Source organism: Vibrio algarum (genome assembly GCF_028204155.1).
Taxonomy (GTDB): Bacteria; Pseudomonadota; Gammaproteobacteria; order Enterobacterales; family Vibrionaceae; genus Vibrio; species Vibrio algarum.
The window spans coordinates 1-57671 of record NZ_JAQLOI010000001.1 but is presented as its reverse complement, the minus strand read 5'-3'; the positions used below and the strand labels follow the sequence as shown (position 1 = coordinate 57671).

Sequence of the window (57671 nt, the reverse complement as noted above, 5' to 3'; positions counted from 1 at the left end):
TTAATTCTGTTGCTGATATGGTTAAAGGGTATATCAATATTGGTATCGCTCGTTTTGTTATGGGCAGTTTATTAACTCTTGCGACTTGTTTAGGTATTGTTGGCGCAATGACGGTGGTCGGTGTATGGGGATGGGTGGGATAATGGAATTATTGCTAGGTCTTCTTAATGATATGTTTTTTGCCTCGATTCCAGCTGTAGGTTTTGCCTTAGTGTTTAATGTACCCCAAAAAGCATTAAAATATTGCGCTATTGGTGGTGCTATTGGACATGGCTCTCGATATCTTATGCTTCAATATGGTGTTCCGATTGAGTGGGCAACGTTTTGCGCTGCTACTATCGTCGGTATGATCGGTGTTTATTGGTCTCATCAATTTTTGGCTCATCCTAAAGTGTTTACTGTAGCAGCGTTAATACCAATGGTTCCAGGTGTCTTTGCTTTTAAAGCTATGATAGCGTTGGTAGAGATAAATCACTTAGGTTATACGCCGGAGTTAGTCTCTGTATTGATGGAGAATTTTTTGAAAGCGATGTTTATTATTGCTGGTCTTGCTATTGGGTTAGCAATGCCAGGCTTACTATTCTATCGACGTCGGTCGGTAATTTAGAATGAGAAATGCGAAAAATGAAAATTAGCATGATAGCCGCAATGGCTAAAAATAGAGTGATAGGAAAAGAAAACCAGATGCCTTGGCACTTACCTGCGGACTTCGTATGGTTTAAGCGCTGTACATTAGGAAAGCCAGTTATTATGGGCCGAAAAACTTATGATTCGATTGGTCGTCCACTCCCTGGACGACAAAATATTGTCATTAGCCGAGATACCTCACTAAAAATAGAGGGTGTAGATTGCGTCAGCTCTATTGAAGAAGCGATTGAAATGGCTAGTGATCAAAATGAAATCATGATCATTGGCGGTGGTTCGATTTACCAAGCTTGCTTGGAAAAAGCAAATTGCCTTTATCTCACGTTTATTGATTTAGATGTAGAAGGTGACACACAATTTCCAGACTGGAAACAAGGGTGGCGAGAAACCTATTCGGAGTCATTTGTCGCTGATGAAAAGAATGCTCATGACATGCGGTTTGTTGTTTTAGAGAGATAGCATCAGATAATCAATAGGCTTACAACTAATCATCAAAGGAAAGGCGATTAGTTTAAGCTCTGTTGAGAAAAAAGGTTTTATCTTCCCAGCGAAGCATCGTTAAAGTTCCTCCCCAAACACAGCCAGTGTCTAAACCAATTACATGTTTATTCTCAAAACCCGACAGTGCAGCCCAGTGACCAAATAGAATAGTTTTTTCTAACTTCACTCTCTGTTTTAGTTTGAACCAAGGTACTAGTTTTTCAGAGGTAATTTCTTGTGGTGGGAGTTTACATAGCATATCGAGTCTGCCGTCGGTAGAGCAAAAACGCATACGGGTGAATGCATTGATTATGTATCTATAACGCTCGATTCCTTGTAGATCATCACTCCAATAATCTGGCGAATTGGCATACATTTGTTCAATTAATGACGTCCAGTTTTTCGATTGGAGCTTTTTTCGATTTCCTTGGATGCTGCGCGGGCTTGTTTTAGATCCCATTGAGGAGAGATGCCGGCATGGCACACGACAAATTCTTCATGCTCAGCCAACAAAGGCTGTTGTCTTAGCCAGTCGAAAAGTTCATTTCGATCGGGTGCTGAGAATATCGGCAGTGTTCGATCTTTTTTCTTTTGTGGATGAATGCCTAATGATACCGCAAGTAAATGTAGGTCGTGATTTCCTAAAACCGTCACTGCTGCAGTGCCTAAGGACTTCACGAATCTTAGCGTCTCAAGGGATCTAGGGCCTCGTGCTACTAAGTCGCCAGCAAACCAAATAGTGTCGTGCCTAGGGTCAAAGTTGGCTTTGTTTAACAGCAGTTGCAGTTCATCAAAACAACCTTGAATGTCACCAACAATATAATTTGCCACGTAATCACACTCTCTATTTAAAATATAGGGGAAGGAATTAATTTAAAATATTTGGGATAGCTAAGCTAAAAGGTTCTAGGTCTACGATGAACTCAGAGCCGTTGGCATCATGCATGATGTATTGGCCTTGCATTACACCTACTGGAGTCTCTATTGCGGTTGCGCTGGTATAGGTATATTCGTCATTGCTGTTAATAAAAGGCTGCTTTCCCACAACGCCTTCGCCTTCTACGGTTAATTGTTTTCCATCAGAATCTGTAATTAACCAGCGTCTTCCGGTAAGTTGAACGGTCTGGTTACTTAGATTTTTGATAGTAATAATATAAGCAAATACGTAACGTTTATTCTCTGGTTGAGATTGTTCTTCTACGTATTTCGCTTGTACTTGGCATTTGACACAAGGTTGAGTAACGTCCATGTTCACCTCAAGAGTTTGATTGCAGATAATAACGTTATAGGCAGATAACCGATAATTGTCTGTTAAGCGTGATTTTTATCTAACCAGTTTGCCATATCGACAAACTGTTTAAGCGTTAGGTTCTCAGGGCGCATGCCTGGATTAACACCTAATGACTCTAGTGTTTCTGTATCTAGCAGACTTTTATAGCAGTTTCTAACGGTTTTGCGTCTTTGGTTGAAACCAGCTCTACATACGCTATCTAGCCATTTTAAGCTTGTCGCAGGGTAAGGTAGCTCTTCGTAAGGGACCAAGCGAACAACAGCTGAATCGACTTTCGGTGGCGGTATAAAAGCGGTTGGCGGTACTTCTAATACTGGAACTATTTTACAGTAATATTGAGCCATTACGGTCAAACGACCATAAGTCTTGCTGCCAGGGCCCGCTGCCAAACGATTGACCACTTCTTTTTGTAGCATGAAGTGCATATCTTGAATATCTTTATGAAATTCAAAAAGATGGAACATCAATGGAGTGGAAATGTTGTAAGGTAAGTTACCAAATATACGTAATTTATTGTTTGGCTTTACTAATTGCGTAAAATCAAACTGCATTGCATCACCTTCGTAAATCGTCAATTTTGACGAAAGATCCGGGTGATTACGCAAGCGTTCAGCGAGGTCTCTATCCAGTTCGATGACTGTAAACTTATCGACTTCTTTACCTACAGGCTCTGTAATCGCGCCAAGCCCTGGTCCAATTTCGACAAGGTTTTGGCCCGGTAAAGGGTTGATAGCAGAAACAATACCATCAATAACATAAGGATCATTTAGGAAGTTTTGGCCAAAACGTTTCCGCGCTTTGTGTCCCAAGTGGACATCATTTCTCATTATTATCTCTCAACAAAAGGTTTTTTCTCAACTAATTCAATCGCGTGCTTTAGAGCTGTTTGGAAACTTCCTGTGTCCGCTTGCCCTGTTCCTGCCAACTCGAGTGCCGTACCGTGATCGACAGATGTTCTAATATAAGGTAGACCAAGAGTAATATTTACAGATCGTCCAAAGCCTTTATATTTCAAAACAGGTAGAACTTGGTCATGGTACATGCCTAGTACAGTGTCTGCTTCTTCTAAATACTTTTCATTAAAAATGGTATCTGCAGGCAGTGGCCCGATTAAATCAAAACCATAATCAGCTCGAAGTTTCTCGAGTGTAGGCGTGATGGTTTTAATCTCTTCATCGCCTAAACAACCTTCTTCTCCTGCGTGAGGGTTTAGCCCACAAACATAGATTTTAGGTGTTTGAATGGCGAATTTATTTACCAAGTCATCATGAAGGATGCGGATTATACTCTCTAGTCGCTCTGCTGTAACGGCTTTTGATATATATGCTAAAGGTAAATGTGTTGTGACCAAAGCAACGCGTAACCCTTCTGTTGCTAACATCATGACAACTAAAGGAGTATTCGATTTTTCGGCAAAAAATTCCGTGTGCCCACTAAAAGCGACACCAGCACGATTAATCACACCTTTGTGAACGGGACCGGTTACAACTGCATCAAATTCACCGCTCATGCAGCCGTCATTTGCGCGTTCTAGTGTTGCGAGGACATAGTGGCCATTTTTTTCGTTTAATTGGCCAGATACTGACGGCTCAGCTAATTGAATATGCTCGACGACTAACGAACCTGCTTGTTGGGGTTTCGCAGCAATAGCCACATCGTAATCAATTAAATTAACCTCAATGCCGAGCTCTACCGCTCTTTGTGCCAATAGGTTTTTATCGGCACAGACAATAATCTGATGTGCCCAGTTATGTTGTGATAAGGCCAATACAAGATCCGGCCCTATCCCTGCTGGTTCGCCAGCAGTAACAATTATTTTTTTGTCAGCATTATTGTGCTTCAGCCTCGTCATTCTCGACAAATTCCACAAATGCACTGGCTCTCATTTCTTGTATCCAGGCAGAAGCTTCTTCATTGAATTTTCGGTTGAAAAGGATCCGATAAGCTTTATTGGTTAGTGCTGTATCTGTTTTATCCACTTCACGTCGGTCAAGAACTTCTACAATATGCCAGCCATGAACGGTTTTAAATGGTTCGCTTATCTGCCCTGTTGGTAAAATTTCTACTTGATGTTTAAATTCAGGAACGTATAAGTCGGGTGTTTGATAGCCTAACTCACCATTTTGGGCTGCGGACCCTGGATCTTGGCTGAATTGCTCTGCTAGTTCACCGAATTTTATTTCACCGGATTCGATGCGACGTGCATACTCTTGCAATTGTCGTTTTGCACCGTCATCACTGAGAATGACAGAGGTTTTTATCAGGATATGTCGCGCATTCACTTCGGTAACGGCAACAGTTTCTAGACCGCGAGTATCTGAGATTTTTAATATATGTAGCCCTACACCACTTCTAAAGGGGCCAATAATAGCTCCTTTTGCTTGAGTCGTTATTTGGTCTGCAAATATTGTGGGCATCTCTTCTTTACGTAACCATCCCCAATCTCCGCCTACAAGCGCCTTTGGACCTTTTGAGTAACTGATAGCCATCGTTGCAAAATCTTCACCTTGGTTCAATTTTTTAACGATTTCGTTGGCTTCTTTTTCAAGAGCTGGCTTGTCGGTATTATCATCGGAACGCAATTGAATATGTTGAATTCTGTATTGAACGGAGGCATTGGTTTCCGTTGCTAATTGAGTGGAAAGGCTCTCTACTTCTGCGGGTAGTATATTTATTCTACGACGGACTAATGCGTTACGAGCTTCGGAAATGGCAATTTCTTTTCTGACTTGTTCACGAAATGAGGCGTAACCGATTCCATCTTCAGCCAGAGAGATTTGCAATTGATCGACAGATAGCTCTCTTTCTTTTGCTATTTCTTGAATTGCTTGGTCCAACCTATTGTCATCAATCTTTACCCCAAGGCGCTCAGACTCTTGGAATTGAATAGTATCAACAATAAGTTTTTCTAAAACTTGCTCGCGTAATACATCCATATCAGGTAAAGATTGACTGCTTTTGCTGGCATTATTTTCAAGGGTTACAATCGCTGCATCGATATCGCTTTGCAGTACAACGCCACTGTTTACAATGACGGCAACTCTATCTAGCTCAACAGGCGCCGCCATGCTTGAGGCTGAGAGTACAGATAAAAAACCAACTAGAGTGTGTTTCCACATTTTCATTTAATGTATACCAATAAATTCGTTTTGCTTAATTGCAATGCTATTAATTATTCAGGTAGAAAGGTCGACTATAACCCAAAGAGGCGTTTGACGTATCTACGCCAGCTAGTCCGGATCCTCCGGACAGTGTTTGTCCAAAGCCTATAATACCAAAATTCAGTGTAAAGTTTTGTTCGTACGTTGGTGAGCCTACGCCAATTTCATCCCAGTCGTAGAGCTGATTGCTATAAGAGAAACCGATATACCAACAATCACTGGTATAGTTGACACCCGCTAACCACTCAAGGTTCACATTTTCGTTAGTATCATAGAAGTATTGGCCATTTAATTTCCAATTCCGACCTATATTGTAAGCGGTAATAAACCCTAACTGGCTGATACCTTCTCGTGTGTAGGATGTATAGTCGTCGTCGCTAATAAAGTCTACATTGCTGGCAATATAGTCTAATGATACGTAGCGGTAGTTTATCTGACTGTATCCTCCTGAATATCGATATTCAAAAGTACTGTCTGCCAACTGAACCTCAGAGGATGCCGTATCATACTGAAATCCGCCTTGGTAGAACAAATAATCATCGTAATTAAATTCAGTATCGAGTGCCCAAGCAGAATAGGAGGATGAAGTTTCATCTGAAGCGTCATCATTATACGAATCGTTGAGATAGATAATTTGCCCAAATGAGAGGTTCATTCTCTCTTTAAATTCATCATCAAAGAAACGCGTCGATGCACCGTAGCTTAACTGATTTGCTGGAGCAATATAGTCAACACTACTGTATTTTTTGCTACGGAATAGACCATCATAATCAAGCTGTAGCTTGGTTGTGTCGTATCCAGAATAAATTTCCGATTGATCCTCATCCGGTGTATATAGGTATTGAATTTGAGGTTCAAGTGTTTGGGTATAGCCTGAAATTTGAGTGGTATCTCGCTCTAGATACAAGCCAGAATGAATCCTAAATTGTGGGATGGTTCTTGACACTTGCTCTTCATAATCATTACTGTCGGTTAGGTTATCAAGGTCCTGTTCATAATAGGTTTGAAAGAGCTTTGCTTCTGCTGTAATCGTCCCCCAAGTGTTTGATAATGGTAAACTCAAGGTTGGTTCTACGTGTAACCTAGTTGCCGATGGACTATCGGGATCATCGGTTTCAAATCGGCTAACATGGCTTAATAAATTGAAATCAAGATTAGAGTAAAAATGGGGAGCGTAATAGTTGTACTCTAATTGAGGCATTAAGCGGTAAGGGTAGCTGCTTTCAGATAAAACTTGAAAGTCTCTTACTAGTAATGTGGTATCCCAATTGTTAGAACGGTAGGATACTTCGCCGGATTGTAGAAGCTGGCCGTCTTCTCGGTTACCAATATTGGAATCTAAGTCGGTAAAATAGCTGATATCGCTGACTTTTGAGTAATCGATATCAAACTTCCACGATCCTTTAACTATCCCTGAATAGACCCAGTTAACCCCCCAGCGATCACCTTCGTCAGGGTATTTTTGGTCATCAGGAAGATATTCAAGGTTGATTGAACCAGAACCTATGTTCGTGAGGTAACGAAATTCAGCATCAAGCTGTGTCCCACGTTTCTCCATGTAATTAAAATCAGTTTGTAGATCGTAATTAGGAGCAAGGTTCCAATAGACAGGAGCTGTAAACCCAAAACCATTTTTACTATCATACGACACGCTTGGGTAGAGAAAACCCGTTTTACGAGTGTCTCCAATAGGGACAGTTAAATAAGGTAGATAAAAAACAGGAACCGAAAGTACCTCCACTCGAGGGTTAAATAGCGTGGCTTCTTCATCTACTTGATCGATTTCTATCGAGGAAGCACGCAGGCGCCATGCATTATCTCCTTCAGGACAAGAAGTAATAGAGCCATCTTCTAATTCATAGAATGCTTTATCTTTTCTGTAAATTACCTTCGCATCACCACGGCCATCTTCACATAAAAACTGATATTGGGTATTTTCTAGCGTAGCGACATCCGAGTCTAGGCTTGTTGTGGCTTTATCGGAAATGGTTTTTATCTGACCATCATAAGAGTGCACATTACCCTCAGCAATGACAGTATTATCCTGTTGATACAATGTAACGGTATCTGCTGATATGCGTTTATGCCCTTGAGTTATAACAACGTCACCAGTATAGGTGGCTTTGTCGCCATTTATCGCTTCAACATTATCTGCTTCAACATGTACTGGGACTTCAGTACTGCTTTTGCTGGATGAATCCGCAATCAAGCATTGATCTGTAGAGGGCATTTCCTGCACACTAGGGTCTTGAGACGTTTCAGCTTGAGTTGTTGGCACGAATGCGGCTGCGCTAATAGATGCAGCTAAAAGTGTGCGAGGAAAAAGTAGCATCGAGTTTAACTATCCTGTGTAACTTGATTCAACCAGAGGTCAAATAGACCTAATCTGATACAAAATGTTCCTTATAATAACCTGAACTTGTGGTAATGGGCATTAAAAACAATCTTAACTGTTGAGCTGTGTCGTTAATCTCAGGATCTATTTAATGCAAAATGATTGAGCGTTCAGGTAATATAAGACCGTTATACATAACAAAAATTCATAATTGAGAGCACTATAATGCACTTTTTTGGCAAAATTTTAGGTATATTTTTTGGTTTCCTTTTTGGAGGAGCATTTGGCGCGTTATTTGGCCTGTTTTTAGGGCATCAATTTGATAAAGCAAGGAGGCTAAGCCAAGCTGGATTTCGAGCCTCCAGTGCATTCTCTGGTGGGCCAAATCAGGCTGAAAGACAAGCTGAGTTTTTTAAGGCCGCTTTTTCAGTTATGGGCCATGTTGCTAAGGCAAAAGGGCAAGTAACCAAACAGGAAATTCAGTTAGCCGCCACCATTATGGATCGAATGAATCTTCGTGGTGACCAGAAAAAGGCGGCTCAAGATGCGTTTCGTGAAGGTAAATCCAGTGGTTTTCCTTTAAGTGATGTACTTGATGGTGTGCGTATTTCATCAGCAGGTAGACACGATTTACTTCAGTTTTTTCTAGAGCTACAAATATCTGCTGCTTTTGCTGATGGTCAACTCGATCCTGCTGAAAGAAATGTGCTTCATACTATTGCGAAAGGACTAGGGTTTTCAGCACAGCAATTAGATCAAAGGTTACAGATGCAAGAAGCCGCTTTTCGTTTTCAACGAGAAGGTGGTGCTGGTGGTTGGAATCATGGGCATCAAGGCGGAGGGGCTTGGCAGCAGGCGAATTCCGCGAATCAATTGGCAGATGCTTACAAAGTTTTAGGTGTCAGTGATGGAGCGGAATCCAAGGAAGTGAAGCGAGCTTATCGGAAGCTGATGAATGAACATCACCCAGATAAGCTTATAGCGAAAGGGCTACCACCAGAAATGATGGAAATGGCCAAAGAAAAAGCACAGGACATACAAGCCGCTTACGACCTGATCAAGAAAGAGAAAGGGTTTAAGTAGAGCTCCAAGTCTACCCAGATTCCCGTCTTCACGAGAATGATGGGAGTTACGAGAAATTTGGTATGGTACTAACGGCGGTTTCTCTAAGTTTTTTGCTTTGTAACAGTAAAGGGATTATAAATCCTTTATTGTTACTCTAATTTGCATCATTTAAGTCCCAGTTGTAATCATATTTCACCTTGTCGAGACTTGGAGAAAGCGTTGGTCGATATTTTGTCAGATGTTTGATTAACGCTTCGTCAGAACCAAAATCGACGGCAAACCACTCATAGATTGACGATAGTATGAAGGTATTGCCAGATAGGCTGATGCCTTTATCACTATTGATGAAACTCCCTGCCGCTTGCTCTAGTAACATTTCTTGATTGTTAGCATCAAAAGCGACGGGTTGTAAATTTGGACAACCTAGGCTTGCGCAGTTGACTGCGTAGTGAGTTCGAGCGTCCTGCCATATGGGCCGAAGAATTCGGTGCTCAATATCGTTTAGACTTAATTTTTCACCTGTCACCATTACAACTTCATCCCCCCATGGACCAAAACTAAATAACCCGCCTAACTTGGTAATTGACTTAATAGGGTAGTCAGCCAATATGATATCAACGGTAAGAGCGTTATATAGATTGACCCAGTATGCATATTGTTCTGCTTTATTGTAAGTTCGAGGATCAAGCTTAGCCATGTCTGATATATAGGATTTTAGCTGTTGTTTATCTGATAAGGTGACATCTTTATAGCGAACAAGAGTGTTTTCTCCATTTTCAACAACATAGCTATCTAGGAAATATTGCCATTTTGTATGAGATATGGCTTGGGAGTTCAGTTCATCGCTGCTGTTCCAGTAACTCCAAAGATCGGCTTTAGGCGCAGAAAAAGAAAAAGAAGAAAAAAGTAGACTAAAAGAGAGCAGAAAAAATTTCATAGATAATCCAATTAAAGAATGTGTTCTTTAGGATAGACCACGGTAGCAAAGATAAAATTTCACTAAATTGAAAGATATAGCGGCAAAAGTTGCCAGGGAGGGGATGAATATGAAAAACTGGCGCTTAGGTAGTTAACAGTGCATGTACCTAAGAACCAGTTTATTCAACGTATTACTTCATATACGCAGGAATACTAGCTTCGTATGCTGCGATTTTTTCTTCGTGTTGAAGAGTTAATCCAATATTATCTAAGCCATTAAGTAAGCAGTGACGGCGAAACTCATCGATTTCGAAAGAGTATTGTTTGTCATTAGCGGTTACTTTCATTGCTTCTAAATCAACGGTAATCTGCGCACCTTCGTTCTCCAAAACATATTGGAATATTTCATCAACTTCTTGGTCCGTTAAGCGAACAGGGACCATTTGGTTATTGATTGAATTTCCGTAAAAAATGTCGGCAAAACTCGGTGCAATCATGACCTTTATACCGTAATCCGCGAGCGCCCAAGGAGCATGCTCACGAGATGAACCGCAGCCAAAGTTTTCACGAGCGAGCAGAATGGAAGCACCTTTGTAGCGAGCTTCATTCATAACAAACTCAGGGTTTGGTTGCTGTCCGGCATCGTCTAGAAAGCGCCAATCATTGAAAAGGTGTTGACCAAAACCTAAACGCGTTACTTTTTGAAGAAACTGTTTAGGGATAATGGCATCGGTGTCAACATTAGCAAGATCCAAAGGAACCGCTAAGCCTGTGTGATTTTTAAAACCTGACATTGCTATGCTCCTTATAGTTCGCGAATATCAACAAAATGACCGGCGATAGCCGCTGCTGCTGCCATTGCTGGACTAACTAAATGTGTGCGTCCGTCACGACCTTGGCGGCCTTCAAAGTTACGGTTACTTGTGGAAGCGCAACGCTCTTTTGGACCTAAGCGGTCATTATTCATAGCCAGACACATTGAGCAGCCAGGTAAGCGCCATTCAAAGCCTGCTTTAATAAAGATCTTGTCTAAACCTTCTTTCTCCGCTTGGACCTTAACTTGCTCAGAACCAGGAACAATCAGTGCTTGCACATGACCAGCAACTTTGCGGCCTTTTGCTACAGTAGCAGCAGCACGCATATCTTCAATACGAGAGTTTGTACATGAACCAACAAAAACTTTATCTACGTTATAATCTGATAGTGCTTTTCCAGCTTCTAGCCCCATATAGGCTAGCGCTTTTTCCGCTGATGCTTTTTCGACAGGGTCAGAAAAATTAGCAGGGTTTGGGATAGGCTCATCAACGGCGATTACTTGACCTGGGTTTGTACCCCAAGTAACTTGAGGCTTAATCTCTGAAGCTTCTAATGTAACCGTTGCATCAAAAGTGGCATCGTCGTCGGTTTTCAATGATGACCAATATTCGACAGCGGCATCCCAATCGGCGCCTTTAGGTGCAAATTCGCGATCTTTGATGTAATCAAAAGTGGTTTGATCTGGTGCGACTAAACCTGCTTTTGCACCAAGCTCGATGGCCATGTTACAGACGGTCATACGTCCTTCCATTGATAGATCTCGTATCGCTTCACCACAGAATTCAACCACATAACCAGTTCCACCAGCAGCCGTTGTTTTGCCGATGATAGCTAGCACGATATCTTTTGCGGTTATACCGTCAGCAACCTTACCTTTAACTTCAATTTTCATTGTTTTAGCGCGAGCTTGCTTAAGCGTTTGAGTGGCTAAAACGTGTTCAACTTCAGACGTACCAATACCAAAGGCAAGTGAGCCAAAAGCACCGTGCGTTGCTGTGTGTGAATCCCCACATACAATGGTCATACCCGGTAGAGTAATCCCTAGTTCAGGACCCATAACATGAACGATACCTTGATACTTATGGTTTAGGTCGTAAAGGGTAACGCCAAACTCTTCACAGTTTTTTGATAGGGTTTCCATTTGAATTCTAGCCATTTCGCCTGAGGCGTTAATGTCTTTTGTTGTGGTGGAAACATTATGATCCATTGTGGCAAAGGTTTTACCTAGCTGGCGTACTTTACGACCTTTTTCACGCAGGCCATCAAACGCTTGTGGTGATGTAACCTCGTGAACTAAATGGCGGTCGATATATAAAATAGGGTTCTCGCCTTCCGCTGCAACGGCAACATGTGCAGCATAGACTTTTTCATATAAGGTTTTAGACATTGCTTCTTCCTTGATGGATACGGCTGGCTACTCGGTATTCGAGCAGCCACGTTCTGTTAGTTTAAAATGTAACCAGCGATTTTATCACCCATTTCAGAGGTAGAAAGGGCAGGCTTATCACTTGCGAGATCACCAGTAAGCTCTCCCGCTTCTAGTGCCTTAGATACTGCCGCTTCGATATCTTGCGCAGCGGCTTCTTCGCCTAGGCTGTAGCGTAGCATTAAAGCGGCTGAAAGAATCTGAGCAACAGGGTTGGCAATGTTTTTACCCGCTATATCTGGTGCAGAACCACCGGCAGGTTCGTATAGACCAAAGTTGCTTTCATTTAAGCTTGCTGATGGAAGCATACCCATAGAGCCAGTAATCATGGCACATTCATCAGAGATAATATCGCCGAAAATGTTAGAACAAAGCATTACGTCAAATTGAGATGGGTCTTTGATAAGCTGCATTGTTGCGTTATCGATATAGATATGAGACAGCTCAACATCAGGGTAATCTTTAGCTACACCTTCAACCACTTCACGCCATAATATAGAGCTTTGCAACACATTGGCTTTGTCTACTGAACATACTTTTTTCTTGCGTAAGCGTGCTGATTCAAAAGCGATTTTAGCAATGCGCTCTATTTCAAAGCGATGATATACCTCTGTATCAAATGCTTTCTCATTTGGACCTTCACCTTCGCGTCCTTTTGGTTGGCCAAAATAGATGCCGCCAGTGAGTTCTCGAACGACAACGATATCAAAACCTTTTTCGGAAATGTCAGCGCGCAGTGGAGAGAAAGACTCTAAACCAGCATGAATTTGTGCAGGTCTTAGGTTACAAAATAGTTGAAAATGCTTACGTAATGGTAGAAGTGCACCACGTTCAGGTTGGTCATTTGGGGGAAGGTGTTCCCACTTAGGGCCACCTACGGAACCAAACAAAACGGCATCAGCTTTTTCACAACCTTTAACTGTGCTATCAGGTAGCGGACAACCATGATTGTCGATGGCGATACCACCCACATCATGTTCTTCTTTTGAAAAGCTAATTGCGTGTTTTTTCTCGATTGCATCTAATACCTTATGGGCTTGCTGCATTACTTCTGGGCCAATGCCATCTCCCGGTAAAACGGCTATTTTGTACTCTTTGCCTGCCATGGTCGTGTTTTTCCTGTATGTGTTAAATTGTAATGTTTATTTTTATACTGTCTGTGTGGTTTTTCTTGATTGTTTAATTTCAGCAACCTTATCCGCACGATGAATGCTGTTTATAACGTGCAATAATGCTTGGCCTGAAGCTTCGACGATATCTGTCGCTAAGCCGGTGCCGTGGTATTTACAACCTTTGTAATTCGCGATGATATCGGCTTGGCCTAAGCCATCTTCGCCTTCACCTTTTGCAGTGAGGTCGAACTTATCCAATACAATTTCGTATCCCGTTAAGCGGTATATACATTGATAAAGAGCATCAACAGGGCCGTTACCTACTGCCGCCTCACAATGCTCTTCTTCACCACATTGTAGCTTGATTGAAGTCGTCGCCATTACGCTACCAGATTGTACGCTTAAATAGTTTAATTTGTAGAAGGCATCTTCATCACGAAGGTTAGCAAAGTGCATTAGTGCTTCTAAGTCATAATCGAAAACTTGACCCTTGTTATCAGCTAACTTTAAGAAATCATCATAAAGTGTATCTAGGTTATACTCTTCTTCTTTATAACCCATATCATCCATATGACTTTTTACTGCTGCTCGGCCACTACGACTGGTTAAATTCAATGCTTGATTTTTAAGCCCTATAGATTCAGGGGTCATGATCTCGTATGTATTCTTATTTTTCAAGACACCATCCTGATGGATGCCTGAAGAGTGGCTAAAGGCGTTAGCGCCAACAATAGCTTTGTTGTCTTGAATTGGCATGTTACACAATTGACTAACTAGTCGACTCGTACGATGTATCTCGTCGTGTTTTAGACCAGTATGAACGCCCATCAACTCTGAACGAGTTTTGATAATCATCGCAATTTCTTCTAGGGAACAGTTACCTGCTCGTTCACCAATACCATTAATTGTTCCCTCAACTTGACGAGCACCGGCTTGAACGGCTGCGATTGAATTCGCTACAGACATACCTAGATCATCGTGGCAGTGAACGGAAATAACCGCTTTATCAATGTTAGGAACTCGATTAAAAAGCTGTTCGATAATGCTGCCAAACTCACTTGGTACTGTGTATCCAACGGTATCAGGAATGTTTACCGTTGATGCACCAGCGTCGATAGCTGCTTCAACCATACGACAAAGGTTATCGATTGGTGTACGACCAGCATCTTCACAAGAAAACTCTACATCATCTGTGTAGTTTCTAGCGCGTTTTACCGCTTGAACTCCCATTTCAACTACATCGTTGTAATCTCGACGTAATTTGTCTTGTACGTGAATCGTTGAAGTAGAAATAAATGTGTGAATTCGAAAAGCTTCTGCTACTTTTAGCGATTCTGCCGCAACATCAATATCTTTAGCTACTGCTCTAGATAATGCACAGATTCGACTGTCTTTGATATGCTTTGCGATGGTCTGTACAGATTCAAAATCACCAGGTGATGAAACAGGAAATCCAGCCTCAATTACGTCGACACCCAGACGTTCCAGGGCGTATGCGATCTGCAACTTCTCTTTTACGGTTAAGCTTGCTGAAAGTGCTTGTTCGCCATCACGTAATGTGGTGTCGAATATAATGACTTGATCGTTCATACCTGCTTCCTTTTCCTGTCTATGTTAACTATTTGTCTTCGTTAACTGTCATTGTTTTTTTGTTTAGTTGTAAAAAAGCCCGCTTGTTAGCGGGCTTTTAGAAATCTATGTGGTGTTTTTCGTCCACTGCCTACCCGCGCGATTGTTTCACGATAAGGAGGAGGCTGAGAAGTGTCGAAAAATTAAATGTCATTTTATGTGCTTTTCCAAAAAAATTCATATCCACAAAATTTAGACTTCAATTAGTACCGCACTACATGACTTGCGTCAAGTCCTATGTTGAATTTTTATTCAGATTCACAAACGTGTGAATACGCTGCATGAGGGTCGTTTAGTTTAGCCGTCTGTAGTTGTCATTAATTAATCGAATGATTAAATATTGATGAATTAAATCGGTACCCGTTTAAGACTAAAGGCACCTATAATTAATCAATTGATTAATTGGAGTGCATATGACTCGGAAAGTAGGTAGGCCTAACGAAAATACTCAAGCGCGTGAAAAGTTAATTTTTCATGCTAGAGAGCTCTATATGGCTATGCCGTATGAAAAGGTATCTACCCGGCTAGTGGCAGAGCATGCAGGCGTCAATGTTGCGATGATCCGATATTACTTCGGTAGCAAACAAGGTCTATTTGAAACTGTTATTCGCGAAACGATGGAACCAATTAATCAACAGATGAAAGCTTTTATAAAACTCGCCAGCCACGAAACTCTAATTGGTTTGATGCGAGCCTATTATAAAACCATGGTTAATGCCCCTGAATTTCCTCGTTTGATAGCTCAGATAATGAATATGTCTGAATCAGATATACAGCGTAAGTTGTTAGAAAAGATATTCAGCGAGGTTACAAAACCAGCGCAAGAAATGATGTTTGAGCGTTTGTCTGAAGACGGCGTACTTCGAGAAGGAATAGACCCCAAGTTATGCCGTGTTACCTTTATGAGCATGATGGTGTTTCCCTTTATTGCTCCTAGAGCAATGTTAGCTCTTCATGGCGTAGAGCTGAATGAAACGTTTCTCGATCAACTTTTAGAACATAATATAAACGTCCTTAAAAACGGATTTTTATCACCAGAAAAGCAAATTTCTCTTGGAGAAAATAATGAAAATTAACCGCAAACTCCTTTTCTTTCCAGTTTTAGCCGTTGGTATCGCGATTTTTGTTGTCGCGATAAAAATGAAACCCGACCTACCTGTCAAACCAGCAGGGGATCGAGCGCGATTAGTTAATGTTATGCCTTTAGAGTTAAAAGCAATGGCCCCTATAGCAATAGGGTTTGGTAAGGTCACCCCTAAGCTTGAATGGAAGGCTATAGCTGAGGTGACTGGTAAGATAGTTTATCGAAATCCTGAATTGGAAAAAGGCCGCATTCTTCAAGCGGGTACAGAGATATTACGAATAGATCCATTAGATTATGAACTGAAACTTGCTCAAGCAGAGGCGGATCTAAGTTCCAGTAAAACCCAATTGGCAAAGTTAAACCAAGAAGAAAAAAACCTCAAAGGAACAATGGAAATTGAGAAAAATCGACTATCAATCAGTCAAAATGAATTGGATAGAAAACTGAATCTCAAAAAAGAGGACTTACTTCTCAGTCGGATGTTGACCAGCAAAACCAAACTTACCTATCCCAACAAAAGTTGGTGCAGGACATGCAAAATCAATTATCTCTTTATCCTGATGAAAGAAAGGTTTCTCAAGCTCAGGTAAAAGTAAATGAATCGAAGCTATCCGAGGCGAAACGCTCTTTAGACAAAACCTCTGTTGTATTACCTCAGGACCTTCGTATTGCTGAAGTAGAAATTGAAGACAATCAAGTTGTGAATCTTCAACAAACCATGGTGACAGCGCATGGGACTAATACGATGGAAGTTGAAGCACAGTTGTCTATTCATGATTTACAACTTATTTCCTCAAGTTTGGCGGGTTTTATAAACAATGACTCAGGCATCTCACAACCAGATATGAAAGGTATTTCCTCTTGGATTGAATTGTCTAGTGGTAACTTGACCGCTCGTTGGCCGGCAAAAGTAGCCAGAATAAGTGAAACAGTTGATGCGGCTCAAGCGACAGCAGGCGTTATATTAGAAATTGAACAAGACTATTCCACGTTAAACACAACCAATACTCCCGCATTGGTGAACGGTATGTTCGTAAGCGCGGAATTGACGGGTCAAGAAAACCCGAGTTGGGTTATACCTGAGCGTGCACTTCATGGTGATAGTGTCTATATAATGGATGCTAATAATAAGTTAGATATCAGGCCAGTCATCGTTTTGTATCGTCGAGATAACCAGGTGGTGATAGATGGCGAACTAGAACAAGGAGAGCGACTGGTATTAAATGATTTGTTACCGGCTTTACAGGGTATGTTGTTAAGAGTTGAGGATGTGCAACCAATAACAACCGAGGAGGATGCGGTATGATCCGTTTCTTTACTAAGCATCCTACCGCATCGAATTTGTTGATGTTATCGCTGCTAATATTAGGTATTACCTCTCTTTCTACAATAAAGCGAGAAACCTTCCCTGAGTTTAGCCCCCCATATATTATGGCTGGTGTGGTGTACCCTGGTGCGTCACCACAAGAAGTTGAAGAGAGTATCTGTATTCGTATTGAAGATGCAGTTGATGGCCTAGCGAATATTGAAGAGACGCGCTGTGAAGCGGTCGAAGGCTCTGCAAGGTTGATTATAAAGCTTAACGAAAAAGCCGATATCAGCAGGATGCTGGTGGATGTACAAACACAAATAGACTCAATAAATGACTTCCCTTCAGAAATAGAGTCTCCAGTCGTTCAGGAATTAGATTGGAATGAGCCTGTTGTTGATGTCGCTATTACCGCGGACACCTCGTGGCCTGAACTTAAAGCTTATGCGGAAGAATTAAAGCGCACTATGAAGCTTGATTATGGCGTATCCCTTGTTGATGTTAGCGGGTTTTCAGATCATCAATATAGAGTTGAACTGAATACTCAGGCTATTCGTCAATTAGGTCTTAGTGTTGGTGATATAGCCACACAGATCGGTAAACAAAACATCAAACTGCCAAGTGGTAATATTGAAACGCCAGACAAAAACTTTTTGATTCGTTTTGATGAAAGACGAGTAACACCTGAAGAGCTAAATACACTTGTTATTGGCTCTGGACCTAATGGATCGATTGTTCGCTTAAGAGATATTGCAACTATAACGGATAGGTTTGAACTAGATGAACAAAAGGTACTATTTGATGGGCACCCATCTGCTCTGCTAAAAATTAGTAAAAACAAAGAAGATGATGCATTAAGAATTAAAGATAATGTTGTTCGATTTGTTGATGATATGCGTTTGGTAGCCCCTGATGGTGTCACTTTAGAATTAACAAATGATCTATCGTCGGTATTGTGGGACCGTTTGACAATGATGGTGCGCAATGGCTGGCAGGGTATCATATTAGTATTCGCTACCATGTGGCTTTTCTTTAGTTTTAGATACTCATTTTGGGTCGCAGCTGGTTTACCCGTCGCATTTATGGGGGGCTATTTTTGATGGCTCAGCTGGGATTATCTATCAACATAATGTCTTTAGTTGGGCTATTGATGGCGATAGGTATCATGATGGATGATGCCATTGTGATTGCAGAATCCATTGCTTCGCATTTAGATCGAGGACAAAAAATAGATGACGCGGTTGTTAACGGTGTTAAAAAAGTACTTCCAGGTGTCATATCCTCCTTTTTAACTACAGTGTGTATCTTTGGAAGTTTACTCTTTCTGGATGGAGAAATGGGTGCTGTACTCAAAGCAGTACCACAAGTCTTGATTTTGGTGCTCTCCTTAAGTCTTGTTGAAGCATTCTTAATTCTTCCAAATCACCTTTCTCATTCTCTACACAAGGCAAAGAAAGAGCGTGAGCCAGTGAAATTCAAACGAGTGTTGTTAGAACGATTTGAAAAATTTCGTAATACCACACTTATCTACGCAGTGGATAAAGTAGTTAAATACCGATATGCCTTTATTGGCGCTGTATTTGCCATGTTACTTGCCTCAATCTCTCTTATCGTTGGTGGTGCGGTTAAGTTTGTACCATTCCCTGAACTTGATGGTGATATTGCCGAAGCAAGAATTATTTTGCCTCCGGGGTCATCTTTAAGTCAAACTGAAATTGTGGTTGAAAAATTGGTTGAGTCGGCAAAGAGGCTGAATACAAAGTGGACCGAGGAGATGGAAGGCGGCGTTCCTCTCGTGAAACATATTACCAGTCAGTTTAATGCAAATCAGGATGCCGATGAATCAGGTCCACATATAGCTACTGTGCGCCTTGATCTTTTAGGGGCAGAAATACGGAATACGGTTATCGATGATTTTGTTGATGCGTGGCGCGAAGATATAGGTGAGCTTGCTGAACCGATTTCACTGGTCTTTAAACAACCAACCATGGGACCGGGCGGTCGAGATATAGAAATTCGAGCAAAACACGATGATCTTGATGAGCTAAAGGCAGCGTCTATAGATATTCAAAATTATCTAAATGAGTTTTACGGTGTACATGGCGTGTTGGATGATATGCGCATGGGCAAGGAAGAAGTGCTGATAAAGCTTCGTCCAGGTGCAGAAACATATGGCGTAAATGGGCAAATCATCGCAAGTCAGCTTAGGGCTGCCTTCTTTGGGCAAACAGCCGATGAAATTCAAATTGGAGTGGAAAATATCTCAATTGAAGTTCGTTTAGATAAAGTTCAAGCTGGAGACCTGCAACAGTTAGCGAATTTTCCTATCATAATGACAGATGGTAGTCAGATCCCACTTGGCACGATTGCGACGTTGGATTTTCAGAGAAACTACGTTCGTATTCAACGTATCGATGGGCTTCGGACAATCAGTGTCTATGGCGATGTTGATAACTCAAAGGTAAGCTCTGCCGCCATCATCGCTCAATTTCAGTCAGAACAAGCACCAAAGCTGAAAATGAAATACCCCGGCTTACGATTTGACTTTGAAGGGCAATCTGAAGATTCTGCTAAGACTGGAGCATCGATGGGTAAAGGCTTCTTACTTGGGCTATTTGGTGTTTTTGTTATTCTTAGCTATCAATTTCGCAGTTATCTTGAACCCTTTGTCGTAATGCTTGCAATCCCACTTGCCTTTATCGGTGTTGTTTGGGGGCATTTCCTTTTGGGACACTCTCTAAGTATGCCGAGTATGATGGGTTTTGTATCGTTAGCAGGCATAGTAGTGAATGACTCGATATTGCTGGTTCAATATATTCGACATCACGTAGATGAAGGAGATAATGTCCATGACTCGGTTGTGAAAGCAAGTCGTGAAAGGTTCAGAGCTGTATTTCTAACCTCTATGACTACGGCTGCAGGGTTACTCCCATTGCTCACCGAGACCAGTTTACAGGCTCAGGTCATACAGCCACTTGTTATCTCTATTGTATTCGGCATTTTTGCTTCTACAGTCTTAGTATTGTTTATGATTCCTGCGGCTTACTCCATATTGGCCGATTGGGGGTTTATCCATAAACACAAAGAACTTTAATCATAAACAGACGGAGCCGATGGCTCCGTTTTTTCTAACAGTCCAATTCCATTTCTTATTGTTTCATTTATGAAATTATCTCTTTCTATATTTGCAATTTAACTTATTGTTAACAATCGCTATCCTGTAAGGAAAACAAGGAAGGTGAATAGTGGTCACTCAGCTCACAGCACAACAAGCAGCAGAATGGATAGAAGACGGACAAGCGATAATGCTAGGAGGCTTTATCGGTAGTGTTGTTCCTGAAGCGATCGAAAGAGCAATTGGAGAAAGGTTTGACAAATTTGCCGCACCTAAAGATCTAACGTTAATTTTCGCAGCAGGGCAAGGAGACGGAAAAGGAAGGGCTGTCAATCACTTAGCTAAACCAGGTTTGGTTTCTAGGGTGATTGGAGGACACTGGGGCTTAGTGCCTAAACTGCAAGAGCTTGCTGTAGCTGAGCTTATTCACGGCTATAACCTGCCTCAAGGCATTATTTCACACCTCCTTAGAGATACCGCAGCCGGAAAGTTGGGCACCATAAGTAAAGTTGGTCTTGGTACTTTTGTTGACCCCAGAATTGAAGGCGGAAAAATTAATTGTGCGACGAAAGAAGATTGGGTTGAGCTAATCCAACTACAAGGAGAAGAGCACCTTTTTTACCATAAGTTACCTGTTGACATTGCCCTGTTACGTGGAACAACAGCGGATGAAAATGGCAATATCACGATGGAAGATGAGTGCCTTATTGTGGAAAGTTTAGCCGCCGCTCAAGCCGCTAAAAACAGTGGTGGAAAAGTAATTGTCCAAGTAAAGCAGGTGGTTAAATCTGGTGCGTTATCCCCACATGCCGTCAAAATTCCTGGGATATTTGTCGACGCAGTGGTTGAGTGTCACGATATAACCGAACATATGCAAACCTTTGCCACTCAAATGAATCCAGCCTTTGTTGGCAAATCGTCTACCGCTAAACAGCCAGAGAATTTTTCTACTTTAAAACTCGATGCCAAAACAATTATAGCGCGCAGAGCAGCATTAGAACTTCAATGTGGCTCGATACTCAATCTGGGTATTGGGGTACCGGAATACATTGCAGCTGTGGCTAATGAATCGGGCATTCTCGATCAATTCGTATTGACCGTTGAACCAGGAGCTGTGGGAGGTACTCCAGCGGGAGGGTTAGATTTTGGAGCGTCTTCTTATCCTCAGGCAATCATAAGCCAAGATCAGATGTTTGATTTTTACGATGGGGGAGGCATCGATCAAGCATTTCTTGGTTTAGCACAATGCGATAAACATGGAGATATTAATGTTTCTCGTTTTGGTGAAAAAATTGCTGGATGCGGTGGGTTTATAAATATTACTCAGAATGCTAAACAGGTCTATTTTTGCGGAACATTTACCGCAAAAGGTTTGGAAGTCGAATGCGATAACGGCCGTTTGAAAATCCTTTCAGAAGGCAAAAAAGCCAAGTTCTTATCTAAGGTCGAACAGATTACATTTAGTGCAAAGCAAGCTCAGTTAAGTAAGAAACCAGTGCTCTATATTACTGAGAGAGCGGTATTCAAACTATATAATTCAGACATGGAGCTAATAGAAATAGCGCCTGGAATCGATTTAGAAAAAGATATTCTTTCCCTAATGGACTTTAGGCCTATGGTCTCGCCTGAACTGATAGAGATGGACAGTAAAATTTTTCAAACTCATTTTGATTTAAGGATGAACCAATAGATGGATAAAAAAATCGCAATAGTGACGGGAGCTGCTCGAGGTATAGGTAAGGCTATTAGCCAGCAATTAATTGAGGATGGTTTTTTCGTTCTTGCCATTGATATGGCACCAATAGAGTGGCACAAAAGTGGGGAACTCTATGACTATCAACTCGATCTCTGTGACCAAACAGCTGTCGAGAAAACTGTTGAAGAAATCAATGAGCGATTTCATGGTGTAGATGTATTAGTTAATAATGCAGGAATTACAAGAGATGCAATGCTTGGAGAGATGCTTTCTAGTGATTGGGATATGGTGCTAGATGTGAATCTTAAAGCCGTATTTATGCTTACTCAGCAGGTATCAAAACTAATGCTGCAGAAAGGAGAGGGGAGCATTATCAATATATCCTCTATCGTTGGGACTGACGGCAACATCGGTCAAACCAATTATGCAGCCTCAAAAGGGGGCGTTATTAGCATGAGTAAAGGGTGGGCCAAAGAACTAGCTAGGAAGGGAGCTCAGATACGAGTTAATTGTGTTGCTCCAGGTTTTATCTCAACCGAAATGACGAATGAGTTACCTGAAAAAGTTATCGCATTTATGGAAGGAAAAACGCCTTTGGGAAGAATGGGTTCAGCACAAGATATTGCTGATGGGGTTGCTTTTCTTGCGTCTGATAAAAGTAAGTTCATTACGGGGCAGGTACTTAAGATTGATGGGGGGTTGGTGCTTTAACATGAGTAAAAAGCGATCATTTACTCGTTGAGTGATCGCTTTTTACTGTGGAATATAATGAGTGTTAGGATCGATAAATGAGTAGGGCAATGTTTGTTTATAGTACTTTGGGTAACACGACAACTTCTGTTTTTGCCCAAATATCATGGAAGCCACGTTTTTGAGGGTCTAAAGGAACGAGAAGATTAGCAAGCCCGAAAATAGAAGTGCCAATACGTATTAATGCTTGAGTTCGAGAAATTAGGCTTCCATCTGGATTCTGAACCCGTAACTTCCAAGTTCTCATACCCACAGTTTGCCCGGCTTTCGTCCAGAAGTAGACAAAAAAACCAACCCAAATGACGCCCAAATAAATGGTGAATACATGGCTCCAGAAAGGGTGAGTACTTAGTAATCCGCTAGGGCCTTGATAAGAGCCATAAGTCATAATACCTAAGGCGACAAAAGCCTCAAGAATGGCAATTATTAGTCCAGCAGCAAACATTTCAATCGCTAGGATGATTAGCCCATCATACAAGAGGGCAGCCAAGCGTCGCAAAACTCCTGCAGGGGGTAAAGTGTGTTTTATTGTCATATTGATTTTTCAAATATAATTTTTCAAACAGCATATAGACTTGAAGTCAGTTTGAAAAGAGAGGCGCTGGTCAATATCTACTCTTTTTGGAGAATATGTTGTTCTTTTTAACCTAGCCTTTTGGGTGTCTGCGGTTAATTTATCAGCAACCAACTCACAAATCAGTTTATTACTCTTGCACCACTTAGTTTCATCCGTATAATGCTCAACACATTAAGGGTTTAGCCCAAGATGCCGGTGTGGTGAAATTGGTATACACGACGGATTCAAAATCCGTTGCCGAAAGGCGTGGCGGTTCAAGTCCGCCCACCGGTACCATATTTAAGAAGAAGGACGTCTACGGACGTCCTTTTTTGTTATATATACCAAGGGTTTCAGCCAATATGCCGTCTATAGGCGTCTACCCCCATCTTGTGAAATCCAGCCTTTTATGTAACCCTCTATGTAACCCCAAGTAACCCTGAGTGTAGAGCGGAACTGAACTATGGCTAGGAAAGTAACCCCACTAACCAATACTCAAGTAAAGCAAGCTAAGCAGAAAGAAAAAGAATATTCGCTCAATGATGGCGATGGTCTATCTCTGCGAATTCGACCAAGTGGCAGTAAATCTTGGTTTTTCACTTATCTTGTACCTATCACTAAAAAACGTTTTAAGATCAGTTTTGGTAGTTACCCCGAAGTAACCCTAGCCCAAGCAAGAAAAAAACGAGATGAAGCCAGAGCATTGGTTGCTGACGGCATTGATCCTAAAGTCTATAAGCTCACAACGGAAACAGAAGAACTTGAAGCAATTGAAAATACTTTTGCTAAACAATCTGAACGTTGGCTAGATCTCAAGAAAAAAACACTCTAGAAAGCACGTACTTTAAGCGTAAGCAGATGCTTGCCAAGTATCTGTCTAATAAACTCGACCCTCTTCCTTTAACCGATATTAAGCCTATGCTGGTGAAGGGTATTCTTGACCCCATAGCTCGGGAAGGGAAGATCGAAACAGTAAAACGTCTATGTATTATCCTGAATGAGATAATGAGACTGGGTGTTGCTTCTGGTGCAATTGAGTTTAATCCAATCTCAGACATTACAAAGCTTTATCCCAATAAGAAGGTTGTTCATAACCCAGCACTTACTCCTGAAGAGCTCCCGGAGCTAGTTAATGCCATAAAGGCGAGTAATACTAAGATTGTTACTCGCTGTTTAATAATGTGGCAACTGCACACTATGGTTCGCCCCGGTGAAGCTGCACGTGCTCGATGGTCAGAAGTCGATCTAGAAAACAGGGTATGGGTTATTCCTTCTGATACGATGAAGATGAAGAAAGAGCACCTTGTTCCCTTAACGGATCAAATGATCGAGATTCTAGAAGAAATTAAGCCTATATCCGGACATAGAGAATTCATTTTTCCAGCGGATAGAAAGCCAAAGGATCATAGTCACCCTCAAACTGCCAACATGGCTCTAAAGCGTATGGGTTTTGAAGGTAGAACAACGGCTCATGGTTTGCGCTCTCTTGCCAGTACCACTTTGAATGTGGAAGGTTTTAATAGTGATCTTATCGAGTCAGCTCTCGCGCATGAAGAAGAAAATAAGATAAGAAGGGCGTATAACAGAACTGACTATTTTGAGCCTCGTCGCCCGATGATGAACTGGTGGAGCGAACGAATAGAGCGTGCAGCTCAAGGCGAAACGCTTGAAGTCGGATTTAAAGGCCTTAGAATTGTATCAGCGTAAATCAGGATTATTATCTGGATTAGTCTGGACTGAATCTATCAGAGCTGAAACAACGATGTAACCAGATCTGACAGATTGCTCTATCACGCCTTTGCCCCAAACCTTCTCAGAACCTGCGAATGGAACAACTGACCAGTACATCAATAGACCAATAGGCCAAGTTAATCTAATCCGTACTTTGATCTCTTATACGGAATTTTCCGTAATTCGCCCCCATAACTATATGCCGATTCACATAACAAGTTGATACTATTTGAGTTTCATAATAAATGGCAGCAACATAGACGGAAAATGTCCGTATATAAAGCGTTTTGTTTAAAGAGGAAAGTTCAGCTTTGTCTAAAATCGTAGATTTATTATTTTCGGAAGGAAACATAGTAACAACAATATCTATCCTTGTTTCTGCAACAATAGCTATGATCGTACTTGGTGTAAATCAGTTCTATTCAAACCGCCGAGAGCGTAAAAAATTAATATGCCAAAAAATTGAAGAGTTTTATGAAGCTTCGATTGCCTATACAAATGCTTGTGACAAGTTGATTACTGATATTCAACGTATGACTTATAGGTGTGAAAGCGGTTACTATAGAAATGATCCTGCCGCATACGCTCTATTTGAACAGTCCATTTCAAAAATGGAAATGCTTCATGGGCTGTACTTTCAACGAATCGACTTTGACAGCGAAGATTATGCAATCACCAAAATGCCACTTATATGGGCAGCTAACTCTGGTGAGCTCGCACGTAATAGCGTAAATGCTGATGATGTATATAAAGCTTCAAGAGCTCACATCAACATGAGTGCAGAACATTTGAGCGAGCTATGTAAAGAGTTAATGCGTAAGCATATGATTTAAACATAACAATCAGTTTAAGATCGATTCACAACGCTTGGCATTTCTGCTTCTACTTCAATTTTAGTGGTTATGGCGCAATGTGTTAGGTTGATGGAGGTGTTGTTCACCCCTTAATTGGGTGTTATGTACTTTTCGAGAGAGATTGACATTGTATAAATGGCTGAAAATACATCAAAAGAAAGAGCGTAGAACTCAACTACGTAAGAAGATAGCTAATGTTAATTGGCCTATCGTGAGAGAGCATTTATATGAATTTCTCCTTGAATTTTTGCAAGAAAACAAAGCTTACCTCAGCGATTTTCGAGTAGAAAAAACAGATGTGAATTGTGTAGAAAATGGTTATTGGGGCTTTGATTCGTTACAATTTTTCCAAAACGATCGGCTGACAAATACGGGTGAATGGGAAACTAAAGACGGGGAAAGGATAGATACCCTTCACTTTGAATATGGTGTAGTACTGGATATTAATCATTCGAATACAGGGCGAATACAGGTCTTCTTGAAGCGAAGAAAGTGTGACATATCTAGTATCGAACACCCCTCAATACTGCTTTTTTACACTGATAATCCTTTAGAGTTAACAGAGAAAAGAATACTAAAATTCATGAAGCAGACAGTGTTCTATTCTCGGGCGACTAGCGTTGATAGACGATTGAGTATTAAGGAAAAAGCTCAGTTGTTTGTACTGGAGTTTAGAAGTGCTGTAAGGCTGAAAAGTTTCTCAAGCTACCTATATGAGACATTGGCAAAAACATTTTATGCTGCTGTCATGGCAGGCGTTGCGATCTTAACCTTGTATGTCACTTATCTAGCGTATTTAGTAGCATCTGGTTAAACGTACATAACAAATGACTATGTCACGATTCGCCTTACTCGAAGTAATCCGTACATATCTAAATTAGTAGATTCACTGACACGGAAATGTCCAAAAATAAGTTTGTTCAACGGATCGGCTAAAAAAGGTTCTGCCCCGAAACGAGTTACCCATAATTGCACGCAAAACCACTTTTTCCATATGCCGCTACAATTACTAATGAAAAAGAGATTGCAAGGGACGCTGTGTATTGCTGTTGTTTAATATGGTCTATTTTTGGATCAAGCGTTTGAAGCAGTGCGGTTGTATTTTTATAAATAAAGCTCCAATTGCTTTTCAATACTAGAGCTTGACGTGAGTTCGAGGACCGTGATGTATTTTGGATACCTGAAATTACAAGTAGTTCTCTAGTATGAGTTCATACCACTGACAATAGAAGTGGTAACATAGCTTATTCAAAACAAACCTACAGCGATTCTCCAATATACACTTTTTCCCAATCTTGATTCATAAGACTGTAAATTGCATTTCTTGGATAAAACCTTATTTTGTCCAAATCACGGAGTTCCTGCCAAATTAATCCTTCTTGATTCTCATCAGGAAGAGTGGGCTTTAATGTAACATCATCACTTAAATAAGAACTAAGTACATTTATGTCAATTTGGTGAAAATCTTGTGGCTTGTTTGATTGAGCATGGTTTTTCGAGATAAAATCTCTAACATAAACAATATCTCCAAATGGTAAAGAAACGCCGCACTCTTCGTAAGTTTCTCTTGCGAAGGCCTCTTCTAATGATTCCCCATCCTCAATACCTCCTCCAGGAAGTACATACCAATATCCTTCGGAATCCTTATATCTGATCAAAAGTATTTTATCATTCTCAATTACTACTGCACGTACAGATACACGGGGCATAAGATACCTTATTTAAAAAGTTAGTTTTCAAACATACACGAGACTAATTCGTGTTTCACTTTTAGGTTGATGAAGACTTTATAGCGTATTTCAATCTAACCTAACATTCGTTGATTTATATCTATGAATACTTATAATAGAAAAATATAGCATTATTAATTGGGTATTGTGACACGAGTCTATGAATTATTATCGGTAAGATGGTTTTATCGAACATATTCCATAATAAAGAAGGTCTATTATTAATAATGAAAAGTGAAATAACTATTGACTACATGCTCACATCTAAATGTAACTTAAAATGTCCTTTTTGTTATGGTCCAAGTACTGAAATAGCAGACATTGAAGTTGAATCACACAAAAAAATCCTTAAAGGAATAAAAGACTCTGGTGTGAAAAAAGTAATTTTTGCAGGCGGAGAACCAACTCTTTATAGGCACTTTGACGAAATAATTAACTATGCCTGCTTGGTAGGGCTAGATGTAAGTATTCAAACTAACGCTTCTTATCCTTCTCGTCTGATTAGGCTAACTGATAATTTTGAATGGATTGCGATCCCTATTGATGGAGTAGAGGATGAAACACAACTTTATCATAGGACTAGCAAAAAACATTTTAAAAGAAGTATTGAGCTTATTAAAAAGCTTAATTTATCTGGATTTAATAATATAAAGGTAGGAACGGTTTTAACAAAAAGAAATATCGATGAAATTCCTAAAATTTATGAAGCTTTATCAAAATTTGATATAGGTATTTGGAAGTTATATATGCTTAGACCTAGAGGTAATGCTGTCAATATACTTGATGATGTGTCTATTGATTACAATTATGTCAAGGCAGTTATTGATACTATAAAAACTGAGCATAATAATAAATTCGAAATTTATTTATCTAATTATACTGGAAATGATAATTATCTGATTGTTGATCCAGATTCTCAAATGATTTCTGTCAGTTCTAGTGGAGAAAAGAAACACGGTTTCTTGATGGATGAAGGTTGTTTTGATAATAATATATTCAATAGTGCTATTGAGCACATCGATAATGATAAGAACATTCACAACTCAAAACTATCTTTTCCAGGGTGGTAATATATGCAGGGTAAGTATACAGGTTTAAATTTTGATTATGAAAATTTTGATCGTAAATTTCTTGATGGAATTGAATTCAAAAATTGCACATTTAGACATTGCTCGTTCAAAGGAGCAGATCTAAGTCATGTTATATTTACGGATTGTGATTTATACTGTGCTAATTTTGAAGGGGCGGTATTATATTTCACGAGAGTTATATCTTGTGATGGAACCAAAGCAATCTTCAAAAACGCAATGCTGAACGGAATAAGATTTAAGGATACTATATGCACTTCGATAGATTTTGGTGATGAAGCTAAATTGGGGTACGAGAGAAAAAGAATTAATGATGAAGATATAATTAGCAGCTTTTACACTGTGAAACGAGGTGATATAATTCCAGATATTCATGAGTTGGAAAGTTCTCAACCTGGAATTCGTCGTATGAATTCAGATCATGGATATATTTTCAAGCGCAAAGAGGATGATCTTAACAGAACGTACAAGAGAAAAAGTGAAGTATACAAATCTATATATAGGGTTTTAATGGATAATAACTACTCCGGTCATGCAACTAGTTATTATTACAAACATAGAAAATATCTAAGAATGTCAAAAGGAAGAAATATTTCATCTTTTTTTGAATATGTTTTAAGTGAATTAATTTGGGGGTACGGTGTTAAAGTGAAGAATCCCATAATTTCCTTTTTATTGAATATATTTTTCTTCTCTTTAATATACATGGTTATACCTTTGATTAATAACCAAGGTGTGATGTTGGATGGTGATTTATTATCACCATTGTCATGTAATTCAAATGGGCTTGTCGAGTATCTAAATTTAGTTTACATTTCTTTGTTGATTTCATGCCTCTCTGTTTTTGGCGATATTTCATTAATTGGAATTGCTAAAGTGTTTGTAGTAATTCAACTCATATTTTCAGTGGTTAGTTTAGGATTGACTATATCTGTATTTACTAAAAAGATGTCACACTTCTAAAGCAGCATATCATAGCTATACTGTAAGGCTGATCTATAGTATAATGCTTGGTTTAACCTTTAACCCAAGATAATGAGTTGATGAAAAATATTATAACGATTTCAGGTGATATAGGGAGCGGTAAGTCCTCTGTTGCAACGTGCTTGAATGAACTGACTGGCTTTGAAGTCATTGGAACGGGAAAAATTCAGCGTAGTATTGCCGCAGATATGGGTATAACTACACTAGAGTTAAATCATTTGTCAAAGACTGATAGAAGTGTAGACGATAAAATTGATTCATCTGTTGTTGAACTGGGTAAGAACAAAGATAATTTACTTATAGATTCTCGTTTGGCTTGGAATTTTATACCTAATTCTTTTAAAGTTTATTTAGCTGTTAGCGATAAAGTCGCAGCTGATAGAGTGTATAGCGCTTCCCGAGTAGATGAAAAAAATGGTTCTTTAGAAGAAACAGAAAGTAATAATATTGAAAGACGGAACCTAGAAATAGAAAGATTTCAATCATTGTATGGCGTTAAGCTAAATGACTATTCAAACTATGATGTAGTTATTGATACTTCTTTTGCCTCTCCAAATGAAATTGCATCTAAGATTGTTGAGCAGTTTAATATTGCAAAACATAAAACCATAAGTAGTAATTTTTGGGTAAGCCCCAGCTCATTATTCCCCACGCAGAGTATTAGAAGCTTTAATCAGGATAGGTTTAAATCTGTAAATGAAAGCATTAAAAGTTCTGGTTTTAATAGTGATAATCCAGTAGATATAATAAAAATTGATGATTTTATCTATATTTGGGATGGGCATATGAGAACTATTAGTTCTTGTCAGAATGATATTTCTCTTGTTCCTGCTAGGTTTGTGGAAACTAATATAAAGAATTTTGATACCCAAAAGGTCTGTAATTTCACATCACTGTCTGATATTTATGATTGGGAAGATGCAACTGGATTCCAGTTTTCGCACTACCCTAAAAAGTAATATTGAAATAAAGAAAACACAGTCTACTTGTTGCCTGTATTTTCTTTATTAAAATAGTAACGATAGTTGTATTTTTAGCATACCATAGTGATTATTTGGTTCCAATAATTGTTATTTATCTAGCTCGTATGCTAACGACTGTTTAGAGATTTAATTTTCATTATAAATGCATCTCTGAAATCAACGCCATATAAAGGATTCTTGAAGGCTACCGTCTTACCATTGTGTTTATTTGTCTTTATGGTCATTAACTCGATAGGGAAACTACATATTCAAGTTTAACTTTGTAGAAACAAGTATTTGCATTCTTATCGTTTTTAACAAGTATCTTCATCAATATCTCAACTAGTTTTCTGGCATAATTCCATAGCGACACATTTTCATTAGTAAGTTATTTACTCTCCAAGCTCTAGTTTTGGTGATGAAGGCTTTACTTCTAATTACAATATTGAAAGATCAAGAATGGTTATTTAGTCTAGTTAAACGTTAAACGTTAAACGTTAAACGTTAAACGTTAAACTTTAAACTGAATTGATAACCGTATGGTAAATATGAGTATGTGTCGTGCAGCTAATCTGTGCAAACATCGCTCCAAAGTGAATATGATTTACAATACTAGAGCTAATTAAGTAAGGCGACTGACTCAAAGTTGTACAAAGGTTTCAGGACAAACTTGTGTAACTCGCCTTTGTTCAGAATTTTGATAGGTTGGAATTTTTACCCTTGGCACTTTCTAGCTCGAAAGTGTCCAGAGACGTTTCAGCGAGTGTTGTAACTCGCCTGTGATCACCAAGCGATTCTGTCGTATCCATTGGGCGTCTGTACGAGTTGGTCGTGGCTCATTAGCAAACGTGTAAGATCGAGTATGAGCCATTACATATTATCCAATCATCAAGCAGAGTAGAGCCTACGGTTGATAGGCTCTCATTTGTCTATTTACTTCTTTTCAAATATTCCAAATTAATTAACTGCTCAATCAGCTCGTTTCGACTGCAATCATCAGTCAGCGCCATTTCATCCAATTTCTGCTTGGTTGTGGTGCTCATGGTGAAGTTATATGACTTCTTGTTCTTTTTGACCATTGCCATACGATGCTTCTTTTGGCTCCATGCTTTCTTCATCCGAATGATGAACAGCTTTTTAGTACTGACATCCGTTTGCCAGATATCAAAAGCAGCAACCGACGCATTGAATTTGTCTTTTGGGGTTCTTGGAGTAGGAATAAACCAGTTTACGATCGGGAACTCATCATTGGAAATTACATAGTTCCATAACCACGTACAGTATTCATTGTCATTCGAGTCTGGTTTAAGAAAATGTTCGGTGGAATAAACTTGATCCCAAGTCTGTCGCCACTCTTGAAGTAGCTCTCTTTTTCTTCGGTATTCGCAGGGCTTTTATCAAGAAAATCGATAATAAAGTCGTATCTTTCTTGAGCTGTATAAGGGAGTGGATTAACGCCATAATCTATATAAGGCCGGTCTAGGTCACCTTGGTTAAAGTCGAGCTTCAAACCACTAGACCATCCTGAATGGTCTCTTATCGCTAGCCTACAAGATACCCATATCCAATAACATAATCTCTCATCTTTTGGAGATATCCACTCTAATTCTGAGTTGGGTATAAGTGAGTTTGTAAGGACTGATTTAAGTTCAGTTATGTTTTTATTTCTTTCTTCCGTCTCCAAAAAACGCTCATGCAGGGCAAGATTAATGTTATTGCAATAGTCACTCGCTGCCTGAGGTTCTTGTGGAAGTTGAAAGTCGTTAAGCTGTAACGCCCTCCAATAAAAACGGCACTCTCTAAGATTCTTAGTGTTAATAGTAATGCTATCGTTATTCATCTACATCCGCTTTTTATTAACTGTTATGGTGTAGTATTTTAAGGGTTATTTGGTGTTGCTTTTGTGTTGTGTTTCTCAAATATTTACACGTTTTAAAATTTTAACGATTATCACTGTAACTCATTGTTAATTAATGCCTGTACCTATTGAGTTTATTGGTCTAACTATTCGGTTAACTAGTTTTATGCTTCAGGGAGTGAGTCTTCTATGGGTTCACATATGGTTAGATAGGTGGCTTGGTAGGTGAGTTAAGAATTAACTGGCGAGTTAGCACGGTAAAAATGTCACTGCTATACGTTCTTCACAAGAGAAAAATGTCCCTAAAGTGCGGAGTAGTGCTTGTCTGAAAAAGTAATATATAAACAAACCAATTCTTTCATTGGGTTCAAAAAATCATTCAATCAAATTTCATCACATCAATCTGTATCGAAATATAACTAACCATATTCATGGAGCGTAAGCGTCCAATGATAAGTATCTAATAGAACCGATTTGTTTCAGATGAAAAATACATACCTACCTTCTTGTTTGTCTCTAAGCCGCAATCCGGTTTGGGCTTAATCAGTTTATTAATTCACGTGCACTTATCGTGACGCCAGCTTTTAACTGGCAACGTAGTAGTGTGCCAAAAAACAGGTATCGATATGAACAAGAAAGTAATGTTTTCTAGTGCTAGAAATGGCGAGAAACAACAAGACCGTTGGCAGACGCCATCAGCGGTATTTGAGCAATTAAATGAAGAGTTTGGATTTACATTGGATGCCGCAGCGGAACCGGAGACGGCTTTGTGTGAGCAGTTCTTCACGGCTGAGGATGATGCCTTAAAACAAGATTGGCAAGGACAGACGGTTTACTGTAATCCTCCATATTCGAAGCTACGTGATTTTGCTACTAAAGCAAAAGAGGAAGCATTGAAGGGAGCTACGGTTGTGATGTTGATTCCGGCTAGAACAGATACTCAAGCGTTCCATGAGAGTCTGTCAGACGGCGAAGTTAGATTTATTAAGGGTAGACTGAAGTTCCAGCAAAACGGTCAGGAGCAGGATGCCGCTCCATTTCCTAGCATGGTGTGTGTGATGGGGCCAAACGTTGAGCAGAATATGAAGAAGGTAACAAGGGATAACTTGAAAGGGTGAAGAGTTAAGCCTCTTTCTGGTATTTGCTCGTATCGAATGAATGAGTAAAAAAATACACAGCTGACTTCTTGTTTGTCTTAATTAACAAGGAGTCATGCTCATGTACTTTAACACTTACCAAGGAAGCCAGTTTCTAGGTCTACCGATTAACTCAAATCACCCAATGAACGAGAGTTACTTGAACGCTACTCACCAAGTACTGCTTAATGCCATGAATCAACACCCTAGAACCTTGGTGTTTCATGTTGTACTTAGGTACCCAATGACTTGGCATACGGGTTCAGATAATTCTATCTCACGATTTATCAAAGCATTTAAAGCGAAAGTAGCAGCAGATTTAAACCGTAGGCAGAAAGAAGGGAAACGAGTTCATCCAACCAATATTCGTTATGTCTGGTGTCGTGAATCTAATTCTTCAATCAAGGAACATTATCACGTGTTCTTTTTAATGAATGCAGATACTTACTGGCAATTTGGTCGATTTGAAAACTTAGTACCCGGTGAACTTACTTGGATGTTAAACAGTGCTTGGGCTAGTGCAATAAATGTCTCTGAAAATGATGCTGTAGGGTTGGTTCATTTCTGTGATGGCATTCGTCGAATTGATGCTAAAAAGATTGCTGGAAGCCATACAGTCGAAAAGGATGGTGTTATGCGGGACAGCTTTGAATCGGTGTTTAACTGGATGAGTTACTTGTCGAAAGCCAGTACCAAGCAGTATGGGAGAGGAGGGAGGAACTTTGGGTATAGTTATAGCTGAAAGCTAATGTTTTTGACTACTCAACTTAATCCATATAAGTTTGCTTTTGTAGATAAGCTGTGGAGGTGTGCGTGAGAGATGACTTTACTCAAAAAACAAGGTTAACTTTACAACACAGAGTAGGGTGTTCCTGTTCAAACCCCGATTGCCGACGTAAAACAACGGGTCCTAACTCAGACATAAGCAAAGCGAGCAGTATTGGTGTTGCTTGTCATATCACAGCAGCATCCCCTAATGGTCCACGATACGATCAAGACCTATCGAAAGAAGAGCGTAAATCTATCTTGAACGGTATATGGCTTTGTGAAATTTGTTCAAAAATGATCGATGTGGATGTTAATAAATATCCAGTTGAGTTGTTGTATCGTTGGAAGCATCAGGCAGAAGCTATTGCCAAATATGAATACGAAGGGAAAGAGATTCCACCAGAACTACTATCTGAAGGGTTCTACTGCCCTTACTGTGAAACATTCGTTAAAGAAGGCGTTATGTTTTGCAAAGGGTGCCATTCTGATATCTGCTATGGCCTAACCCCATCTGAGAAATCGGAATCAGCCAAAAGCTGGGGATGTATAGGTCTTATGGTGGGTTTTGGTTTGTTTGTTGTTGTGCCTGTTATGATTAAGTCTTTGCTGGGATGGTCAGTTTCTGACTATTGGGGAATTGGCATTTACGCCTTTGTAATTACAATGGCAAGCTCTTTTGCTTTGATGCTTATCATGCCAGAAAAAGAGCATAAAGAACGCCTGAAATTACCCCCACGCTTCTTCAAGAACCTTTCGTATTGAGCAAACAGACTAGGTAATTATTGATGTTGGATAGTGCAGTGATAAGAAATAGATGTCTTACTTTTAAATGAGGACGCGAGTTGAAAAATAGAGATTATACAAAGGAAATTTTAAACAAGAAAAAGTACCTTACTTCAAATATTGATGGGTTCAATCGTGTCTACGAAAGACTTGATAATATCAGTTTGCTTGAAAATTTTTATGAAGATGCATTGATACATGGCTTCTCTGATAATGAAGTTGTAGCTACAGAGCTGGAAGTGTTTGATGGTGGTTTTTCTGAAGGTATAAAGTATATTCCAGTTAGTTTAGTTGCGTGCATTGAGAGCTTTTTCAGATTTTTGTTTGCCCATACTATTGATTCAGCTCCCCTATACAGAACAAATGCAGCAAAATTCGATATCAAGTTTAGTATTAAAACAGCAATTGATCTTGAAGTTAATCAACTGACTATAGGTGAGTTCATCTCACACCTTTTGAAGGTTAATAACCTAGATGATATCGGTTCAAATATGAAGCAGATTCTAGGAGAAGATTTCTTCTATGGTTTTAAACAGTGGCGGGTAAAGTTAGATAAGCAACCTGAGCTGTTTCCGATTAGTGATGATGAAAAAAATGCTCATATATTTAATAACTTGAGTCGGTTATTTGAGCTTAGGCATTGTATATGCCATGAGGCTTACACACCTTTGTGCGACGATGATTATAGGCAGTTGGTTTCATTTTCTCCATATGTGAGAGAGTTTTTGTATGTTACCGAACGTTTTGTTGAAGACCATGTTAGTTCTCACAGAAGTGCCTGACATTCTTTGTACGAACTTGTTAGAGCTGAGACTAACGAAGTGTGTTGTCTACTGAAGCAAAAAAATGAGATTAATCTAATGCCTAGGGGGTGATAGGAGGAGCGCACAGCTCCCCTACCTACTATAATCCCAGCAATTTAGCTGCTTGGTTATACTCCTGTTCAATCTGATTCTTAACCATTTCACGCCTCGCTTCGATAGGAGCGCGGTCTGAGATAAGTTGAGCACGCTCCTCCATACGTGCTAGTTCATGTTCCTTCCATTGGTTTAATGCTGTTTCAATCTGAGTGGGCGTTAGGGTCTGTTTGATGCTTTTGGTACTCAGGTGGTCAATAGCACTAGAAGCTGACGCCATGTTGGCAGAAAGAGCGATAAGCGAAGTCATTACGATAGTTTTAAGTTTCATAGTTTTTCCTTTGATTGGTTTGATAGCCGAGGGCATATCGGTACTGTAATAAATGAAGTGGCAATGGATGCCGTTTGAATTTGTAGATTTACGAAAAGGAGAAATAGCGCCAGAAAGGCGTTTTCTTTAATAATATGTGTTTCTAAAATGCTGAATTGGAATGGTAGTTAGGCGATTTCGGCGATTAGCTCGAAGTACTGACGAGTGTTGCCGTAACAGTATCAAAACTGTGTGCTGTAATTTGAATTAGCAGTGTTTGCTCCCAACTTATATACAGCTCTGTTACTTGTGGCTGGTGGAGGTCGCAACGCTCAATATCTGGTTGATAAAACCAACCTCTTAGAAAGTTAAAATAAAGTTCTTCTTCCATCGTTGTTGCTTTGTCGTCCGGATAGGCAAAGCTAACGATGAAGACAATGCTCCAACCTTCTATGCTTCGTTCCTGCTGTACTTCTACCGGGTGATAGCCTTTGCGACTCTGGTAGTACTCAGAACGACGAAAGTTGATAGCGATACGCTTGGCGTTGCTCGGTACATCAACGTTGCTGGTAAGTCTCTGAAGATGGTTGATAAGTTGTTGGCTAGGCTCAGTACAACCTTGCTTGAACACAGTGCTGCTCATATCAGTCCCCTTTCTGCAAAAGACACACAGCTTTCACCAATCACCAAATGATCCAGTACTCGGATATCCACCAGCGCCAGACCATCCTTAAGTCGGTTGGTTATGCGTTTGTCTGATTGTGATGGTTCAGCGTCTCCGGAGGGGTGGTTGTGAGCAAATATCACTGCTGCGGCATTGGTGTGTAAGGCTAACTTAACCACTTCTCTTGGGTAGATACTTGCGGCATCAATGGTGCCGTAAAATAGTTCTTTGTATTCAATTAGTCGGTGTTGGTTATCAAGAAGCAGTACTGCAAAGGTTTCTCGCTCTTGTCCCCCAAGCTTACAACTCAGAAAATCTTTAACAGCTTGTGGGTTAGTGAAGCATTCTCCTCTTAGGTAGGTATCTGCCAAAATCTCTGCGGCTTTCTCCAGGATCTGTCTGGCGTGTTGAGGTAGGGAAAATCCATACTCTGAAATGTGCATATCTATCTCCTTTTAGTATCGAGATGCACCTGAATAATATGGATGTGAAATAATCTTTAATCGACTTTTTTGGTAGTGGCTTTGCAGAGAAAGAAAAGATTGAGGGGAGGCATTGCCTCCCCTCTGTGCCGCTCTGGTAATGAACCAGTTAGGCGTTCAGTGATAAGCATAGAACTAAGTGACATAACGAAGGCTGCCTTCCCTCTATCGGTATTCAGTGCTTTGGAGTTATTAACAGAAGCACTCAAAACAGAATTTATGACACAAGGTAGAGTAACCATCACTGATTATTTCCAGTTGACCGGGTGTTCATTACGCACCTGATTAAACCCGAAATATAGTTGCTATAAGTGCAACGGGGTTAGGATAAACCAAGCTGCGGCATTAGCTGCCTTAGCATTTCGGTAGATACCACTTTTCTTAATGTCGCTAATTCAATGATGAGCAGTGAGCCTTAATTAGCTTTGTTCTCAGTAGTGCATTTTGTTCTTTAACGGCATACTTTCTGAACTCAAACTTTCGCGGATACTCAAAAGCATAGGTAGATACACGAAATTGAGAGATCCTATCCAACGGTATCTCTTTTACTGCATCTGAGCCTTTTTCTTGATGAACTAAAAGCAATTGTGTACCGGACAATATAAGTCCTAACGGCTTGGTTTCTACAGGTGTATTTTGACCATTCATATTGCTGCTGAGATTAACCCATCGGTTGTGGTACAACGCGATACAGAGTCTTTCAAATAAGTCGCTGGTGGTACTCATCTTTGGTACTTCAACAATATTCGAACTAAGAACTACTTTTGATGGGAGCGAGATTTCATTCCTTTCACAGGTGGGTAAAAAGTTAATTCGCGTTTCTGTGAATGTGGATTCAATGGCTGATTGAAGATCATCAGGTAGCGCATGCTTTAACTGTACTTCTGCTATCGCCAGAATCATGGCTTCTCTTGCGCCTAGTGTGCGTTTGATATTACTTCTTCGAGAGTAACCATAGGGTTTATCACGGGTGTCTTTTTCAATGTCGAAGTACCGGACAATGACATCGAGGTTACGCTGAATAGTGCGAATATCTCGTGTTAGCCCCACTTCATCCAGTTGCGCCTTTAGTTCCTGAGCTGTCACTTTTCGGGCGGTGGGTATGCGCTTGTAAAGCTCAAAAGCAAAAGAGATACCATCGGCAATACTGGGTTTAATAAATTTTGCCATAGACGTTCACTTAGTTTTAGGCAGAGCAAAACCCTACCCTGCAAAGAGAATGCGGGCATATTGGTTGCTGTGCGTATTTATGAATAAGGTAGGTTACAAGGTGGTGCGGCAACAGGTGCCGAACCATTTTAGATTATAAAAATGAAAAATATGATGATGATTCGTTCCTTATTTAGATGGTCATTCACCTAAGTAATATGTACTTGAATATTTCTTCAATCGACTAGGATACAAGGGTTTACGAAACCTGCTCGGACGTTCTCGGTTAAAAAATACTTACCTCCCTTCTCTTTTGAATAAGAAGAGACTAGAGGAATTAACCATGAATATTCGACTAATACGTTTAAAAGAAGTTATGCACGTAACTGGCCTAGCTCGCGCCACCATCTACAAGTACATGAAAGAGAATACCTTCCCCAAAAGCGTGTCACTGGGTGGCAATGCAATAGCGTGGGAAGAGGGAGAAATTTACGAATGGATTTTAGAACGACTGAGAGAACGAGACGAACAAGTTCAAAAGTAAGCATCAAATAATCACACCACATGCCGCCTTTTCTAACCAACATAATCAAACAGCAAAATCACAATTATCCGCAGTAATCTAATTTTACCATTATCGATAGTTAGCTAATTAATAATTACATCAATTGGGTGCCATCACTCTTGGCATGTTACCCAGTCAGAAACTGGACGTTTTCGGACGTCCTCAAACCCTTAACCGGGTCTTCAAGCGTACCCATAGAAATTAATTCAGGAGAAAAACGATGAGATTTATTCGTTTAAAAGAAGTGATCAGCAAAACGGGTTTAAGCCGTTCCACTATCTACAGTTTGATAAAAGAGGGGCGCTTTCCACCTAACGTACCAATTGGTTCGAGGTCTGTAGCGTGGGTTGAAAGTGAGGTGGAGGAGTGGCTGGAAGAAAGTGTGCAGGTTCGGGATAAGGCCGCTAAGGGGTATTTTGATGGATATGGGTATTGAACTTCTAAACTATTACTTGCAGTACGAGTATGCTTTCTTTGCCAAAGTAGGGCCGTCTTTTTTGCGTGGGAAACTAGGACTTTGAATTAAATTTGTCAATCGACTTACGATTTCTGTATCCCGCGCCAAGTTTTTCTATATTAATTAATACATAATGAAACAAGATGGATATTAAATTGCCAACTTACAATAGAAAGTCATATGAAAAAAATAGACTTACATGTTCACACTGTATGCACCATTAGTGACCCAGCTTTTGAGTTTAGTTTAGACACTCTTAAGTGTTATGTAGAGACTACAAGACTCGATTGCATCGCGATAACTAATCACAATGTATTTAGAAGGCAACAATTTACGAAAATTGTTGATAGCATTGATTGCACAGTTTTACCCGGTATTGAAGTTGATCTTGAAGGGGGCATATCCTTGTTATCTCCCCCTAACTCTTTGGATAAATTTGAAAATAGTTGTACTTTAGTAGAAAAAGACATTCCTGATAGCAACACAAGCATAACTTATGAAAGGTTTACCGAGATTTTTGGTGATCTTAATGAGTATATCCTTATTCCGCATATTGAAAAATCTCCATCTTTAAATCGAAATACTTTAAGAAAATTAGAGGGGTATATTGATTGTGGTGAGGTTCAAAGTGTTAAAAAATTCTTATATGCGATTAATCAAAAAAGTACCTATGCGCCGGTACTTTTTAGTGATTTCAGGGCAAAAAAAGGGACAATAACTTTTCCACCAAGATTTACTTATGTTGATATTGGGGATGTTGATTTTGTAACATTGAAACAATTGCTAAGAGATCGGGATAGACTTTCGCTAAGTGAAGATGAAGGAAATAAATTTTTCCAAGTGCTTGATAACGGTTTGCAGATTTCTACTGGTCTTAATGTCATCCTAGGGCAACGGTCTTCTGGAAAATCTTACACATTAGATAAGATTGTCGAAAATGCAAACGAAGACAAGATTAAGTACATAAAACAGTTCGAGCTCCTTGAAAAGAGTGATTCTGATGACGAAAGTAGGTTTCAATCAAAGGTCAAGGACAGCAAGAAATCTTATATTGATGAGTATTTAAAAGAGTTTAAAGCTGTCGTTGATGACGTTGTCGATATTGACTTAGATTACTCATCAAAAACTGTTGATAGTTATCTAACGTCGTTAAAGAAATTTGCTTTCAATAAAGACCGCCATGACTCTTTTTCCGCTACTAAGATGTTTAGTGAGGTGCAGTTCAAAACTCAAAATTTAAAACCTCTAGAAGATCTTTTGGCTGCTACTAGGCTTTTAATTGAAAACCAAACATATCGCTCTACAATTGACAAAAATGTGAATATTAGTGGTTTGAAATCGTTATTTATTGATTTAGCGAAAGAATATCAACATCAATATAAAATTAATGCTCAAAAAATCTTTGTAAACAGCATAATTAAAGATACTAAAGCACACCTAAATGTTAGATCTGCTACCGATCCTGTTTCTGAAGTCGACCTTTATTCGGTGGCGATAGATAAGATGAAGGTTGATAAGTTCTCTATGATTACGGAATATCTAAAGCATGAAAAGAGTGAGACGGTTGATACATTGCAGGGGTTCAGTGTAGTCGCCAAAAAGGCCGCCTTCAAAGGAGCCTCTGGACTTAGAGAGGTGAATAGAAACATTGGTTCGTTCATGTCAGTTTATGAAAACTATGAAAAACCTTACAAGTTTTTACGATCACTGATTTCTAATGACTCTGTTTCAGAGTCAGACTATTATAAATTTTTCTGCAATATCTCTTATGAGGTTCAGAATGCGCTAGGAGATAAAGTTTCCGGAGGAGAACGTTCGGAGTACCGGTTACTACAATCTATCGATGATGCGCATAAGTATGACATGCTGCTGATCGACGAACCCGAATCTTCCTTTGATAACGTTTTCTTGTTAGGTAAGGTTAACCAGCTCATTAAAGATCTATCTAAGCACATGCCCGTTATTATTGTTACTCACAATAGTACTGTTGGTGCGTCGATAAAGCCTGACTATTTATTATTCACTCAAAAACAAGTCGTTGATGGCAAGAGTAAGTTTAGCGTATTTACAGGCCGTCCAAACGACAAGGAGTTGACGGATCTGGATAATAATAAACATCCAAATTATGAAGTTCTAATTAACTGTCTTGAAGCAGGAGAAGTACCCTATAAAGGACGAGGAGAATCATATGACGCACTTAAAAATTGAACACTCCCAAGGGAAGTACTCTTTGGATCTTGTAGAATATAAGCCCATAGATGAGATTACAAAAGAAGATCTTCTTGCTCTAGTAGATATAGTCTTAACAAACGGATTCCAAATGGATAATCCAGACGAGCATGAAATTAAAAACGATGCACACAAAATTATATACACCAATATTTACTTAAAACTGAAAAAACTAATAGATGATAAAAAGAGTTTTAAAGATGAAAGTGAAATGAAGTATAAGGAAGCTATAGATAAATATTCAATAGCCACTGTTTAAGTGCGGTTCAGATTAGTAAAGCTTAGCAAAGCATTATGTTTACATGATAAAGGAGCATAAAAGATGAATGGAAAATCATTAACAGCCCATTTCAGAAGTGACAATATTCCAACGTGGCCATGTCCTGAATGTGGAGCTAATTCATTAACTAATCGTGATGATGGATTCCAGAAGCAATACAAAGTTCCAGTCGACCATCACCACCCAGCTTTTGACCCAGATTGGATTGAGTATGTATTCACTTTAAACCTAAAGTGTACTATCCCCGAATGTGGCTGTGGAGTTATGTGTGTAGGTACTGGTGAAGTTTCGCAAGAATACTTAGATGATGGATCAAGTGATTGGGAGTGGTTCGATAACTTTGAAGTTAAGTATTTTCAGCCACCGCTTCAAATATTTACTCCACCTAAAGAGACTCCATTTGGGGTGAAAGAAGCTTTAACTACCTCATTCTCTAATTATTTTTCGTCACCTAGTACTAGTCTAAGTACATTACGTGCTGCATTAGAAGTCCTGCTTGGTGAAATGGAAGTTGCATCGGTGGATGAGAAAGGTAACTTTCTATCGTTGGCTAAAAGAATTGGCTCATTGCCGGAAAATTATCGAAAGATTATTGAGCCTGCAAATGCTATTAGGTGGCTTGGAAATGATGGAACTCATTCTGGCTATCAAATTAGAAAGTCCGACGTTGTTGATGGGTATAAGATCTTTGAGCATATTTTAGAAGAGTTGTATCCGGAAAAGAAAGCCTCAATCGATGCGCTGGTTGCACGAATTAATGAGGATAAAGGGGTGAAAAGATAGAAATGGACTTCGATTAAGTATGATTTCTAACGTTTAGGATTTTCAGTTAAGCGTGGGGTTTCTTTTCTAAATATCAATGAATTATTGTTGGTGGCTGCGTTATGTTTTTGGAGGGGGAAATAAAAATGAATCAAGACAAAATAGTTAGACTCCCGAATGGTTATGAGCATAAAAAACGTGTTGATGCATCGAAAGGAGAACTCAGATGTGAGGTTTCAGAGCGTTGGATAAAATTTCCTGAAGCTAGTTCGAAGCATTTTGATATGGACTACCTAGCATTAGATGTAATGACCTTTGGAGCGAACGAAAAAGAGCGGAAATTATGTGAAATCATAGTTGATCGTGATCTTCTTGAAAAAATGCTCAAAGAGTTACCACATAAAAATTACACCCAAACATAACAAACTGTCCTATTACGAATCATGAGCTTAAATAGGCTTCCGAGAGGAAGCCTTCTATGTCGTCACCCCACCAGCTTAGGGTTCTTCTTTCCAGCCAATGAAACATGCCCTTCAGCCGCAGCAGTAATATGATCGCTCCACCAGTACATTAGTTTTCGTTGTTGCTCTAGGTACTCAGCGTGGTTATAAGCCTTTTTAACGTCATTCCTGTCCACGTGGGCCAGTGCTGCTTCAATTACGTCAGGGTTAAAGCTCTGTTCGTTCATGGTAGTACTTGCTAGGGCTCTTAGCCCGTGAGAAACCAGCTGCCGACCAAATCTCATTCTTTTTAGCGCCATGTTGGCAGGCTGGCTATTAACGTGACTTTTCGGGTTCTTGTTGCTAGCAAAGATATATTCTCTATGGCTGCTAATTGGTTTCATGCTCTCCAAAAGGGCTAATGTCTAATCAGTAAGTGGATGGCATGAGGACGTTTCATCTGATACCTTCTTCAGGAACAATCCAAACTCAATTATCAAAGTCTATGTCCGGCTTGTCATTGGTGTTGATTTTGCATAAAACACCTTTTAGCTGCACAGGTATCGATTAGTGATTCTGTAAAGGGAAAGCTGTTTATCTTGCCTCTGCATGACGAATCTCACATAATGGACTTCTAGCTAAAAATTATTACTCTACGAAATAGCGAGGGTTACTTCAGAAAGAGTGACTTTTTGTTTATGTAACCCCTTATGTAGCCCTTGCCTTCAGCGCGTTAATATAAGTCGTTGCAAATCAATGATATAGACATGACTGGTTAGTCCGCCCACCGTACCATATTTATAAAACAAAGCCTCGACGAAAGTCGGGGCTTTGTTGTTTTTGCACAAACTAACCATTACCACATTAAGTCATCAGGTACGACAAACTCAGCGTACGGATCATCTTCAGCAAGCTCTTCTTCCGAAGACGATTTGTTTTCAATAACTGCTTCTGCATCTCTTTCTGCAATTTTATAAGCCACCGACGAAGGAATAACGGCATAGCTTTCCTCATATCTCGCAACGGACAAAATACCTTTTACTAACTGTTCTCTCGTTTCTTGTTGTACATAGAGAGATTTAACTAGAGTTCCATCGGTGAAATTATATTTGATATCACCATTTTTCTGGTCAATTCTGTTCATTTCAATGAGCTGCTTAACTTGAGCCTTTAATTCTCTGCCAAATTGTTGTTCATCTCTTTGCTTATTGAGCTCTATATCTCGTAGTCTTTGAGATTCTTTATTTTGTTCAACCGCAGCCTTGGCTTCTCGAGCTTGCACTCTCGATTTTTTCGAGCCTTTTTTGGCCTTTTTTAGTTTCTTTTCGTTCACTAACCCAGCCTTTAGTAGCTGGTCTTGTAAGCTTAACTTTGCCATATCCAATCCAAGTTGTTTTTTTTGTATTTTCTCATTTATAGCGCTAATTAACACTGTTTATTGATTAGCAGAATAAAAATATGTTTTGTGCGAAATGATATTAATAACGAAGTAGTGGTATGGAATGATACCGCCTTTGTAGCCTACATGAAAACGGAGGTTATATTGAGTTTAGTAAGTCAATTTTTAACGAGTAAGCGTAATGTTAGAACAAGTAACTGAAGCGTTTATTCAAGTGCTATCCATTAAGTTCGGCTTCTATTTATAGCTTCTATTTGTGGCATCTTTCTCATTTTTGAGTCAATGTTTGGAAATATCTAAAAACAAGCATTATATAAACAAATTACTATAGATAGTTCCTTTCAATATGAGTAGCCTACAGTTATAAGTGTGGTATATATAGATGTGCTTAAATACAATAAAAAAGGAATTCTTATGAAGAAGTTAGTAATGCTCGCATCCACGTTATTAGTACTATCTCCTCAGTTAGTACAAGCTGAAGCCTATGTCGGTGGTAAAATTGGTTATTCTTGGTTGGATGGCGAATGTACCTTGGATAATTCATGTAGTGATGATGGCGGGGCCGGCGGTATTTATGCTGGTTATAATTTTACTGATATGCTTGGCTTGGAAGCTGGGTATGACTATCTAGGTGATTTTGACGCCGCCCCTTTTGATGACTCCATGAAAGTATTTACCCTAGCGCCTAAGCTAACCATACCTGTTAATGATTTTGATTTTTACGCTAAGCTTGGCGCTGCATGGGTAGATTATGATGATATTGATGACACAGTACTTGTAGCAGCAATAGGTACAGAATTTGGTTTGTCAGAAAATGTTTTTGGTCGTTTCGAATACCAACGTATCAATAATATTACAGAAGGTATTGTCGAGAACTTAGATGTGAATTCTCTTTTCTTCGGTTTAACCTATAAATTTGGTTCAGCTGCTGAACCGGTGGCAGCAATGGCGGTTGAAGAAGTCATTGTCGAAGAAGAAGTTGTCGCTGTGGTTGAAGAACCAATGCCAGAAGTAAGGTTGTTTCAAGAATATGGTGTAGAGTTATTCGACAATGATAGTTCTAAATTGGCACCGAATAGTGAGCAGTATTTTGACTGGTTGATCGGCGTTATGAAAAAATACCCACAAGCTGAAGCTAAAATCGTTGGCCACACCGATTCACGAGGCTCTGCCGCTTACAATCAAACGCTTTCTGAAAAACGTGCGCAGTCTGTAGCGGATTACTTGTTTACACAGGGAATTGAAGAGTCGAGAGTGACAGTACTTGGCGAAGGTGAAAGTAAACCTAAAGCTTCTAATGATACAGCGGAAGGGCGTATGGAAAACCGCCGAGTTGAAGTTATCATCGATGAGTTTGAAATTAAGCAATAATATTTAGGTTTGCCAAATTTTAAGTAATACGGGTAAATATAGAGAAAAGGTCAGCGTTGGTAGCGCTGACCTTTTTTGTATCTTCATTGGTTCAGTTGATGGTTGTTCTAACACACCGATATTTCTGAACCGTTAACTTTTTAATTGCTATTAATTAATTGAAATAATAAAAGAAATGCATATAAACCTTTTGAATTATGCCTTTCTTCAGATGTAAACACTGACTCATTTTTGATGTTGATCATTATAATTTACGAAAAATCAGCTTGAGAAAGTGGATTTGTGATTTCATACGCAACAAGACTTACTATAAAGGGCTACGTTTTTGATTCGGTTAATATTCAACAGGGGAGGTGCTGAATGTTTTCTACCGGAGATAAGCCTGGAAAGGGCTCATATGTATGCGAAAAATGTAGGATTGTTGTCGAATTAGTAGATGATGGTGAAGCTCTACCCTATTGCCCATGCTGTGAATCTGATAAATATATGGCTCGAAATTGGAGAAAAGAAGAAAAGTAGTTTCTTAGATATAAGTGAATGCCTCGATTTTTCGAGGCTTTTTTGTACCTGCATATTAAATTTGTTATGACCTGCTAGTAGGCTATGTCATGATTTGTAAAATATCTCACCATAGTAAGAATTATAACCATGTTAAATAGTGTCAACTTGAATTTACTTCGTTCTCTTTTAGTCATATTAGAAGAGTGCCATGTGAGCCAAGCGGCAAAGCGGCTGAACATTACTCAGTCTGCTGTGAGCAGGCAATTAGCACAGCTGCGAGATCTATTTAATGATCCTCTACTTATTCGAGAAGGTAATGATTTATACAAAACCCCAAGGGCTGTAGAGCTTCAAGCTAAACTTGAAACGTTATTTAGTGAGTTCAAACATCTTATTGAAGAACCATCTTTCGAACCTTCAAATTGGGCTGGAGAGGTTAATTTTGCTTGTAGCGATTATGTCGCTCAATATATCTTTCCGGAAATTATTAAAAAGATAAGTAGCCAAGCTCTTCACGCTAAATTTAACTATCACTTTTGGCTACCTCATATGGCTGATAGCTTTGCAAATAGCCCGATAAATTTAGCTTGCACGCTTCAAAATAATAAACCAAAAGGCTTATCTGGAAAATTGATTGGCGAAGATTATTTAGTTTGTGTTATGAGGGATTCTCACCCTCTATCAGGTCGGAAGTCACTTTCACTTGATGATATTCTTCGTTACCAGCATATAGTGATTACAGGGGGAGACAAAAATAGTGAGCTTGATACCCATTTGTTTGATATGCGGAAGCATCGAGAAATTGGTTTAAAAGTTCCATTTTATTCGGCGGCATTTAGCACCTTGATAGAAAGTAACTATCTACTTGTTATCCCTCAGCACATTGCGAAAAATATGCAAAAGCACCTGCCTATTTTGCATTATGACCTTCCATTTGATTTACCGTTGCAAAAGTATTGGATTATATGGCATCCAAAATATGATGAAGAAAAATCACATCAATGGGTTAGAAGGTTGTCTTATGAAATTCTTCGTAGCTCTATTTATTCTGTAGGGTATGATTCAAAATCATGACCTGAATGATAATTGTTGATTTCATTTGATAGTTCTTTACTGTTAGCCTTTTCAAAAGCGCGAATATTCTCACTTAGAACCTTTATAGGAACACGAAATGACAATCACAGTGTGGTTATCCCTCTTTACGATTTGTTTGTTAGGTGCAATGTCACCGGGGCCTAGTTTAGCTATTGTAGTGAAACACAGCTTGGCGGGAGGGCGGCTAAATGGTATAGCAACAGCCTGGGCACATGCTACAGGTATTGCGGTTTATGCTTGTATTACTTTGGTTGGGCTCGCCGCTTTATTACATCAATACCCAACCTTATTTACTGTTATTAGTTATGTTGGTGCTTTTTATCTAGCTTATTTAGGATTTTTGGCTTTACGTTCAAAAGGTGGTGTGGCCGCAAAGTTAGAAGCTGGCGAAAAAGTAAGTGTGTTGCAGTCAGCGAAAGAAGGTTTTCTGATCTCACTAACCAGCCCTAAAATTATGTTGTTTTTTACTGCACTTTTTTCGCAATTTGTTTCGGTGGGTTCAGAGTTGTCGAGTAGAGCTATTGTTGTTGTAACCCCTTATCTTGTAGACGGTTTGTGGTATACCTTTATTGCTTTTATGCTCTCCTCACCACTGTTACTCGACAAGCTAAGAAGCAAAGCTCTAATCATTGATAGGCTTTCCGGTCTTGTTCTTATTATTTTGGCGTTTAGGGTTATTTGGTTCGCATAATGCGTTAAATCACTCAAATTTTCATAAAATCAAGTCGTCAATAATTCCCTTGTGATCTATTTGTGGTGCTTATTGATGCTTATCAATGAGTAACAGTGAGGATTTGTGTAAAAGTAACCCTCTTTCCTTATGGCTACTTGAGAAACCAATGTCAGTGAACAGTTCAAATGATCCTTTGAATAAATCTTACTCAAAGGATGTCAACCTTATCTCTACGACAGACACATCCAGTATTGTTACTTATGCAAATAACACCTTTTGTGAAGTGGCTGAATATCAAGAAGAAGAATTGGTTGGTAATCCGCACAATATGGTTCGGCATAAAGATATGCCGAAAGATGCATTTGGTCAGTTATGGCAATATATAAAATCTGGAAAAAGTTGGATGGGGTTGGTCAAAAACCAATGCAAAGGTGGTGGTCACTATTGGGTTTCAGCTTTTGTTACTCCTATAAAGAATGAAAAGGGTGAAATTGTCGAATATCAATCTGTGCGCTCAAAGCCAGAACCAGAGCAGGTTGATAGAGCAAGTGTGCTTTATAAAAAAATGAGTAATGGAGAGAACGTCACTGGCAAACGTTTTTCGTTTCAATCAGTCAATCTATTGCTTTCGGTGCTTGTAGTGTTACAAGCGATTTCAATGCTATTTGGGTTTAACCCTGTTTATGTAGGGTTCTTTGGCTTGAGCCTTGGTGCAACTCTATTTGCTTCGTCTCTTTATCAAAAATCAAGATTTAACAAAATTGCAGAGTTGGCTAAAGATTCATATGACAACCCATTGATGGAAAAGCCATATACTGGTTATTTTGATGATTGTTCTCGAATCGAATTGGCTTTGATGATGCGAAGAGCAGAACTGCGAGCGGTTTCTGGAAGAACAACCGAAACTGCAGGAAAAATACTTAATTCTGCAGAGGAAGAATTCAGAACGATTAAATCGATAGAGCAGAGTCTTGGACAGCAATCGAGTGAAACTGAGCAAGTTGCTGCAGCTGCAGAAGAGCTTAGTCAATCGATACGTGAAGTTGCTAATAGTGCATCTATGGCGTCAAAGGCTACAGAAGAAGCAAATCAAGAATCTCAAAAAGGACTCGAAAGCATTGCGATTACGATAGATGTAATTGACCAATTAGCGGCCGAGTTAAAAAGCTCAAGAGAAGTTATCGATAATTTGGCGCAAAATAGCCAAAAAATTGAAGGTATTCTTGATGTAATCGGAAATATTTCTGAGCAAACTAATTTACTGGCGTTAAATGCTGCAATTGAAGCAGCAAGAGCTGGTGAGTATGGACGAGGTTTTGCTGTTGTAGCTGATGAAGTCAGATCGCTTGCGACTAAAACGAGATCATCGACAAATGAAATTCAAGAAATGATTGTTGACCTGCAATCAACGGCAACAAATGCAGTAAGTATAATGACACGAGGTGGTGAGTTATCGACGGAATGTACTGACCGTGCAAATCAAACCGGTGAAGTGCTTAATAATATAAGTAGCATGTTGAATCAGGTTACTGATAATAGCCATCAAATAGCCGTGTCTGTTGATCAACAGGCGAGTGTAACAAATGAAGTCAATCGTAATGTCACTAATATCAAAAAGCTGGCAGACGACACTCTATTGGTATCGAGCTCCTCGGTGGTGAGAACAAGTCAGCTGGTTAATGACCTTGATGGTTTACAGCGATTGATTCGCCAGTTTTAATCATCACAAAGTGAGTAAGTGTTGTCATATTTAACGCCCTGAATAGAGGGTGGTACTATCTCTGTGTGTTACTAGTTTTATACTGCACACAAGTTAATAAATCGAGCTGATTTCTTTTAAAAGATGATTTTGTTCTATGCTTTAGATAAAGTTATAGGTATTGGTAATGTAACAGAGATAACAAGATACTCACGTGGCAAGCATTAAAATCACCGTAGATAGAATTCAACCTGGAATACACATTCGCTTGCCAGTCAAATGGAACGAGCATCCGTTTTTATTTAATAGTTTTAAACTAAAGTCCCAAGATCAGATTAACCTTATTAAACACTTAGGCATTCAGTACGTATATATTGATCCCGCTCAAAGTGATGTGGGGCCTCTCCCTATTAAAGAAGTTCCTGATGAGAACACGGCTGCTGCTGAAGAAATAGACCTCGAAGCCAAAAAAATGTGGGAAGAAAAGCAGGCCCGCATAGATAAGCTTAACTCATATAGAAGAAGAGTGATTAATTGTGAAAAAGAATTCGAACGTTCTTTGTCTCAATTACGTTCAGTCATGAGCAAAATCAGAAATCGTCCAGATTCTGCAGTGGCGGAAGCAACTCTTATGGTTGATGATATCGTTGAAAAATTGTTATCTGATGATCACGTAACACTGCATCTTATGAATGGAAAGAGTGAATTTGAAGATATATATTTTCATTCGCTTAATGTTTCTGTGCTCGCAATGATGATTGCAAAAAGCAAAGGCTTCAACTCTAAACAAATTAAAGACATTGCATTTGGTGCTCTTTTCCATGATATCGGAAAGATAAAAATACCGACAAACATCTTAAGAAAGAAGACTGCTCACACTGTTCCTGAGAAGAATTACTTGAAGTTACACCCTAAATACGGCTTGGATATAGCGGAATCAGCAAAAAACTTTCCAGAATCAACTAAAAAAATCATCATCCAACACCACGAGATGCGAGATGGTTCTGGTTACCCCGATGGATTGAAAGAAGATGCAATAGATGAACTTGCACAAATTGTCTCTTTAGCTAACGCGTATGATAATTTGTGTCATAGTAATATCGTAGCAGAGCAAAAAATCCCATATAACGCATTATCCTATTTATATAAAAACTGTAAGCACCTCTATAGTATCGATAACCTAAATCTTTTGATTAAGTTCATGGGGGTATATCCGCCGGGAACAATTGTTCAGCTATCAAATAAGATGGTAGGTCTAGTCATTTCAGTAAACGCTAAACATATTTTGTTTCCTAATGTACTTCTCTATGATCCAAATGTGCCTCGTACCCAAGCTCCGATCCTAGACTTAGCAGATAAAGATTTAAAAATAGTGGCTGCAATTTTACCTTCTAAGTTACCTGAGAAAATAAGAGAGTACTTAAACCCTCGTTCTCGTATCTCCTATTTTTTTGATAGTGATGATTAGGTGATAGCGTACTTTATCCACAGCCATCTGTGTATAAAGTGTGTGTTATCTATGTATTAATCTGTATTGGAATAAAATTTCAAAAAAACTAATTTTTGGCAAAAAATAGTTGCTATGTTTAATTCTCTCCCTATAATGCGCTCTCACTGACACGGCAGAGCCCACAAGGCTTTGCAGATAAATCAGTAAGACGAGCAGCTTGAAAAAGCCTTTCGAAATTAAAATGAAAAAGTATTTGACTCTTCACTTTAAATCGCTAGAATGCACGTCCGCTTCAAGGGAAAGCCTAGAAGCAACGCTCTTTAACAATTTAAACCTATATCAATCTGTGTGGGCACTCGTTGATGACAATCGACAATGATTCTCTGCTTTCGGGCAAGAAATCAAAAATCGGTTTCAATGAACTGAGTGACCTAATTTGATGTCTTCGGATATCGAACACAGTTATTTAAATACCATTCTGTTGGAATGGTATGAACTTTAAAGAACACTTTACTATTTGGCTTTGGCTAAAAAGTAAAAGGCAATTTAAAGTCAGTATTCATTGAGCCAAAAAACTTAAATTGAAGAGTTTGATCATGGCTCAGATTGAACGCTGGCGGCAGGCTTAACACATGCAAGTCGAGCGGAAACGATATTAACAATCCTTCGGGAGCGTTATTAGGCGTCGAGCGGCGGACGGGTGAGTAATGCTTAGGAATTTGCCCAGTTGAGGGGGATAACTATTGGAAACGATAGCTAATACCGCATACGCCCTACGGGGGAAAGGAGGGGACCTTCGGGCCTTCCGCGATTGGATAAGCCTAAGTGAGATTAGCTAGTTGGTGGGGTAATGGCTCACCAAGGCGACGATCTCTAGCTGGTCTGAGAGGATGATCAGCCACACTGGAACTGAGACACGGTCCAGACTCCTACGGGAGGCAGCAGTGGGGAATATTGCACAATGGGCGAAAGCCTGATGCAGCCATGCCGCGTGTATGAAGAAGGCCTTCGGGTTGTAAAGTACTTTCAGTAGTGAGGAAGGCAGCAAGCTTAATACGTTTGTTGTTTGACGTTAGCTACAGAAGAAGCACCGGCTAACTCCGTGCCAGCAGCCGCGGTAATACGGAGGGTGCGAGCGTTAATCGGAATTACTGGGCGTAAAGCGCATGCAGGTGGTTTGTTAAGTCAGATGTGAAAGCCCGGGGCTCAACCCCGGAAGGTCATTTGAAACTGGCAAACTAGAGTACTGTAGAGGGGGTAGAATTTCAGGTGTAGCGGTGAAATGCGTAGAGATCTGAAGGAATACCAGTGGCGAAGGCGGCCCCCTGGACAGATACTGACACTCAGATGCGAAAGCGTGGGGAGCAAACAGGATTAGATACCCTGGTAGTCCACGCCGTAAACGATGTCTACTTGGAGGTTGTGGCCTTGAGCCGTGGCTTTCGGAGCTAACGCGTTAAGTAGACCGCCTGGGGAGTACGGTCGCAAGATTAAAACTCAAATGAATTGACGGGGGCCCGCACAAGCGGTGGAGCATGTGGTTTAATTCGATGCAACGCGAAGAACCTTACCTACTCTTGACATCCAGAGAATTTGCTAGAGATAGCTTAGTGCCTTCGGGAGCTCTGAGACAGGTGCTGCATGGCTGTCGTCAGCTCGTGTTGTGAAATGTTGGGTTAAGTCCCGCAACGAGCGCAACCCTTATCCTTAATTGCCAGCGAGTTATGTCGGGAACTTTGGGGAGACTGCCGGTGATAAACCGGAGGAAGGTGGGGACGACGTCAAGTCATCATGGCCCTTACGAGTAGGGCTACACACGTGCTACAATGGCGCATACAGAGGGCAGCCAACTAGCAATAGTGAGCGAATCCCAAAAAGTGCGTCGTAGTCCGGATTGGAGTCTGCAACTCGACTCCATGAAGTCGGAATCGCTAGTAATCGTGGATCAGAATGCCACGGTGAATACGTTCCCGGGCCTTGTACACACCGCCCGTCACACCATGGGAGTGGGCTGCAAAAGAAGTAGGTAGTTTAACCTTCGGGGGGACGCTTACCACTTTGTGGTTCATGACTGGGGTGAAGTCGTAACAAGGTAGCCCTAGGGGAACCTGGGGCTGGATCACCTCCTTAAACGATAGATTGCTTGATGAGTGTCCACACAGATTGAATAGGTTTAGAAAGTAAAGAGAAAGGAATTGTACTTCCTGGTGCTCGGGGCTATAGCTCAGCTGGGAGAGCGCTTCGCTGGCAGCGAAGAGGTCTGCGGTTCGATCCCGCATAGCTCCACCATTTTTAAGTGTTTTTGTCTTCGTTTAGATGAGAGTATTTAAAAATGGTTTTTTTCTTTAAGTAGAATGAAAATCTTTGCTCTTTAACAATTTGGAAAGCTGACTGATAACTTAATTGTTTTCACTTTTGAAAAAGTGAAATAAAACGGCTCAAGGCTGTGATTAAGTTGTCAAAATAAAAGTTCTCAAATCCTATTGGCTTCTTTTTAGAAAGAAAACGATAGGTACTTGTTGTTACTTCGGTAATAACAAACCAACACACATTCAAGTGTTCTTGGAAACAACTAACTTCGGTTAGATTGTTTAATATTTGAGTCCGGCAAAATCGAAAGTTTGCTTCTGCTTTTTAAAGCGGAAACAAACACAGTTGTCTCGCTCATTCAAATAATGAGACAACGATTTATAACCTTGGTTGTTTACCATACATAAAGACCTCTTGGGGTTGTATGGTTAAGTGACTAAGCGTACACGGTGGATGCCTTGGCAGTCAGAGGCGATGAAGGACGTATTAACTTGCGATAAGCGTAGATAAGGCAGTAAAAGCCACTTGAGTCTACGATTTCCGAATGGGGAAACCCACTAGCATAAGCTAGTATTATTAACTGAATACATAGGTTAATAAGGCAAACCCGGGGAACTGAAACATCTAAGTACCCGGAGGAGTAGAAATCAACCGAGATTCCGAAAGTAGCGGCGAGCGAAATTGGATTAGCCCTTAAGCTTTTAATGATGCAGGTGAAGATTCTGGAAAGTATCGCGATACAGGGTGATAGCCCCGTAACCGACACATCATTTTAAGTGAAAACGAGTAAGGCGGGACACGTGATATCCTGTTTGAATATGGGGGGACCATCCTCCAAGGCTAAATACTACTGACTGACCGATAGTGAACCAGTACCGTGAGGGAAAGGCGAAAAGAACCCCTGTGAGGGGAGTGAAATAGAACCTGAAACCGTGTACGTACAAGCAGTAGGAGCAGGCATTGCGTCCTGTGACTGCGTACCTTTTGTATAATGGGTCAGCGACTTATATTTAGTAGCAAGGTTAACCGTATAGGGGAGCCGTAGGGAAACCGAGTCTTAACTGGGCGTCGAGTTGCTAGGTATAGACCCGAAACCAGGTGATCTAGCCATGGGCAGGTTGAAGGTTGAGTAACATCAACTGGAGGACCGAACCGACTAATGTTGAAAAATTAGCGGATGACTTGTGGCTAGGGGTGAAAGGCCAATCAAACCTGGAGATAGCTGGTTCTCCCCGAAAGCTATTTAGGTAGCGCCTCGGACGAATACTACTGGGGGTAGAGCACTGTTAAGGCTAGGGGGTCATCCCGACTTACCAACCCTTTGCAAACTCCGAATACCAGTAAGTACTATCCGGGAGACACACGGCGGGTGCTAACGTCCGTCGTGGAGAGGGAAACAACCCAGACCGCCAGCTAAGGTCCCAAAGTATAGCTAAGTGGGAAACGATGTGGGAAGGCTCAGACAGCCAGGATGTTGGCTTAGAAGCAGCCATCATTTAAAGAAAGCGTAATAGCTCACTGGTCGAGTCGGCCTGCGCGGAAGATGTAACGGGGCTAAGCTATACACCGAAGCTGCGGCAACATAATTTATTATGTTGGGTAGGGGAGCGTTCTGTAAGCCGTTGAAGGTGAACTGTAAGGTTTGCTGGAGGTATCAGAAGTGCGAATGCTGACATGAGTAACGATAATGGGGGTGAAAAACCCCCACGCCGGAAGACCAAGGGTTCCTGTCCAACGTTAATCGGGGCAGGGTAAGTCGACCCCTAAGGCGAGGCCGAAAGGCGTAGTCGATGGGAAACGGGTTAATATTCCCGTACTTCTTATAATTGCGATGGGGGGACGGAGAAGGCTAGGTGAGCCTGGCGATGGTTGTCCAGGTTCAAGGGTGTAGGCTAATTTCTTAGGTAAATCCGGGAAATTGTTAGGCTGAGACCCGATGTCGAGCCACTACGGTGGTGAAGTCATTGATGCCATACTTCCAGGAAAAGCCTCTAAGCTTCAGATTATAAGAAATCGTACCCCAAACCGACACAGGTGGTCGGGTAGAGAATACCAAGGCGCTTGAGAGAACTCGGGTGAAGGAACTAGGCAAAATGGTACCGTAACTTCGGGAGAAGGTACGCTCTTGACGGTGAAATCCCTAGCGGATGGAGCTATCGGGAGTCGCAGATACCAGGTGGCTGCAACTGTTTATTAAAAACACAGCACTGTGCAAAATCGTAAGATGACGTATACGGTGTGACGCCTGCCCGGTGCCGGAAGGTTAATTGATGGGGTTAGTCTTAGGACGAAGCTCTTGATCGAAGCCCCGGTAAACGGCGGCCGTAACTATAACGGTCCTAAGGTAGCGAAATTCCTTGTCGGGTAAGTTCCGACCTGCACGAATGGCGTAATGATGGCCACGCTGTCTCCACCCGAGACTCAGTGAAATTGAAATCGCTGTGAAGATGCAGTGTACCCGCGGCTAGACGGAAAGACCCCGTGAACCTTTACTACAGCTTGGCACTGAACATTGACCCTACATGTGTAGGATAGGTGGGAGACTTTGAAACTTCGTCGCTAGATGGAGTGGAGTCGACCTTGAAATACCACCCTTGTATGCTTGATGTTCTAACTTAGCCCCATAATCTGGGGTGAGGACAGTGCCTGGTGGGTAGTTTGACTGGGGCGGTCTCCTCCCAAAGAGTAACGGAGGAGCACGAAGGTGGGCTAAACACGGTTGGACATCGTGTGGTTAGTGCAATGGCATAAGCCCGCTTGACTGCGAGAATGACAATTCGAGCAGGTGCGAAAGCAGGTCATAGTGATCCGGTGGTTCTGAATGGAAGGGCCATCGCTCAACGGATAAAAGGTACTCCGGGGATAACAGGCTGATACCGCCCAAGAGTTCATATCGACGGCGGTGTTTGGCACCTCGATGTCGGCTCATCACATCCTGGGGCTGAAGTCGGTCCCAAGGGTATGGCTGTTCGCCATTTAAAGTGGTACGCGAGCTGGGTTTAGAACGTCGTGAGACAGTTCGGTCCCTATCTGCCGTGGGCGTTGGAAGATTGAAGGGGGCTGCTCCTAGTACGAGAGGACCGGAGTGGACGAACCTCTGGTGTTCGGGTTGTCATGCCAATGGCATTGCCCGGTAGCTAAGTTCGGAATCGATAAGCGCTGAAAGCATCTAAGCGCGAAGCGAGCCCTGAGATGAGTCTTCCCTGGCACTTTAAGTGTCCTAAAGGGTTGTTCGAGACTAGAACGTTGATAGGCAGGGTGTGTAAGCGTTGTGAGGCGTTGAGCTAACCTGTACTAATTGCCCGTGAGGCTTAACCATACAACACCCAAGGGGTTTTGTGGACTCAATGAAGAACATTGAATGTGTGAAGAACTTATATTTTTGTTGGCTTTTCGAATTTTAAGATTTTGCTTGGCGACCATAGCATTGTGGACCCACCTGATTCCATGCCGAACTCAGAAGTGAAACGCAATAGCGCCGATGGTAGTGTGGGGTTTCCCCATGTGAGAGTAGGACATCGCCAGGCTCTTATTCGTTTTTATCTTTTTTAGAAAAGATAAAAGCAAAAATTAACAAAGCATCTAAGTCAGACTTTGTTAATGTAAGAATACCATGTGGAGTGGTAGTTCAGTTGGTTAGAATACCGGCCTGTCACGCCGGGGGTCGCGGGTTCGAGTCCCGTCCACTCCGCCATT

Annotated in this window: 46 protein-coding genes, 3 tRNA genes, 3 rRNA genes and 5 pseudogenes (1 of these 57 running past the window's edge); 36 read left to right on the top strand and 21 right to left on the bottom strand. The window is 40.4% G+C overall.

Annotation, left to right across the window (positions count from 1 at the left end):
* The 3 genes in view from PGX00_RS00285 to folA are tightly spaced (at most 17 nt apart) and all read left to right on the top strand, a layout consistent with a single transcriptional unit that may run on beyond the window.
* Window positions 1-143 carry the end of a threonine/serine exporter family protein gene (locus PGX00_RS00285; RefSeq protein ID WP_272137860.1) on the top strand. It extends 625 nt beyond the left edge of the window, so the window shows 143 of its 768 coding nt (coding positions 626-768); the start codon falls outside the window, past its left edge; it ends in the stop codon at window positions 141-143.
* Window positions 131-607 (top strand): threonine/serine exporter family protein, encoded by a 477-nt coding sequence (locus PGX00_RS00280; RefSeq protein WP_272131805.1) that lies wholly within the window; start codon window positions 131-133, stop codon window positions 605-607. The genes PGX00_RS00285 and PGX00_RS00280 overlap by 13 nt, the downstream gene beginning before the upstream one ends.
* Window positions 608-624: 17 nt before the next feature.
* Window positions 625-1104 carry a type 3 dihydrofolate reductase gene (folA, locus tag PGX00_RS00275; protein WP_272137858.1) on the top strand — a complete coding sequence of 160 codons (480 nt, stop codon included), beginning with the start codon at window positions 625-627 and terminating at the stop codon, window positions 1102-1104.
* Window positions 1105-1156: 52 nt separating this feature from the next.
* Here folA and PGX00_RS00270 read toward each other — a convergent pair.
* From PGX00_RS00270 to lptD, 6 genes and pseudogenes are all read right to left on the bottom strand, one after another.
* A pseudogene (locus PGX00_RS00270) lies at window positions 1157-1956 on the bottom strand (symmetrical bis(5'-nucleosyl)-tetraphosphatase).
* Between the two features lie 37 nt (window positions 1957-1993).
* Window positions 1994-2374 carry a Co2+/Mg2+ efflux protein ApaG gene (gene apaG / locus PGX00_RS00265; RefSeq protein WP_272131804.1) on the bottom strand — a complete coding sequence of 127 codons (381 nt, stop codon included), beginning with the start codon at window positions 2372-2374 and terminating at the stop codon, window positions 1994-1996.
* Between the two features lie 62 nt (window positions 2375-2436).
* Window positions 2437-3249: a 16S rRNA (adenine(1518)-N(6)/adenine(1519)-N(6))-dimethyltransferase RsmA gene (gene rsmA / locus PGX00_RS00260; RefSeq protein ID WP_272137856.1), complete on the bottom strand. Its 813-nt coding sequence runs from the start codon at window positions 3247-3249 to the stop codon at window positions 2437-2439.
* Complete coding sequence (pdxA, locus tag PGX00_RS00255; protein ID WP_272131803.1) at window positions 3246-4268, bottom strand: 4-hydroxythreonine-4-phosphate dehydrogenase PdxA; 1023 nt, start codon at window positions 4266-4268, stop codon at window positions 3246-3248. Before pdxA ends, rsmA begins: the two co-directional genes overlap by 4 nt.
* A complete protein-coding gene (surA, locus tag PGX00_RS00250) occupies window positions 4246-5541 on the bottom strand; it encodes a peptidylprolyl isomerase SurA (protein WP_272131802.1) in 1296 nt (431 codons plus the stop codon). The genes pdxA and surA overlap by 23 nt, the downstream gene beginning before the upstream one ends.
* Window positions 5542-5584: 43 nt before the next feature.
* On the bottom strand, window positions 5585-7909 hold the full coding sequence (gene lptD, locus PGX00_RS00245; RefSeq protein WP_272131801.1) for an LPS assembly protein LptD: 2325 nt from the start codon (window positions 7907-7909) through the stop codon (window positions 5585-5587).
* Between the two features lie 228 nt (window positions 7910-8137).
* Between lptD and djlA the strand changes: the two genes are divergently transcribed.
* Window positions 8138-8995, top strand: a complete 858-nt coding sequence (gene djlA / locus PGX00_RS00240) for a co-chaperone DjlA (protein WP_272131800.1) — start codon at window positions 8138-8140, stop codon at window positions 8993-8995.
* 136 nt (window positions 8996-9131) lie between these two features.
* On the opposite strand, the gene PGX00_RS00235 is transcribed toward djlA, so the two are convergent.
* The 5 genes from PGX00_RS00235 to leuA form a co-directional block, all read right to left on the bottom strand.
* Window positions 9132-9914 carry a DUF547 domain-containing protein gene (locus tag PGX00_RS00235; RefSeq protein WP_272131799.1) on the bottom strand — a complete coding sequence of 261 codons (783 nt, stop codon included), beginning with the start codon at window positions 9912-9914 and terminating at the stop codon, window positions 9132-9134.
* Window positions 9915-10086: 172 nt separating this feature from the next.
* Window positions 10087-10689, bottom strand: coding sequence for a 3-isopropylmalate dehydratase small subunit (gene leuD, locus PGX00_RS00230; protein WP_272131798.1), 603 nt, complete (start codon window positions 10687-10689; stop codon window positions 10087-10089).
* Between the two features lie 11 nt (window positions 10690-10700).
* Window positions 10701-12098 (bottom strand): 3-isopropylmalate dehydratase large subunit, encoded by a 1398-nt coding sequence (leuC, locus tag PGX00_RS00225; RefSeq protein ID WP_272131797.1) that lies wholly within the window; start codon window positions 12096-12098, stop codon window positions 10701-10703.
* 56 nt (window positions 12099-12154) lie between these two features.
* Entirely contained in the window at window positions 12155-13243 is a 1089-nt protein-coding gene (gene leuB / locus PGX00_RS00220) for a 3-isopropylmalate dehydrogenase (RefSeq protein ID WP_272131796.1), read from the bottom strand.
* Between the two features lie 42 nt (window positions 13244-13285).
* Window positions 13286-14839 carry a 2-isopropylmalate synthase gene (gene leuA / locus PGX00_RS00215; protein WP_272131795.1) on the bottom strand — a complete coding sequence of 518 codons (1554 nt, stop codon included), beginning with the start codon at window positions 14837-14839 and terminating at the stop codon, window positions 13286-13288.
* Between the two features lie 452 nt (window positions 14840-15291).
* Here leuA and PGX00_RS00210 point away from each other — a divergent pair, with 452 nt between their 5' ends.
* From PGX00_RS00210 to fabG, 5 genes and pseudogenes are all read left to right on the top strand, one after another.
* Entirely contained in the window at window positions 15292-15954 is a 663-nt protein-coding gene (locus tag PGX00_RS00210; protein WP_272131794.1) for a TetR/AcrR family transcriptional regulator, read from the top strand.
* Window positions 15944-17268 (top strand): annotated as a pseudogene (locus PGX00_RS00205) (efflux RND transporter periplasmic adaptor subunit). The gene PGX00_RS00210 and the pseudogene PGX00_RS00205 overlap by 11 nt, the downstream one beginning before the upstream one ends.
* Window positions 17265-20365 (top strand): annotated as a pseudogene (locus tag PGX00_RS00200) (efflux RND transporter permease subunit). Before PGX00_RS00205 ends, PGX00_RS00200 begins: the two co-directional pseudogenes overlap by 4 nt.
* 151 nt (window positions 20366-20516) lie before the next feature.
* Entirely contained in the window at window positions 20517-22076 is a 1560-nt protein-coding gene (locus PGX00_RS00195) for an acyl CoA:acetate/3-ketoacid CoA transferase (protein WP_272131793.1), read from the top strand.
* Complete coding sequence (gene fabG, locus PGX00_RS00190) at window positions 22077-22793, top strand: 3-oxoacyl-ACP reductase FabG (protein ID WP_272131792.1); 717 nt, start codon at window positions 22077-22079, stop codon at window positions 22791-22793.
* 97 nt (window positions 22794-22890) lie between these two features.
* Here the strand turns inward: fabG and PGX00_RS00185 are convergent, their stop codons facing one another.
* Window positions 22891-23367, bottom strand: coding sequence for an RDD family protein (locus tag PGX00_RS00185; protein ID WP_272131791.1), 477 nt, complete (start codon window positions 23365-23367; stop codon window positions 22891-22893).
* A 233-nt stretch (window positions 23368-23600) separates the two neighbouring features.
* On the opposite strand from PGX00_RS00185, the gene PGX00_RS00180 reads away from it, so the two are divergent.
* The 4 genes and pseudogenes from PGX00_RS00180 (at window position 23601) to PGX00_RS00165 (ending at window position 26787) form a co-directional block, all read left to right on the top strand.
* Window positions 23601-23685 (top strand) — tRNA-Leu (locus tag PGX00_RS00180).
* A gap of 166 nt (window positions 23686-23851) precedes the next feature.
* Window positions 23852-25095: pseudogene (locus PGX00_RS00175) on the top strand (tyrosine-type recombinase/integrase).
* Window positions 25096-25430: 335 nt separating this feature from the next.
* Window positions 25431-25952, top strand: a complete 522-nt coding sequence (locus tag PGX00_RS00170) for a hypothetical protein (RefSeq protein ID WP_272131790.1) — start codon at window positions 25431-25433, stop codon at window positions 25950-25952.
* 148 nt (window positions 25953-26100) lie between these two features.
* Complete coding sequence (locus PGX00_RS00165) at window positions 26101-26787, top strand: hypothetical protein (protein WP_272131789.1); 687 nt, start codon at window positions 26101-26103, stop codon at window positions 26785-26787.
* 445 nt (window positions 26788-27232) lie between these two features.
* Here the strand turns inward: PGX00_RS00165 and PGX00_RS00160 are convergent, their stop codons facing one another.
* Window positions 27233-27682, bottom strand: coding sequence for an NUDIX domain-containing protein (locus PGX00_RS00160; protein WP_272131788.1), 450 nt, complete (start codon window positions 27680-27682; stop codon window positions 27233-27235).
* 248 nt (window positions 27683-27930) lie between these two features.
* On the opposite strand from PGX00_RS00160, the gene PGX00_RS00155 reads away from it, so the two are divergent.
* The 3 genes from PGX00_RS00155 to PGX00_RS00145 all read left to right on the top strand — a co-directional run bounded on the left by PGX00_RS00155 (window position 27931) and on the right by PGX00_RS00145 (window position 30734).
* Complete coding sequence (locus tag PGX00_RS00155; RefSeq protein WP_272131787.1) at window positions 27931-28773, top strand: radical SAM protein; 843 nt, start codon at window positions 27931-27933, stop codon at window positions 28771-28773.
* Window positions 28774-28776: 3 nt separating this feature from the next.
* A complete protein-coding gene (locus tag PGX00_RS00150; RefSeq protein ID WP_272131786.1) occupies window positions 28777-29754 on the top strand; it encodes a pentapeptide repeat-containing protein in 978 nt (325 codons plus the stop codon).
* Window positions 29755-29834: 80 nt separating this feature from the next.
* Window positions 29835-30734 (top strand): cytidylate kinase family protein, encoded by a 900-nt coding sequence (locus tag PGX00_RS00145; RefSeq protein ID WP_272131785.1) that lies wholly within the window; start codon window positions 29835-29837, stop codon window positions 30732-30734.
* A 932-nt stretch (window positions 30735-31666) separates the two neighbouring features.
* On the opposite strand, the gene PGX00_RS00140 is transcribed toward PGX00_RS00145, so the two are convergent.
* Entirely contained in the window at window positions 31667-31822 is a 156-nt protein-coding gene (locus tag PGX00_RS00140) for a hypothetical protein (protein ID WP_272131784.1), read from the bottom strand.
* Window positions 31823-31992: 170 nt separating this feature from the next.
* Window positions 31993-32577: a hypothetical protein gene (locus PGX00_RS00135; protein ID WP_272131783.1), complete on the bottom strand. Its 585-nt coding sequence runs from the start codon at window positions 32575-32577 to the stop codon at window positions 31993-31995.
* 644 nt (window positions 32578-33221) lie between these two features.
* Between PGX00_RS00135 and PGX00_RS00130 the strand changes: the two genes are divergently transcribed.
* The 4 genes from PGX00_RS00130 (at window position 33222) to PGX00_RS00115 (ending at window position 36064) form a co-directional block, all read left to right on the top strand.
* A complete protein-coding gene (locus PGX00_RS00130) occupies window positions 33222-33713 on the top strand; it encodes a phage N-6-adenine-methyltransferase (protein WP_272131782.1) in 492 nt (163 codons plus the stop codon).
* A gap of 100 nt (window positions 33714-33813) precedes the next feature.
* A complete protein-coding gene (locus PGX00_RS00125) occupies window positions 33814-34473 on the top strand; it encodes an inovirus Gp2 family protein (protein WP_272131781.1) in 660 nt (219 codons plus the stop codon).
* 71 nt (window positions 34474-34544) lie between these two features.
* Window positions 34545-35261: a hypothetical protein gene (locus PGX00_RS00120; RefSeq protein WP_272131780.1), complete on the top strand. Its 717-nt coding sequence runs from the start codon at window positions 34545-34547 to the stop codon at window positions 35259-35261.
* An 80-nt stretch (window positions 35262-35341) separates the two neighbouring features.
* The gene (locus tag PGX00_RS00115; protein ID WP_272131779.1) at window positions 35342-36064 is read left to right on the top strand and encodes a HEPN domain-containing protein; all 723 of its coding nucleotides are present in this window, start codon (window positions 35342-35344) and stop codon (window positions 36062-36064) included.
* 121 nt (window positions 36065-36185) lie between these two features.
* Here PGX00_RS00115 and PGX00_RS00110 read toward each other — a convergent pair whose 3' ends face one another.
* The 4 genes from PGX00_RS00110 to PGX00_RS00095 all read right to left on the bottom strand — a co-directional run bounded on the left by PGX00_RS00110 (window position 36186) and on the right by PGX00_RS00095 (window position 38765).
* Complete coding sequence (locus tag PGX00_RS00110) at window positions 36186-36470, bottom strand: hypothetical protein (protein WP_272131778.1); 285 nt, start codon at window positions 36468-36470, stop codon at window positions 36186-36188.
* A gap of 184 nt (window positions 36471-36654) precedes the next feature.
* Window positions 36655-37092: a DUF2787 family protein gene (locus PGX00_RS00105; protein ID WP_272131777.1), complete on the bottom strand. Its 438-nt coding sequence runs from the start codon at window positions 37090-37092 to the stop codon at window positions 36655-36657.
* On the bottom strand, window positions 37089-37556 hold the full coding sequence (gene radC / locus PGX00_RS00100; RefSeq protein WP_272131776.1) for a RadC family protein: 468 nt from the start codon (window positions 37554-37556) through the stop codon (window positions 37089-37091). Before radC ends, PGX00_RS00105 begins: the two co-directional genes overlap by 4 nt.
* Window positions 37557-37985: 429 nt before the next feature.
* The gene (locus PGX00_RS00095; protein WP_272131775.1) at window positions 37986-38765 is read right to left on the bottom strand and encodes a helix-turn-helix transcriptional regulator; all 780 of its coding nucleotides are present in this window, start codon (window positions 38763-38765) and stop codon (window positions 37986-37988) included.
* A 328-nt stretch (window positions 38766-39093) separates the two neighbouring features.
* Here PGX00_RS00095 and PGX00_RS00090 point away from each other — a divergent pair, with 328 nt between their 5' ends.
* The 6 genes from PGX00_RS00090 to PGX00_RS00065 all read left to right on the top strand — a co-directional run bounded on the left by PGX00_RS00090 (window position 39094) and on the right by PGX00_RS00065 (window position 43459).
* Entirely contained in the window at window positions 39094-39288 is a 195-nt protein-coding gene (locus PGX00_RS00090) for an AlpA family transcriptional regulator (protein ID WP_272137854.1), read from the top strand.
* A 241-nt stretch (window positions 39289-39529) separates the two neighbouring features.
* Complete coding sequence (locus tag PGX00_RS00085; RefSeq protein ID WP_272131774.1) at window positions 39530-39745, top strand: AlpA family transcriptional regulator; 216 nt, start codon at window positions 39530-39532, stop codon at window positions 39743-39745.
* Between the two features lie 201 nt (window positions 39746-39946).
* A complete protein-coding gene (locus PGX00_RS00080) occupies window positions 39947-41974 on the top strand; it encodes a hypothetical protein (protein WP_272131773.1) in 2028 nt (675 codons plus the stop codon).
* Window positions 41955-42254: a hypothetical protein gene (locus tag PGX00_RS00075; protein ID WP_272131772.1), complete on the top strand. Its 300-nt coding sequence runs from the start codon at window positions 41955-41957 to the stop codon at window positions 42252-42254. The genes PGX00_RS00080 and PGX00_RS00075 overlap by 20 nt, the downstream gene beginning before the upstream one ends.
* A gap of 63 nt (window positions 42255-42317) precedes the next feature.
* The gene (locus PGX00_RS00070; protein ID WP_272131771.1) at window positions 42318-43058 is read left to right on the top strand and encodes a DUF4145 domain-containing protein; all 741 of its coding nucleotides are present in this window, start codon (window positions 42318-42320) and stop codon (window positions 43056-43058) included.
* 125 nt (window positions 43059-43183) lie between these two features.
* Complete coding sequence (locus tag PGX00_RS00065; protein WP_272131770.1) at window positions 43184-43459, top strand: hypothetical protein; 276 nt, start codon at window positions 43184-43186, stop codon at window positions 43457-43459.
* 62 nt (window positions 43460-43521) lie between these two features.
* Here PGX00_RS00065 and PGX00_RS00060 read toward each other — a convergent pair.
* Together PGX00_RS00060 and PGX00_RS00055 are read right to left on the bottom strand one after the other, a co-directional pair.
* Window positions 43522-43987 (bottom strand): annotated as a pseudogene (locus PGX00_RS00060) (tyrosine-type recombinase/integrase); the annotation flags it as partial.
* 346 nt (window positions 43988-44333) lie between these two features.
* Window positions 44334-44855 carry a DUF2058 domain-containing protein gene (locus PGX00_RS00055; protein ID WP_272131768.1) on the bottom strand — a complete coding sequence of 174 codons (522 nt, stop codon included), beginning with the start codon at window positions 44853-44855 and terminating at the stop codon, window positions 44334-44336.
* A 435-nt stretch (window positions 44856-45290) separates the two neighbouring features.
* Between PGX00_RS00055 and PGX00_RS00050 the strand changes: the two genes are divergently transcribed.
* The 10 genes from PGX00_RS00050 (at window position 45291) to PGX00_RS00005 (ending at window position 57669) form a co-directional block, all read left to right on the top strand.
* Window positions 45291-46247 (top strand): OmpA family protein, encoded by a 957-nt coding sequence (locus PGX00_RS00050; protein WP_272131767.1) that lies wholly within the window; start codon window positions 45291-45293, stop codon window positions 46245-46247.
* 648 nt (window positions 46248-46895) lie between these two features.
* Entirely contained in the window at window positions 46896-47822 is a 927-nt protein-coding gene (locus PGX00_RS00045) for a LysR family transcriptional regulator (protein ID WP_272131766.1), read from the top strand.
* A gap of 97 nt (window positions 47823-47919) precedes the next feature.
* Complete coding sequence (locus PGX00_RS00040; RefSeq protein ID WP_272131765.1) at window positions 47920-48534, top strand: LysE family translocator; 615 nt, start codon at window positions 47920-47922, stop codon at window positions 48532-48534.
* A gap of 148 nt (window positions 48535-48682) precedes the next feature.
* The gene (locus PGX00_RS00035; RefSeq protein ID WP_272137852.1) at window positions 48683-50236 is read left to right on the top strand and encodes a methyl-accepting chemotaxis protein; all 1554 of its coding nucleotides are present in this window, start codon (window positions 48683-48685) and stop codon (window positions 50234-50236) included.
* Between the two features lie 193 nt (window positions 50237-50429).
* Window positions 50430-51683, top strand: coding sequence for an HD-GYP domain-containing protein (locus PGX00_RS00030; RefSeq protein ID WP_272131764.1), 1254 nt, complete (start codon window positions 50430-50432; stop codon window positions 51681-51683).
* 560 nt (window positions 51684-52243) lie between these two features.
* Window positions 52244-53795: ribosomal RNA gene (locus tag PGX00_RS00025) — 16S ribosomal RNA — on the top strand.
* A gap of 83 nt (window positions 53796-53878) precedes the next feature.
* A tRNA-Ala gene (locus PGX00_RS00020) sits at window positions 53879-53954 on the top strand.
* A 447-nt stretch (window positions 53955-54401) separates the two neighbouring features.
* Window positions 54402-57294 (top strand): 23S ribosomal RNA (locus tag PGX00_RS00015).
* 92 nt (window positions 57295-57386) lie between these two features.
* Window positions 57387-57502, top strand: a 5S ribosomal RNA gene (gene rrf / locus PGX00_RS00010).
* The 16S, 23S and 5S rRNA genes sit together here with 2 tRNA genes alongside, the layout of an rRNA operon.
* Before the next feature lie 90 nt (window positions 57503-57592).
* A tRNA-Asp gene (locus tag PGX00_RS00005) sits at window positions 57593-57669 on the top strand.
* Window positions 57670-57671 lie beyond the last annotated feature (2 nt).

Coding starts and splice junctions, on each gene's coding strand:
- PGX00_RS00280 (WP_272131805.1), top strand. CDS start 131: ATGGGTGGGATAATGGAATTATTGCTAGGTCTTCTTAATGATATGTTT.
- folA (WP_272137858.1), top strand. CDS start 625: ATGAAAATTAGCATGATAGCCGCAATGGCTAAAAATAGAGTGATAGGA.
- apaG (WP_272131804.1), bottom strand. CDS start 2,374: ATGGACGTTACTCAACCTTGTGTCAAATGCCAAGTACAAGCGAAATAC.
- pdxA (WP_272131803.1), bottom strand. CDS start 4,268: ATGACGAGGCTGAAGCACAATAATGCTGACAAAAAAATAATTGTTACT.
- surA (WP_272131802.1), bottom strand. CDS start 5,541: ATGAAAATGTGGAAACACACTCTAGTTGGTTTTTTATCTGTACTCTCA.
- lptD (WP_272131801.1), bottom strand. CDS start 7,909: ATGCTACTTTTTCCTCGCACACTTTTAGCTGCATCTATTAGCGCAGCC.
- djlA (WP_272131800.1), top strand. CDS start 8,138: ATGCACTTTTTTGGCAAAATTTTAGGTATATTTTTTGGTTTCCTTTTT.
- PGX00_RS00235 (WP_272131799.1), bottom strand. CDS start 9,914: ATGAAATTTTTTCTGCTCTCTTTTAGTCTACTTTTTTCTTCTTTTTCT.
- leuD (WP_272131798.1), bottom strand. CDS start 10,689: ATGTCAGGTTTTAAAAATCACACAGGCTTAGCGGTTCCTTTGGATCTT.
- leuC (WP_272131797.1), bottom strand. CDS start 12,098: ATGTCTAAAACCTTATATGAAAAAGTCTATGCTGCACATGTTGCCGTT.
- leuB (WP_272131796.1), bottom strand. CDS start 13,243: ATGGCAGGCAAAGAGTACAAAATAGCCGTTTTACCGGGAGATGGCATT.
- leuA (WP_272131795.1), bottom strand. CDS start 14,839: ATGAACGATCAAGTCATTATATTCGACACCACATTACGTGATGGCGAA.
- PGX00_RS00210 (WP_272131794.1), top strand. CDS start 15,292: ATGACTCGGAAAGTAGGTAGGCCTAACGAAAATACTCAAGCGCGTGAA.
- fabG (WP_272131792.1), top strand. CDS start 22,077: ATGGATAAAAAAATCGCAATAGTGACGGGAGCTGCTCGAGGTATAGGT.
- PGX00_RS00185 (WP_272131791.1), bottom strand. CDS start 23,367: ATGACAATAAAACACACTTTACCCCCTGCAGGAGTTTTGCGACGCTTG.
- PGX00_RS00160 (WP_272131788.1), bottom strand. CDS start 27,682: ATGCCCCGTGTATCTGTACGTGCAGTAGTAATTGAGAATGATAAAATA.
- PGX00_RS00155 (WP_272131787.1), top strand. CDS start 27,931: ATGAAAAGTGAAATAACTATTGACTACATGCTCACATCTAAATGTAAC.
- PGX00_RS00150 (WP_272131786.1), top strand. CDS start 28,777: ATGCAGGGTAAGTATACAGGTTTAAATTTTGATTATGAAAATTTTGAT.
- PGX00_RS00145 (WP_272131785.1), top strand. CDS start 29,835: ATGAAAAATATTATAACGATTTCAGGTGATATAGGGAGCGGTAAGTCC.
- PGX00_RS00140 (WP_272131784.1), bottom strand. CDS start 31,822: ATGGCAATGGTCAAAAAGAACAAGAAGTCATATAACTTCACCATGAGC.
- PGX00_RS00135 (WP_272131783.1), bottom strand. CDS start 32,577: ATGAATAACGATAGCATTACTATTAACACTAAGAATCTTAGAGAGTGC.
- PGX00_RS00130 (WP_272131782.1), top strand. CDS start 33,222: ATGAACAAGAAAGTAATGTTTTCTAGTGCTAGAAATGGCGAGAAACAA.
- PGX00_RS00125 (WP_272131781.1), top strand. CDS start 33,814: ATGTACTTTAACACTTACCAAGGAAGCCAGTTTCTAGGTCTACCGATT.
- PGX00_RS00110 (WP_272131778.1), bottom strand. CDS start 36,470: ATGAAACTTAAAACTATCGTAATGACTTCGCTTATCGCTCTTTCTGCC.
- PGX00_RS00105 (WP_272131777.1), bottom strand. CDS start 37,092: ATGAGCAGCACTGTGTTCAAGCAAGGTTGTACTGAGCCTAGCCAACAA.
- radC (WP_272131776.1), bottom strand. CDS start 37,556: ATGCACATTTCAGAGTATGGATTTTCCCTACCTCAACACGCCAGACAG.
- PGX00_RS00095 (WP_272131775.1), bottom strand. CDS start 38,765: ATGGCAAAATTTATTAAACCCAGTATTGCCGATGGTATCTCTTTTGCT.
- PGX00_RS00085 (WP_272131774.1), top strand. CDS start 39,530: ATGAGATTTATTCGTTTAAAAGAAGTGATCAGCAAAACGGGTTTAAGC.
- PGX00_RS00080 (WP_272131773.1), top strand. CDS start 39,947: ATGAAAAAAATAGACTTACATGTTCACACTGTATGCACCATTAGTGAC.
- PGX00_RS00075 (WP_272131772.1), top strand. CDS start 41,955: ATGACGCACTTAAAAATTGAACACTCCCAAGGGAAGTACTCTTTGGAT.
- PGX00_RS00070 (WP_272131771.1), top strand. CDS start 42,318: ATGAATGGAAAATCATTAACAGCCCATTTCAGAAGTGACAATATTCCA.
- PGX00_RS00065 (WP_272131770.1), top strand. CDS start 43,184: ATGAATCAAGACAAAATAGTTAGACTCCCGAATGGTTATGAGCATAAA.
- PGX00_RS00055 (WP_272131768.1), bottom strand. CDS start 44,855: ATGGCAAAGTTAAGCTTACAAGACCAGCTACTAAAGGCTGGGTTAGTG.
- PGX00_RS00050 (WP_272131767.1), top strand. CDS start 45,291: ATGAAGAAGTTAGTAATGCTCGCATCCACGTTATTAGTACTATCTCCT.
- PGX00_RS00045 (WP_272131766.1), top strand. CDS start 46,896: ATGTTAAATAGTGTCAACTTGAATTTACTTCGTTCTCTTTTAGTCATA.
- PGX00_RS00040 (WP_272131765.1), top strand. CDS start 47,920: ATGACAATCACAGTGTGGTTATCCCTCTTTACGATTTGTTTGTTAGGT.
- PGX00_RS00035 (WP_272137852.1), top strand. CDS start 48,683: ATGTCAGTGAACAGTTCAAATGATCCTTTGAATAAATCTTACTCAAAG.